The organism is Pseudomonas sp. XS1P51, from assembly GCF_054897845.1.
In genome coordinates, this window is record NZ_CM142707.1 from 3,533,086 (window position 1) to 3,588,132 (window position 55,047).

General features: G+C 59.9%; 53 protein-coding genes and 2 tRNA genes (2 of these 55 cut by a window edge). 34 read left to right on the forward strand and 21 right to left on the reverse strand.

From position 1 onward, the window contains the following. The 3 genes in view from ACYZUD_RS16365 to ACYZUD_RS16375 are tightly spaced (each overlapping or abutting the next) and all read left to right on the forward strand, a layout consistent with a single transcriptional unit that may run on beyond the window. Positions 1-335: the 3' end of a high-affinity branched-chain amino acid ABC transporter permease LivM gene (locus tag ACYZUD_RS16365; RefSeq protein WP_462024918.1), read on the forward strand. 922 nt of this gene lie to the left of the window's left edge; only the last 335 of its 1,257 coding nucleotides appear in the window; its start codon lies off the left edge, out of view; the stop codon is at positions 333-335. After that, complete coding sequence (livG, locus tag ACYZUD_RS16370; RefSeq protein ID WP_462024919.1) at positions 332-1,099, forward strand: high-affinity branched-chain amino acid ABC transporter ATP-binding protein LivG; 768 nt, start codon at positions 332-334, stop codon at positions 1,097-1,099. Before ACYZUD_RS16365 ends, livG begins: the two co-directional genes overlap by 4 nt. Next, positions 1,100-1,801: an ABC transporter ATP-binding protein gene (locus tag ACYZUD_RS16375; protein WP_462024920.1), complete on the forward strand. Its 702-nt coding sequence runs from the start codon at positions 1,100-1,102 to the stop codon at positions 1,799-1,801. It begins immediately after the preceding gene. 180 nt (positions 1,802-1,981) lie between these two features. On the opposite strand, the gene ACYZUD_RS16380 is transcribed toward ACYZUD_RS16375, so the two are convergent. Then, a complete protein-coding gene (locus ACYZUD_RS16380) occupies positions 1,982-2,890 on the reverse strand; it encodes a LysR family transcriptional regulator (RefSeq protein ID WP_462024921.1) in 909 nt (302 codons plus the stop codon). Positions 2,891-2,994: 104 nt separating this feature from the next. On the opposite strand from ACYZUD_RS16380, the gene ACYZUD_RS16385 reads away from it, so the two are divergent. From ACYZUD_RS16385 to ACYZUD_RS16395, 3 genes are all read left to right on the forward strand, one after another. Continuing rightward, positions 2,995-3,594 carry a short chain dehydrogenase gene (locus ACYZUD_RS16385; protein WP_462024922.1) on the forward strand — a complete coding sequence of 200 codons (600 nt, stop codon included), beginning with the start codon at positions 2,995-2,997 and terminating at the stop codon, positions 3,592-3,594. A gap of 174 nt (positions 3,595-3,768) precedes the next feature. Further along, positions 3,769-4,434, forward strand: a complete 666-nt coding sequence (locus ACYZUD_RS16390) for a COG3650 family protein (protein ID WP_462024923.1) — start codon at positions 3,769-3,771, stop codon at positions 4,432-4,434. Positions 4,435-4,528: 94 nt separating this feature from the next. Further along, positions 4,529-6,142, forward strand: a complete 1,614-nt coding sequence (locus ACYZUD_RS16395; protein ID WP_462024924.1) for an NAD(P)/FAD-dependent oxidoreductase — start codon at positions 4,529-4,531, stop codon at positions 6,140-6,142. A gap of 126 nt (positions 6,143-6,268) precedes the next feature. On the opposite strand, the gene ACYZUD_RS16400 is transcribed toward ACYZUD_RS16395, so the two are convergent. Beyond that, entirely contained in the window at positions 6,269-7,363 is a 1,095-nt protein-coding gene (locus ACYZUD_RS16400) for a PLP-dependent cysteine synthase family protein (RefSeq protein ID WP_462024925.1), read from the reverse strand. A gap of 239 nt (positions 7,364-7,602) precedes the next feature. Here ACYZUD_RS16400 and nhaA point away from each other — a divergent pair, with 239 nt between their 5' ends. From nhaA to ACYZUD_RS16415, 3 genes are all read left to right on the forward strand, one after another. Next, complete coding sequence (nhaA, locus tag ACYZUD_RS16405) at positions 7,603-8,793, forward strand: Na+/H+ antiporter NhaA (RefSeq protein ID WP_462024926.1); 1,191 nt, start codon at positions 7,603-7,605, stop codon at positions 8,791-8,793. Between the two features lie 116 nt (positions 8,794-8,909). After that, positions 8,910-10,082, forward strand: a complete 1,173-nt coding sequence (locus ACYZUD_RS16410) for an S-type pyocin domain-containing protein (protein ID WP_462024927.1) — start codon at positions 8,910-8,912, stop codon at positions 10,080-10,082. A gap of 15 nt (positions 10,083-10,097) precedes the next feature. Beyond that, complete coding sequence (locus ACYZUD_RS16415) at positions 10,098-10,343, forward strand: pyocin S6 family toxin immunity protein (RefSeq protein WP_462024928.1); 246 nt, start codon at positions 10,098-10,100, stop codon at positions 10,341-10,343. A 91-nt stretch (positions 10,344-10,434) separates the two neighbouring features. Here ACYZUD_RS16415 and ACYZUD_RS16420 read toward each other — a convergent pair whose 3' ends face one another. After that, positions 10,435-10,899 (reverse strand): outer membrane lipoprotein, encoded by a 465-nt coding sequence (locus tag ACYZUD_RS16420; RefSeq protein WP_462024929.1) that lies wholly within the window; start codon positions 10,897-10,899, stop codon positions 10,435-10,437. A 167-nt stretch (positions 10,900-11,066) separates the two neighbouring features. On the opposite strand from ACYZUD_RS16420, the gene ACYZUD_RS16425 reads away from it, so the two are divergent. Beyond that, entirely contained in the window at positions 11,067-11,303 is a 237-nt protein-coding gene (locus tag ACYZUD_RS16425) for a hypothetical protein (RefSeq protein WP_462024930.1), read from the forward strand. Positions 11,304-11,308: 5 nt separating this feature from the next. Here ACYZUD_RS16425 and pdxH read toward each other — a convergent pair whose 3' ends face one another. The 5 genes from pdxH to dinG form a co-directional block, all read right to left on the reverse strand. Then, positions 11,309-11,956 (reverse strand): pyridoxamine 5'-phosphate oxidase, encoded by a 648-nt coding sequence (gene pdxH, locus ACYZUD_RS16430; RefSeq protein WP_462024931.1) that lies wholly within the window; start codon positions 11,954-11,956, stop codon positions 11,309-11,311. Between the two features lie 24 nt (positions 11,957-11,980). After that, a complete protein-coding gene (locus ACYZUD_RS16435; RefSeq protein WP_462024932.1) occupies positions 11,981-13,078 on the reverse strand; it encodes an OmpA family protein in 1,098 nt (365 codons plus the stop codon). 113 nt (positions 13,079-13,191) lie between these two features. Beyond that, entirely contained in the window at positions 13,192-14,337 is a 1,146-nt protein-coding gene (locus ACYZUD_RS16440) for a serine hydrolase domain-containing protein (protein WP_462024933.1), read from the reverse strand. A 236-nt stretch (positions 14,338-14,573) separates the two neighbouring features. Beyond that, complete coding sequence (locus tag ACYZUD_RS16445; RefSeq protein WP_462024934.1) at positions 14,574-17,084, reverse strand: beta-galactosidase; 2,511 nt, start codon at positions 17,082-17,084, stop codon at positions 14,574-14,576. Positions 17,085-17,179: 95 nt separating this feature from the next. Further along, positions 17,180-19,324, reverse strand: coding sequence for an ATP-dependent DNA helicase DinG (gene dinG, locus ACYZUD_RS16450; protein ID WP_462024935.1), 2,145 nt, complete (start codon positions 19,322-19,324; stop codon positions 17,180-17,182). A 99-nt stretch (positions 19,325-19,423) separates the two neighbouring features. Between dinG and ACYZUD_RS16455 the strand changes: the two genes are divergently transcribed. Beyond that, positions 19,424-19,888 carry a CopD family protein gene (locus ACYZUD_RS16455; protein WP_462024936.1) on the forward strand — a complete coding sequence of 155 codons (465 nt, stop codon included), beginning with the start codon at positions 19,424-19,426 and terminating at the stop codon, positions 19,886-19,888. Between the two features lie 110 nt (positions 19,889-19,998). On the opposite strand, the gene ACYZUD_RS16460 is transcribed toward ACYZUD_RS16455, so the two are convergent. From ACYZUD_RS16460 to ACYZUD_RS16475, 4 genes are all read right to left on the reverse strand, one after another. Continuing rightward, on the reverse strand, positions 19,999-20,757 hold the full coding sequence (locus tag ACYZUD_RS16460) for a collagen-like triple helix repeat-containing protein (protein ID WP_462024937.1): 759 nt from the start codon (positions 20,755-20,757) through the stop codon (positions 19,999-20,001). After that, positions 20,750-21,028 carry a DUF1145 domain-containing protein gene (locus ACYZUD_RS16465; RefSeq protein WP_462024938.1) on the reverse strand — a complete coding sequence of 93 codons (279 nt, stop codon included), beginning with the start codon at positions 21,026-21,028 and terminating at the stop codon, positions 20,750-20,752. The genes ACYZUD_RS16460 and ACYZUD_RS16465 overlap by 8 nt, the downstream gene beginning before the upstream one ends. A gap of 147 nt (positions 21,029-21,175) precedes the next feature. After that, positions 21,176-21,892, reverse strand: coding sequence for an OmpA family protein (locus ACYZUD_RS16470; RefSeq protein WP_462024939.1), 717 nt, complete (start codon positions 21,890-21,892; stop codon positions 21,176-21,178). A gap of 90 nt (positions 21,893-21,982) precedes the next feature. Next, positions 21,983-22,678: an OmpA family protein gene (locus ACYZUD_RS16475; RefSeq protein WP_462024940.1), complete on the reverse strand. Its 696-nt coding sequence runs from the start codon at positions 22,676-22,678 to the stop codon at positions 21,983-21,985. Between the two features lie 189 nt (positions 22,679-22,867). Here ACYZUD_RS16475 and ACYZUD_RS16480 point away from each other — a divergent pair, with 189 nt between their 5' ends. The 4 genes from ACYZUD_RS16480 to ACYZUD_RS16495 all read left to right on the forward strand — a co-directional run bounded on the left by ACYZUD_RS16480 (position 22,868) and on the right by ACYZUD_RS16495 (position 24,683). Then, on the forward strand, positions 22,868-23,365 hold the full coding sequence (locus tag ACYZUD_RS16480; RefSeq protein ID WP_462024941.1) for a DUF6231 family protein: 498 nt from the start codon (positions 22,868-22,870) through the stop codon (positions 23,363-23,365). 4 nt (positions 23,366-23,369) lie between these two features. After that, entirely contained in the window at positions 23,370-23,846 is a 477-nt protein-coding gene (locus ACYZUD_RS16485; RefSeq protein ID WP_462024942.1) for a YchJ family protein, read from the forward strand. Between the two features lie 121 nt (positions 23,847-23,967). Then, positions 23,968-24,468 carry an LEA/WHy family protein gene (locus tag ACYZUD_RS16490; RefSeq protein ID WP_462024943.1) on the forward strand — a complete coding sequence of 167 codons (501 nt, stop codon included), beginning with the start codon at positions 23,968-23,970 and terminating at the stop codon, positions 24,466-24,468. Continuing rightward, positions 24,465-24,683 (forward strand): SEC-C metal-binding domain-containing protein, encoded by a 219-nt coding sequence (locus ACYZUD_RS16495; protein WP_462024944.1) that lies wholly within the window; start codon positions 24,465-24,467, stop codon positions 24,681-24,683. Before ACYZUD_RS16490 ends, ACYZUD_RS16495 begins: the two co-directional genes overlap by 4 nt. Before the next feature lie 131 nt (positions 24,684-24,814). Here ACYZUD_RS16495 and ACYZUD_RS16500 read toward each other — a convergent pair whose 3' ends face one another. Beyond that, positions 24,815-25,366 (reverse strand): cysteine hydrolase family protein, encoded by a 552-nt coding sequence (locus ACYZUD_RS16500; RefSeq protein ID WP_462024945.1) that lies wholly within the window; start codon positions 25,364-25,366, stop codon positions 24,815-24,817. Between the two features lie 146 nt (positions 25,367-25,512). Here ACYZUD_RS16500 and ACYZUD_RS16505 point away from each other — a divergent pair, with 146 nt between their 5' ends. From ACYZUD_RS16505 to ACYZUD_RS16545, 9 genes are all read left to right on the forward strand, one after another. Next, the gene (locus ACYZUD_RS16505; protein ID WP_462024946.1) at positions 25,513-26,157 is read left to right on the forward strand and encodes a glutathione binding-like protein; all 645 of its coding nucleotides are present in this window, start codon (positions 25,513-25,515) and stop codon (positions 26,155-26,157) included. A 196-nt stretch (positions 26,158-26,353) separates the two neighbouring features. After that, a complete protein-coding gene (locus ACYZUD_RS16510) occupies positions 26,354-28,804 on the forward strand; it encodes a penicillin acylase family protein (RefSeq protein WP_462024947.1) in 2,451 nt (816 codons plus the stop codon). A 191-nt stretch (positions 28,805-28,995) separates the two neighbouring features. Continuing rightward, positions 28,996-30,030: a ligase-associated DNA damage response exonuclease gene (locus ACYZUD_RS16515; RefSeq protein WP_462024948.1), complete on the forward strand. Its 1,035-nt coding sequence runs from the start codon at positions 28,996-28,998 to the stop codon at positions 30,028-30,030. Further along, the gene (locus tag ACYZUD_RS16520; RefSeq protein ID WP_462024949.1) at positions 30,027-31,715 is read left to right on the forward strand and encodes an ATP-dependent DNA ligase; all 1,689 of its coding nucleotides are present in this window, start codon (positions 30,027-30,029) and stop codon (positions 31,713-31,715) included. The genes ACYZUD_RS16515 and ACYZUD_RS16520 overlap by 4 nt, the downstream gene beginning before the upstream one ends. Before the next feature lie 307 nt (positions 31,716-32,022). Continuing rightward, complete coding sequence (locus ACYZUD_RS16525) at positions 32,023-32,805, forward strand: transporter substrate-binding domain-containing protein (RefSeq protein WP_462024950.1); 783 nt, start codon at positions 32,023-32,025, stop codon at positions 32,803-32,805. A 56-nt stretch (positions 32,806-32,861) separates the two neighbouring features. After that, positions 32,862-33,590: an ABC transporter permease gene (locus ACYZUD_RS16530; RefSeq protein WP_462024951.1), complete on the forward strand. Its 729-nt coding sequence runs from the start codon at positions 32,862-32,864 to the stop codon at positions 33,588-33,590. After that, entirely contained in the window at positions 33,587-34,297 is a 711-nt protein-coding gene (locus ACYZUD_RS16535) for an ABC transporter permease (RefSeq protein ID WP_462024952.1), read from the forward strand. The genes ACYZUD_RS16530 and ACYZUD_RS16535 overlap by 4 nt, the downstream gene beginning before the upstream one ends. Positions 34,298-34,308: 11 nt before the next feature. Beyond that, positions 34,309-35,427, forward strand: a complete 1,119-nt coding sequence (locus ACYZUD_RS16540; protein WP_462024953.1) for a succinylglutamate desuccinylase/aspartoacylase family protein — start codon at positions 34,309-34,311, stop codon at positions 35,425-35,427. Between the two features lie 13 nt (positions 35,428-35,440). After that, positions 35,441-36,205 (forward strand): ABC transporter ATP-binding protein, encoded by a 765-nt coding sequence (locus ACYZUD_RS16545; RefSeq protein ID WP_462024954.1) that lies wholly within the window; start codon positions 35,441-35,443, stop codon positions 36,203-36,205. 101 nt (positions 36,206-36,306) lie between these two features. On the opposite strand, the gene ACYZUD_RS16550 is transcribed toward ACYZUD_RS16545, so the two are convergent. Together ACYZUD_RS16550 and dcd are read right to left on the reverse strand one after the other, a co-directional pair. After that, positions 36,307-36,516, reverse strand: a complete 210-nt coding sequence (locus tag ACYZUD_RS16550) for a hypothetical protein (protein ID WP_462024955.1) — start codon at positions 36,514-36,516, stop codon at positions 36,307-36,309. Between the two features lie 106 nt (positions 36,517-36,622). After that, positions 36,623-37,189, reverse strand: a complete 567-nt coding sequence (gene dcd / locus ACYZUD_RS16555; RefSeq protein WP_462024956.1) for a dCTP deaminase — start codon at positions 37,187-37,189, stop codon at positions 36,623-36,625. 354 nt (positions 37,190-37,543) lie between these two features. On the opposite strand from dcd, the gene ACYZUD_RS16560 reads away from it, so the two are divergent. Further along, complete coding sequence (locus ACYZUD_RS16560) at positions 37,544-37,753, forward strand: cold-shock protein (RefSeq protein ID WP_002554837.1); 210 nt, start codon at positions 37,544-37,546, stop codon at positions 37,751-37,753. Between the two features lie 165 nt (positions 37,754-37,918). Here ACYZUD_RS16560 and ACYZUD_RS16565 read toward each other — a convergent pair whose 3' ends face one another. Beyond that, positions 37,919-38,926, reverse strand: a complete 1,008-nt coding sequence (locus tag ACYZUD_RS16565; protein ID WP_462024957.1) for a DUF481 domain-containing protein — start codon at positions 38,924-38,926, stop codon at positions 37,919-37,921. 135 nt (positions 38,927-39,061) lie between these two features. Here ACYZUD_RS16565 and ACYZUD_RS16570 point away from each other — a divergent pair, with 135 nt between their 5' ends. The 4 genes from ACYZUD_RS16570 (at position 39,062) to ACYZUD_RS16585 (ending at position 43,862) form a co-directional block, all read left to right on the forward strand. Beyond that, complete coding sequence (locus ACYZUD_RS16570; protein ID WP_462024958.1) at positions 39,062-39,442, forward strand: MGMT family protein; 381 nt, start codon at positions 39,062-39,064, stop codon at positions 39,440-39,442. A gap of 44 nt (positions 39,443-39,486) precedes the next feature. Beyond that, entirely contained in the window at positions 39,487-41,046 is a 1,560-nt protein-coding gene (locus ACYZUD_RS16575; RefSeq protein WP_462024959.1) for an AmpG family muropeptide MFS transporter, read from the forward strand. A 129-nt stretch (positions 41,047-41,175) separates the two neighbouring features. Then, the gene (locus ACYZUD_RS16580; protein ID WP_462024960.1) at positions 41,176-42,891 is read left to right on the forward strand and encodes a proline--tRNA ligase; all 1,716 of its coding nucleotides are present in this window, start codon (positions 41,176-41,178) and stop codon (positions 42,889-42,891) included. Between the two features lie 17 nt (positions 42,892-42,908). Next, positions 42,909-43,862, forward strand: coding sequence for a hypothetical protein (locus ACYZUD_RS16585; RefSeq protein ID WP_462024961.1), 954 nt, complete (start codon positions 42,909-42,911; stop codon positions 43,860-43,862). Between the two features lie 96 nt (positions 43,863-43,958). Here the strand turns inward: ACYZUD_RS16585 and dinB are convergent, their stop codons facing one another. Then, entirely contained in the window at positions 43,959-45,020 is a 1,062-nt protein-coding gene (gene dinB / locus ACYZUD_RS16590) for a DNA polymerase IV (RefSeq protein WP_462024962.1), read from the reverse strand. A gap of 302 nt (positions 45,021-45,322) precedes the next feature. On the opposite strand from dinB, the gene ACYZUD_RS16595 reads away from it, so the two are divergent. The 4 genes from ACYZUD_RS16595 to ACYZUD_RS16610 all read left to right on the forward strand — a co-directional run bounded on the left by ACYZUD_RS16595 (position 45,323) and on the right by ACYZUD_RS16610 (position 49,910). Then, positions 45,323-45,399, forward strand: a tRNA-Met gene (locus ACYZUD_RS16595). A 219-nt stretch (positions 45,400-45,618) separates the two neighbouring features. Continuing rightward, a tRNA-Met gene (locus ACYZUD_RS16600) sits at positions 45,619-45,695 on the forward strand. 277 nt (positions 45,696-45,972) lie between these two features. Further along, positions 45,973-48,615: a bifunctional lysylphosphatidylglycerol flippase/synthetase MprF gene (mprF, locus tag ACYZUD_RS16605; RefSeq protein WP_462024963.1), complete on the forward strand. Its 2,643-nt coding sequence runs from the start codon at positions 45,973-45,975 to the stop codon at positions 48,613-48,615. Continuing rightward, complete coding sequence (locus ACYZUD_RS16610; protein WP_462024964.1) at positions 48,615-49,910, forward strand: virulence factor family protein; 1,296 nt, start codon at positions 48,615-48,617, stop codon at positions 49,908-49,910. Before mprF ends, ACYZUD_RS16610 begins: the two co-directional genes overlap by 1 nt. A gap of 119 nt (positions 49,911-50,029) precedes the next feature. Here the strand turns inward: ACYZUD_RS16610 and ACYZUD_RS16615 are convergent, their stop codons facing one another. From ACYZUD_RS16615 to ACYZUD_RS16625, 3 genes are read right to left on the reverse strand one after another with little or no spacing between them, the layout of a single operon-like run. Next, a complete protein-coding gene (locus ACYZUD_RS16615; protein WP_462024965.1) occupies positions 50,030-50,701 on the reverse strand; it encodes a PP2C family protein-serine/threonine phosphatase in 672 nt (223 codons plus the stop codon). Then, a complete protein-coding gene (locus ACYZUD_RS16620) occupies positions 50,698-51,396 on the reverse strand; it encodes a hypothetical protein (protein WP_462024966.1) in 699 nt (232 codons plus the stop codon). Before ACYZUD_RS16620 ends, ACYZUD_RS16615 begins: the two co-directional genes overlap by 4 nt. 1 nt (position 51,397) lies before the next feature. Then, positions 51,398-52,162, reverse strand: coding sequence for a MarR family transcriptional regulator (locus ACYZUD_RS16625; protein ID WP_462024967.1), 765 nt, complete (start codon positions 52,160-52,162; stop codon positions 51,398-51,400). Between the two features lie 494 nt (positions 52,163-52,656). On the opposite strand from ACYZUD_RS16625, the gene ACYZUD_RS16630 reads away from it, so the two are divergent. Further along, positions 52,657-52,962 (forward strand): DUF3077 domain-containing protein, encoded by a 306-nt coding sequence (locus ACYZUD_RS16630; protein WP_462024968.1) that lies wholly within the window; start codon positions 52,657-52,659, stop codon positions 52,960-52,962. Positions 52,963-53,178: 216 nt separating this feature from the next. On the opposite strand, the gene ACYZUD_RS16635 is transcribed toward ACYZUD_RS16630, so the two are convergent. Next, positions 53,179-55,047, reverse strand: partial view of a potassium transporter Kup gene (locus ACYZUD_RS16635; protein ID WP_462024969.1) — the 3' portion only. The gene runs 33 nt beyond the window's last position; only the last 1,869 of its 1,902 coding nucleotides appear in the window; the start codon falls outside the window, past its right edge — the gene reads right to left on this strand; it ends in the stop codon at positions 53,179-53,181.

Sequence of the window (55,047 nt, forward strand, 5' to 3'; positions counted from 1 at the left end):
ATCCTACGGTCATCAAGCTGTCGGCCTTCACCCTCGGCGCCAGTTTCGCCGGCTTTGCCGGCAGCTTCTTCGCTGCCCGTCAGGGCCTGGTAACGCCGGAGTCCTTCACCTTCATCGAGTCGGCGATCATCCTCGCCATCGTTGTACTGGGTGGCATGGGCTCGCAGCTTGGCGTGATCCTCGCTGCCGTGGTGATGATCCTGTTGCCGGAAATGATGCGTGAGTTCAGTGAGTACCGCATGTTGATGTTCGGCGCCTTGATGGTGCTGATGATGATCTGGCGTCCTCAAGGCCTGCTGCCCATGCAACGTCCTCACATGGAGTTGCGCAAATGAGCCGCGAGATCCTTAAAGTAGAAAATCTGAGCATGCGCTTCGGCGGCTTGCTGGCGGTCAATGGCGTAGCCTTGAGCGTGAAGGAAAAACAGGTCGTGGCACTGATCGGCCCCAACGGCGCCGGCAAGACCACCGTGTTCAACTGCCTGACCGGTTTCTACAAACCGAGCGGCGGCAGCATCCTGCTGGACGGCGAGCCTATCGAAGGCCTGCCCGGCCACAAGATCGCTCTCAAAGGCGTGGTACGGACCTTCCAGAACGTGCGGCTGTTCAAGGACATGACCGCGGTCGAGAACCTCTTGATCGCCCAGCACCGTCACCTGAACACCAACTTCCTGTCGGGCCTGTTCAAAACCCCGTCGTTCCGCAAGAGCGAGCGCGAGGCGATGGAGTTCGCCGAATACTGGCTGGACAAGGTCAACCTCACGGCGTTTGCCAACCGTCCGGCCGGTACCCTGGCCTACGGCCAACAACGTCGCCTGGAAATCGCCCGTTGCATGATGACCCGCCCGCGGATTCTCATGCTCGACGAACCGGCGGCCGGCCTGAACCCGAAGGAAACCGAGGACCTCAAGGCGCTGATCAGCATGTTGCGTGAAGAGCACAACGTCACCGTGCTGCTGATCGAACACGACATGAAACTGGTCATGAGCATTTCCGACCACATCGTCGTGATCAACCAGGGCACGCCTCTGGCCGACGGCACGCCGGAACAGATCCGCGACAATCCTGAAGTGATCAAAGCCTACCTGGGGGAAGCGTAAATGCTGCAATTCGAAAACGTTTCCACCTTCTACGGCAAGATCCAGGCCCTGCACAGCGTCAACGTGGAGATCCGCCAGGGCGAAATCGTGACACTGATCGGCGCCAACGGCGCGGGCAAATCCACCCTGCTGATGACTCTCTGCGGTTCGCCGCAGGCCCACAGCGGCAGCATCCGCTACATGGGCGAAGAGCTCGTGGGGCAGACCTCGGCGCAGATCATGCGCAAGAGCATCGCTGTGGTACCTGAAGGTCGTCGGGTGTTTGCCCGTCTGACCGTGGAAGAAAACCTGTCCATGGGTGGCTTCTTCACCGCAAAGGGCGATTATCAGGAACAGATGGACAAGGTCCTCGGACTTTTCCCACGCCTGAAAGAACGCTTCAACCAGCGCGGCGGCACCATGTCCGGCGGCGAACAGCAAATGCTCGCCATCGGCCGTGCGCTGATGAGCAAGCCCAAGTTGTTGCTGCTCGACGAGCCTTCGTTGGGCCTGGCGCCGATCATCATCCAGCAGATCTTCGACATCATCGAACAGCTGCGCAAAGATGGCGTGACGGTGTTCCTGGTGGAGCAGAACGCCAACCAGGCGTTGAAAATTGCTGACCGCGCGTACGTTCTGGAGAACGGCCGGGTGGTGATGCAAGGTACAGGGGAAGCGCTGCTGACCGATCCGAAAGTGCGTGAAGCGTACCTCGGTGGTTAAGCCTTCTCGGTAAAAAAAACGGCCTTCGGCCGTTTTTTTATGCCCGCCCCAATTTCGAAAACACCGCAATCCCTTGTGGGAGCTAGCCTGCTCGCGAAAGCGGTGTGCCAGTCAACCCATGTATTGAAGGTAAAATCGCATTCGCGAGCAGGCTCGCTCCCATAGGGTCGGAGTGATGATTTAGAGCTTGTCCAACGCTTCCCCGCTGCGCTTGAACCAGCCAATCAAATAATCCGCCAGCACTTGGGTGCGTTTCGGTAGCCCTCCCTGGTAAGGATGCACCAGGTACATCGGCATGCGCCGCGTCTGATAGTCGCGCAGGAGCCAGCGCAAACGCCCGTCAGCCAATTCCGCTTGCGGCAGGTAGGACGGCAGGCGCGCAATGCCAGCGCCGGCCAGTGCCGCTTTTTTCAGCAAGCTGTAATGGTTGCTGGCGAACGATCCCGACACGCGAACCCGCAACAACTCGTGTTGCTGGTGATAAAGCCATTCTTCGCGGCCGCTGTAATGACTGTTGAGCAAACAGCGGTGTTCAGTGAGGGCCTGCGGCGTCAACGGTTCGCCGTATTGCTCAAGATAGGCCGGGCTGGCGCAGGTCATCTCGTGCCAGGCCAGCAGGGGGCGGGCCACTAGACGCTCGTCATTACCCACCTCGGAGCGAACCGCCAGGTCAAAGCCGTCGCGGGACAAATCACGAAAGCTATTGCTGAGGTCGAGCTCAATCTGCACCTCGGTGTACTTGTGGGAAAACTCCAGCAACAAGCCATCGAAGAACGTTTCCCCCAACGACACCGGAACCGTCATACGCACCGGCCCGGCCATGTCGTCCTTCAATCGCGCCAATGCCTGACGCGCCCTCTCCACTTGTACGACCAGCGCCTGAGCTTGCGGCAACAGCGCCGCACCCGCAGCGGTCAGGCTCAAGCGTCGAGTGGTACGTTGCAGCAGCACCACGGAAAACCGAGTTTCCAACAGGCTGATGCGCTTGGACAACTGCCCCTTGCTGCAACCCAGTTGCTGCGCCGCCAAGGTAAAACTGCCCGCTTCAATCAACACCGCAAACGCCGCCAGGTCATCCATTTCACTCATGGACTGTTTCCATTTGAAAACCAAAGGTTGCCTATTAGCGCGCTTATCAGCAGAAAAAACCACTCTAGACTGGGCCTCTTTCAACCCACCCGAGGATCAGCACCATGAAAATTCTTTTGATAGGCGCAGGCGGCACCATCGGTTCGGCCGTCGACAAGGAACTGTCCGAACGCCATGAAATCATCCGCATCGGTCGCAACAGTGGCGATTTTCATGTGGATATCAGCGACAGCGCCTCGATTCGCAAACTGTTCGAGCAAACCGGCAAGTTCGACGCGCTGGTCTGCGCGGCGGGCAACGTGACCTTCGCGCCGTTGGGCGAAATGACTGAAGACAGTTTTGCCCTGGGCCTCAAAGACAAGCTGATGGGCCAGGTCAACCTGCTGCTGATCGGCCGCGAATTCGCCAATGACGGCGCTTCGTTCACCTTCACCACCGGTGTGCTCAGCCACGACCCGATTCGCAGCGGTGCCTCGGCTGCGCTGGTCAACGGTGCGCTGGACAGCTTCGTCCGCGCCGCGGCCATCGAACTGCCTCGCGGTTTGCGCGTCAACTCGGTGAGCCCTAACGTGCTGGTCGAAGCCATGGGCAGCTACGCACCGTACTTCCGCGGCTACAAACCGGTTCCGGCAGTGGATGTGGCATTGGCCTACGCCAAAAGTGTGGAAGGCTTGCAGACAGGACAGACGTTCCACGTCGGCTGAGTACATCACTCCCTGTAGGAGCTGCCGCAGGCTGCGATCTTTTGGCTGCTTCGAGAACGTCGAAGATCAAAAGATCGCAGGCTTCGCCAGCGCCTACACAAAGCAAGCGCAATGCAGGGTTGTGATGAACGGTCAGGCTGAGTAACGTGGCGGCACTTGTCTGGAGAGCCAAAGATGCGTGTTGCCCGTTCCTTAGTCCTTGTTGCCCTGCTTCCGCTGTTCGCCGCCTGCCAGTTGCTCGATGGCCCGCGTGAAAGTGCTTCCCACGTGGGCCAGACCCGCCTGCAGGGCCAGTTGACGGCGGCCGACGGCAAGCTGTTGTTCCAGCCGTGCAATGAACAGCGCAGCTACGTGGTCAACGACACCGGCGGCACCAGCGTCCTGCAAGAGGCCGCGACCCTGGCCGATGCTCAGGGCAAGCTGTTCGCCGACGTGCGCGGCCGGATCGTCGCCAGTGGTGCCGATAGCCGACTTGATCTGGAGCAGCTGTACCGCGTCGAACGCTCGGGCACCGCCTGCAACGATCCCAATTTCAAACAGCTGATCCTGCGCGCCGCCGGCCACGGGCCGGAGTGGAACGTGAAAGTCAGCGGCAAAGGCATGGTCATCGATCGCGCCGGTCAGCCACCGCTGGCCTTGCCCTACGTCGAAGAGCAACTGGGCGATGGCCGCTTCAACCTCAGCACCGAAGCCAATAACCAGCACATCGAACTGTGGGTCGCGCCGCAACGTTGCGTCGACAGCAGCACCGGCAGTGTCCAGCACATGAGCGCCGAACTGCGCATCGATGGCCAGGTTCAGCGCGGCTGCGGGTATTTCGGCGGATCACGCGACGACTGATCGTTTTTGCCTCACGGGACCGGTCTTTGCGGCTTATAATCGCCGCCTTCAAACGCCCTGGCGCAGTTGTGCGCCCCGCGAACCGGATCCCGTCATGTTACGAATCACCGAACTCAAGCTGCCGATCGACCATCCCGATGAAGACCTGCGCCCTGCCATCGTGCAGCGCCTGGGCATCGCCAGTGATGACCTGCTCGATTTCACCTTGTTCAAGCGCAGCTACGATGCGCGCAAAAAATCCTCCGAACTGTGTTTCATCTACACCATCGACCTCAACGTTCGCGATGAGGCGTCGGTGCTGCACAAGTTCGCCGATGACCGTAACGTCAACGTGGCACCGGATGTCAGCTACAAAGTGGTCGGCCAGGCGCCGGCCGATCTCGAACAACGTCCGGTCGTCGTAGGCTTCGGGCCGTGCGGGATTTTCGCCGGGCTGCTGCTGGCGCAAATGGGCTTCAAGCCAATCATCCTCGAGCGCGGCACCGAAGTGCGCCAGCGCACCAAGGACACCTGGGGCCTGTGGCGTAAAAGCGTGCTCAACCCCGAATCCAACGTGCAGTTCGGTGAAGGCGGCGCGGGGACATTCTCCGACGGCAAGCTCTACAGCCAGATCAAGGACCCGAAATTTATCGGCCGCAAAGTTCTGCACGAGTTCGTAAAAGCAGGCGCGCCGGAAGAAATCCTCTACGTCAGCAAGCCGCACATCGGTACGTTCCGCCTGACCGGCGTTGTGGAAAACATGCGTGAGCAGATCCGTGCGCTGGGCGGCGAAGTGCGCTTTCAGCAGCGCGTCACTGACGTGTTGATCGAGGACGGCCAACTGGTCGGCGTCGAGCTCAACGGCGGCGAGCAGATTCATTCCAAGCACGTGATTCTGGCCCTCGGCCACAGCGCCCGGGACACCTTCCGCATGTTGCACGGCCGTGGTGTGTTCATGGAAGCCAAGCCGTTCTCGGTGGGTTTCCGCATCGAGCACCCGCAGTCGCTGATCGACCGCTCACGCCTGGGCAAGTACGCCGGCCACCCGAAACTCGGTGCTGCCGACTACAAACTGGTGCACCACGCCAGCAACGGTCGTTCGGTCTACAGCTTCTGCATGTGCCCGGGCGGGACCGTGGTGGCGGCGACGTCCGAGCCGGGCCGCGTGGTCACCAACGGCATGAGCCAGTACTCGCGTAACGAGCGCAACGCCAACTCCGGAATCGTCGTCGGGATCACCCCGGAAGTCGACTATCCGGGCGGTCCGCTGGCGGGCATCGAGTTGCAGGAACGCCTGGAATCCCACGCCTTTGTGCTGGGCGGCAGCAACTACGAAGCGCCGGCGCAACTGGTTGGCGACTTCATTGCGGGCAAGCCGTCCACCGAGTTGGGCAGTGTTGAACCGTCCTACAAGCCAGGGATTGCCCTCGGTGATCTGACGCTGGCCTTGCCGGCGTTCGCCATCGAAGCGATTCGCGAAGCGTTGCCGGCGTTCGAGAAGCAGATTCGCGGTTACTCGCTGCATGACGCCGTGTTGACCGGCATCGAAACGCGTACGTCGTCGCCGCTGCGGATTACCCGTGACGAGTCGATGCAAAGCTTGAACGTGAAGGGCTTATTCCCGGCCGGTGAAGGCGCGGGTTATGCGGGCGGGATTCTGTCGGCAGGTGTGGACGGGATTCGGATTGCTGAAGCCGTGGCCAGAGACATCCTCGGACTGGAAGCCTGACCCGACCCCAATGTGGGAGCGAGCCTACTCGCGATGACGGATTAACCTTCAACAGAGATGTTGACTGATCTACCGCTATCGCGAGCAGGCTCGCTCCCACATTGGGTCTTCAGCGTTTGGGAGATCTCAGATATTGGCGCGCAGCACGGTGTCCGGCAACGGCTCGCCCCGCTCGACACTCGCCGCCACGGCATCCATCAAACCACTCAACTCATACCCCTGGGCCTTGAGCCAATCCTGATCGTAATAGCTGGTCTCATAGCGTTCGCCGCCATCACAGAGAATCGCCACGATCGACCCCGACTCGCCCGCCGCCGCCATTTGCCCGGCCGCCATCAAGGCACCGATCAGGTTGGTCCCGCTCGATCCACCAACCCGTCGCCCCAAATGCTGCGCCAGGTAATGCATGGCCGCCAGTGACAGGGCGTCTGGCACTTTGACCATCGCATCGATCACCTTGGGCAGAAACGACGCTTCCACCCGTGGCCGACCGATGCCTTCAATCCGCGAACCGCACTCCAGGCGCAGGCTGGCGTCGCCGGTCTGGTAGTACTCGAAGAACACCGAGCGTTCGGCATCGGCGCACAGCACGCGGGTGCAATGCTGGCGATAACGCACGTAACGGCCGAGGGTCGCCGTGGTGCCGCCGGTGCCGGGGCTGGAAATCAGCCAGCTCGGCTCGGGGTGTTTCTCGAAACGCATCTGATGGAAGATCGATTCGGCGATGTTGTTGTTCGCGCGCCAGTCGGTGGCGCGTTCGGCGTAGGTGAACTGATCGATGAAATGCCCGTCGTGTTCGCGAGCCAGACGCTCGGACTCGGCGTAGATCTGCGTCGGATCGTCCACCAGATGGCTCTTGCCACCGTAGAAAGCGATCTGCGCGATCTTCTCTTTGGAGGTGGTCGCCGGCATCACTGCAATGAACGGCAACCCCAGCAAACGGGCGAAGTACGCCTCGGAAATCGCCGTCGAACCGCTGGACGCTTCGATCACCGGCGCACTGGGTTTGAGCCAGCCGTTACACAACGCGTAGAGGAACAACGAGCGGGCCAACCGGTGTTTGAGGCTGCCAGTGGGATGGCTGGACTCATCCTTGAAATACAGCTCGATGCCCGCAAACCCTGGCAGCGGCAAAGGGATCAGGTGGGTGTCGGCGCTGCGCTGAAAGTCGGCTTCGATGATCCGGATGGCTTCGCGGGCCCACTGTCGGTTGTCGCTCATGGTGGTTTTCTCGTCGAGTCGGCCTTGTTGCAAGGCTCAGCTCTTAAGCTTAGGAAAAAACCTACATCACGCACAGATACAGCTGAGATCCAATACGTCTGGCAACTGCTAGGCTCAGGTTCGTTCTGGCCAGTCACGTTGCAACGGCATATAACAAAAAAGAATATAACTTTTGTTTTAACAACTAACGGTACGGGTTAGGGTGTGCCACCTTTTAAATTCATCGATGGAGAGCGACCTTGCCTCTGCGTAGCACGTTCACGCGTTTCTTTCAGTTGGAAGCTGCCAGCGGTCTGTTACTGATCGCCGCTGCAGCCCTGGCCTTGATCATCAACAACTCATCGCTGTCGTGGCTTTACAACGGTCTGCTGGACACCCCCGTGGTCGCCCAGATCGGTGCGCTGAAAATTGCCAAGCCGTTGCTGCTGTGGATCAACGACGGCCTGATGGCCCTGTTCTTCCTGCTGATCGGCCTGGAGGTAAAACGCGAAGTCCTCGATGGTCAGCTGTCAAAACCTTCGCAGATCGTGCTGCCCGGCGCCGCGGCGATTGGCGGCATGGTGGTGCCGGCGCTGATCTACTGGTTTCTGAACCGCGACGACCCGGCAGCCCTGGGTGGCTGGGCCATCCCGATGGCCACCGACATCGCCTTCGCCCTCGGCGTGCTCGCCCTGCTGGGCAAGCGCGTGCCGGTGTCGCTGAAGCTGTTCCTGATGACCCTGGCGATCATCGACGACCTCGGTGCCATCATCGTCATTGCGATCTTCTATTCCGGCGCGCTGTCGACTTTGTCGCTGGCACTGGCCGCGGCCTGCATCGTGGCGCTGATCGCAATGAACCGGCTCGGCGTGGTCAAGCTCGGGCCGTACATGATCATCGGTTTGATCCTGTGGGTTTGCGTGCTCAAGAGCGGCGTCCACGCGACACTCGCCGGGGTGACCCTGGCCTTCTGCATTCCGCTGCGTACGAAAAATGCCGAACCCTCGCCGCTGCTGACCCTCGAACATGCCCTGCATCCATGGGTGGCCTACGGCATTCTGCCGCTGTTCGCCTTCGCCAACGCCGGGCTGTCCTTGAGCGGTGTGACCGTCGAAAGCTTCACCCACCACGTGCCGATGGGCATTGCGGTCGGCCTGCTGCTGGGCAAGACCCTGGGCGTGTTCGGCCTGACCTGGCTGGCGGTGAAAATCGGTATCGCCGCCCTGCCCCAAGGCGCCAACTGGGGCCAGGTGCTGGGCGTGGCGATTCTCTGCGGGATCGGCTTCACCATGAGTTTGTTTGTCGGTTCCCTGGCGTTTGTGCCGGGTGCCAGTGAATACGCCGGGATGGATCGAATGGGGATTTTGACCGGTTCGATATTGGCGGCATTGATTGGTTATGCGGTGACGGCGGCGGCGAGTCGCAAGAGTGCCGCACTGCAACCCTGCTAAACAGAGACAACTCTTAGCGTCATCCAAGACTCGTCCTACAGCCACGATCAGTCACGTTCGTTAACGTCGTGCAGCCCTCTCAAGGGGCTGCCGATGGACGAATGAAAGGACGATCAGTGGCTGGCAACAAGGACATTCCCCGGGTCAAGAACCCACCGTCAGGCGACGGGCATCACGTTACCCACCGTTTCATGACGGCCACCGAACTGGCCGAGCGGGATGCCAGGCAAAACGCTTACGACGCGATGCTCGCCAGGCAAGAGGCCTTTGAAGGCAGTCTTCAGGTCTCGGCAAACAAAGACAAAGCCGTTCGCGCGGGGTGCGTGTTCGCCAAGTCCTGCAAGCTGCCCGATGCCATCATCGATTACTCCAATCCTTCCGGCGTTGTTCCGACCGACAGCCTGAAAGACTACGGCGAGCTGATTCTGCTGGGCGCTCGCGAAGCGGATGAATCAGGCGCTGTGCCACTGAAGAAGATCAGTGGGACGGCGATTCCCGTCGGTTTAGGTGCCCTCGCCTTGGGCGGTGCGGCATTTGCCGCTGTTCCCGTGGCAGCAGCAGCCACCGTCGTAGCGACGCTGGTTGGCCTTGTAGCGTTGGTCACACAATCGAGTCTGGGCGACAGCTCGCTTTACACCGAAGACCAACTCCGTGCGCTGAAACAGGCCCGCACTCGCGTGCGCCTGCGAGTCGAGCAACAAGCGGATGGTAGCCTCAAGGGTTACGGCTTCTACACCGGCAAAAACCGCGATTGGGAAATGGTCGATGTCGTGCAGTTCGCATTGCGCGGCAGTCAGCAGGTGGCGGATCTAGGGGATGGTGTTGAGCTGATCTGGACACCGGCTGTAGACGGTTCCGACATACTCGGTATTCCAGCGTTGGAGGCCGCGCCGCAGGCACCGCATATTTGGGTTTACCCGCCGACGAAAACAGCGGACAGCATCATCGTCGATCCGGTTTATCCGCCTGAGTACAAGGATTTCATTCTTGTGTTTCCGGCGGATTCAGGGGTGAAGCCTTTATACGTCGTGGTTGCAAGGCCAATCAATGGTGACCACGGTTATCACCCTCCACCAAAAGCTCTACCAGCATTCCCCGATGCCATCCGCGTTCAGACTAAAGGAAGCCGAAAACGCTGGGAAAGTAAGAAACGCATTTATGAGTGGGATTACCAGCATGGCGCCGTTGAAGTGTACAACTGGGCAGGGGATCACTTAGGGGAATTTGATGCAGAAACGGGCGAACAGACCGGTGACGCAAAACCTGAAAGACGGACGTCAACAAAGTAATGATGAGGAGCAGGAATGATATTTATTGAAATCGCCGGTTTTTTTCCCGACCCAAACCCCGACACTTCATTGCAATACGAAAAGGATGTGCCGCAAGCCTTAGAGGCAGCAGTGCTTAACGTCATGGGCTGGAAAACTTTGAAGGATGTGCCCATGGGCGAGCATGTGTTATCTCCCAATCAAGCCAGTGCGATTATGGAATTGGTTAGTGACCCTTTCAGGCACGACTTGGTGTATTACATGGGACTGTGCCAAGCCTAACGATTATGAATTAGACATTGCTGAAATCGACAGACATAAAAAACCCCGACCAGTCACCTGATCGGGGTTTTCTTTTACCTTTCGTTCCCGCTTAGTGCGAAACGCGGCTAGTGCCATCAACCGTAGCAATCCGCACTCGCTCGCCAACACGGAACACTTCGTTTTCCTGAACCTGTTGCACGTAGGCGCGCATGCTGCCGTCGTCTTCGCGAACGGTGATTTCCACGCCCTGGGTGCGGGTCAGGCCTTCTTCGGTGGCGGAACCGAGCAGGCCGCCGGCGACGGCGCCGATGACTGCTGCGACGATGCTGCCGCGACCGCCGCCGATGGCGCTACCACCTACACCGCCCACGACTGCACCGGCTGCGCCGCCGATCGGGGTTTTGGTGCCTTCGATTTTGACCGGGCGCAGGGATTCGATGGTGCCCATGCGAACCGTCTGCACACGACGCGCTTCGTCACGGGAGTAGGAGTCACCGGTCAGGTTCGATTGGCAACCAGTGAGCAACATCGCCATCGTGGAAAAGGAAGCAACCAACAGAACAGACTTACGCATAGCATCAACTCCAAAGGACAGGTATTCATTAAACTCCGCAGCTTGACGCCTGTCACGGCATCGCCCGGATAAAATTGGTTTCATTCAGTTCCAGTACAGGCGCTTCACGAACTCACCCAACAGTAGTGGCAAATTCCAGAATCTGCGCCGCTGACCCAAGGATTGTCATGGATTACTTCATCATTTTCGTCACCACTGTCGCCGGTCTGTACTTCCATTGGTGGTTGTACGTGCGGATCAAGCGCTGGATGGATCGCGATCTGGCGTTGTCTCTGGCCGGTAGCGATGAGCATAAAAAAGCCTTCATGCTTCAGCAACTGGCAAACGCCCAAGCGCAAAAGATCAAGCGTCGGGACCTGCCTCAGTGGCTGGAGGCCGCTGCGGCAGGCTATCCCGGTCGGTAGACTGCCTAGGGTGCCAGACGTTCAAGAATCCAGTCGGCGTCCTGTAGGCGGTAGTTGAGGCGGTCGTGCAGGCGGCTCGAACGGCCCTGCCAGAACTCGATGCGCTCAGGCAGCAGACGATAACCACCCCAGTGCTCGGGGCAGTGAGGCTGGGTGTCGCTGAAGCGTTGCTCGGTGTTCTTGAGCAGGGCTTCCAGTTCAGCACGGTCGGCGATCACGCGGCTTTGCGGTGAAGCCCAGGCACCGAGGCGGCTGCCCAGGGGCCGGACTTGAAAGTAGGCGTCGGATTCCTCGGGCGTGACCTTCACCACCCGCCCTTCGATGCGCACCTGGCGCTCCAGGGCCGGCCAGAAAAAGGTCATGGCTGCGAACGGATTCGCCGCCAGATGCTGGCCCTTGGCGCTGTCGTAGTTGGTGAAGAACGTGAAGCCCTGCTCGTCCAGGCCCTTGAGCAGCAAAATGCGGCAATGCGGTCGACCGTCCGGATCAACGGTGGCCAGGGTCATGGCGTTGGCTTCCACCGGTGCCTGCTCGGTTTTCACCGCGTCGGCGAACCACTGATGAAACAGCGCGAACGGCTCGACCGGGGCTTGCGCCTCGGTCAGGCCATCACGGGTGTAGTCGCGACGCATATCAGCCAGGCCCTGGGTCATGGCGCATTCCTTTTGGTTAACGAATCACTTCTTTGCAGCGTCGTCGGCAACGGCGACTTTCTTCGAGTCGGCCGCGGCTTTGGCCGGAGCAGTCTTTTTCGCTGGCGTCGCGGTTTTAGCCGGAGCTTTCTTCGCGGCGGCTTTCTTGGCCGGGGCCTTTTTCGCGGCAGGCACAGCGGCTTTCTTCGCGGCAGGTGCAGGAGTCACCGGCTTGGCCACTGGCTTGATGTCCTGGGCAGCGACCAGTTTCACTGGCGCAGGAGCCGGCATGTTGTACTTGCTCAGCAACGCGACCATGGTGTTTTGCGGGGTCACCAGCAGTTCCACGCGACGGTTCAAGGCACGGCCTTCATTGCTGTCGTTGGCAGCACGCGGGGCTTCGCCGCCCATGCCACGCAGCATCAAGCGATCACGCTGCAGACCGCTGAGACGGAAGATCGCAGCCACGGCTTGTGCACGTTCCTGGCTCAGTTTCACGTTGGCTGGTGCGGCGCCTGACGTGTCACTGTGACCGAGCACCAGCACGGCAGTCTTTGGATCGACTTCAAGGATTTTCGCAACACGGGTGAAGGGACCGAGGGTGACCGGCAGCAGCATGGCCGGACGGTCAGGGTTGAACGAGCCCTCTACCGGCGCGGTCACCACCAGCACGTTTTCACGGCGTTCGAGTTGCAAGTTGCTGTCCTTGATCGCCTCACGCAGGCGTGGTTCGTAGTCGTCGAGCCAGGCCTGGGTGACTTTCGGATCAGGCATCGGCACGACTTTGGCTGTGCTTTGCTCTTTGCCGCCGAACGGCCACCACCATTTGCCACCGGCATCGGCCTCAGCCTTGGCCACTTCGACGGGCTTGGCTTCAGGTTTTACTTCCGGCTTTTTGTCGAGCACTTCATCGGAGCCGAACGGCCAGTACCAAGGGTTCGAGCTTTCAGCCTTGGCTACCGGAGCTGTGGCGGCAGGCTTCAGCGGGGCCGGAGCTGGGGCTGGAGCCGGCTCTTTTGCCGCGACTTTGTCGGAGGAACCGAACGGCCACCAGTTGCTGCCATCGGAATCATTTTGTGGAGTCTGCGCACAACCGGTAATTGCAAAACACAGGGCCAAGGCGAGGGTTTTATTGGATGACATTGGATATCCACAAAATGAAGTAATAAAAAATCAGGCCGGATTGACCCGGATAAACAGACGCTTGGAAAACACAATGGCCTTCGGGTTCCGGCCCTGGAACCCTTCAGCGCGATTTACAGACAAGTGGCCAGTGCCCGCACAAGCTTTTGCGCGCGCGGATCCATCAAGACGTACGGTCCCAGGGTGTTTGTCACAAAACCAAAGGCCACATCGTGTTCCGGGTCTGCAAAACCGATGGAACCGCCGGCGCCCGGATGACCGAACGCCCGTGGGCCAAGGCCGTAGGTGGCGTTGGGCACGTCCGGTTGATCGAGCATGCAACCCAGGCCGAAACGGGTCCGGGTCAGTAGAGTCTTGTCCTCGCCGAGGCTGTGCTCGCGGGTCAGCTCGTCGAGCATTTCACTTTCGAGCAAACTGCCGTCGAGCAGGCCGGCGTAGAACCCGGCCAGGCTGCGGGCATTGCCGTGGCCGTTGGCGGCCGGCTGTTGCATCCGGCGCCATTCCGGTTTGTTGGTGCTGGTCATGATCGACGGCGGGTTGGTGAACGCCCTCGTGGTCATGGCCGTCGGTTCGCGCATGGTCACTTGCAGCAGGCGCTGGGCCGCCGCATCGCCGACGTTACCCTTGCCACGGGCGATGTGAGCCACGCGATGGAATTCTTCATCCGCCAGCCCGACGTGGAAGTCCAGGCCCAACGGCTTCGCTACCCGCGCCACGATGGATTCACCCGGCCCACGACCGTCGGCACGACGCAGCAACTCGCCGACCAGCCAGCCGTAGGTGATCGCCGCATAACCGTGACCTTCACCCGGCGTCCACCAGGGCTCTTCAGCGGCCAGTGCATCAACCATGGTTTGCCAGTCGTAAAGCGCTTCGGGCGCCAGCAACTCGCGCAACGCCGGCAGCCCGGCCTGATGGCAGAGCAATTGACGCAACGTCACGTGGGCTTTGCCGGCGGCGGCGAACTCGGGCCAGTAGCGAGCAACCGGGGCATCCAGTTGCAGTTTGCCTTCGGCCACCAGTTGCAGGGCGGTGACGGCGGTAAAGGTCTTGGTGCAGGAGAACAGGTTGGCAAGGGTGTCGCTGTGCCACGCCTCAAGGCCATCCTTGTCGGCGGTGCCGGCCCAGAGGTCAACGACGGTTTCACCGCCGATCTGGATGCACAACGCTGCGCCACGTTCCTGAGGATCGTCGAACAGCGCCGCGAACGCCTCACGCACCGCTTCGAACTTAAGCTCGTAAAAACCCTGAATCTGCACCCGCGACTCCCTTGGATAAACGCACTACAAAGTGGCCCGCATTGTTCCAGCCATTGAAGGTTTTGGGAACAGGGGCGGGCTGGGCGGTCGGTTGCCCATGTATCGGATCTGAAATTTATGGTGTGTTTGCGGACGCCATCGCGAGCAGGCTCGCTCCCACATGGGATCTCAGTCGCACCAAAGATCCACTGTGGGAGCGAGCCTGCTCGCGATGAACGATAACGCGGTCTCAGGCCTTAATGGCCATTGGCGGAATGCGCACCCGCATGACCAGCGCCCTGCCCTACACCTTTTCCGGCATCACCTTTTCTGCCGCCCTCTGCATCGTGGCTGGCTTTATCCGCTTCAGACTTGGCTTTCTCGGCCTCTTTGCCCAACTGATCGACGGTCGCCAGGTTGCTTTTGCGCACACTCTCGACAAAACCCTGGAACGGCAAATCGGTAATGCCCACGAGCCCGAAGTGGCCGTTCTCGCCATCCAGCAGGCGCCCGGTCACCGGTTGATCGAGGTACTGGAACCAGTGCACGCCGACAATCGACGGCTCGCTAAGCGCCTGTTTAAGGAAGTTTGCGTAGGCGGGGCCACGGTCTTCTTCCCTGGCCAGTTGCGTCACGCCACCCCAGAACGGGCCGCGATCTGCGGATCCGAAGTTGAACTCGGTGATCAGCACCGGTTTATCCAGACTGCGCAGCGTGGCGAAGTCATAGCCGTCCTGCGGCTGCAGGGTATACATGTTGAAGCTCAGCACGTCGCAATACTGGGCGCAGGACGCTACGGCTTCGGGGGTGCTGATGGCGAAGCGACCACCCAGCAACAACTGATTCGGCGCGTGCCACTTCAGTGAATCAGAGATGGTCTTGAAATAGGTGTCGGCAAAGACTTTCTGGAAATATTTGAAGTCGGCTTCGATTTCCGGGTGTTCAGCGCTTGGCAGCGGCGGCACGAAGCCCGGGTCTTCCATCAATTCCCAGGCCGGCAGGTCAATGCCCCAGGCTTTCGACAGACCGGCCTGATTGCGATACTTGTCGCGCAATTGCTTTAGGAACGCGCGTTTGGCCGGCACGTCGGTGGTCATTTTCAAGGTGCCGTAGGCCAAGGCGTAGCGGGCTTTCGGGTCGTCGCCGGGACCGGCCCAGGCCAGTTCGTTATCAGCGAAGTAGCCGATCAGCCATGGATCGTCGCGATGGTCGCGGGCCGCGATGGCCACCGCGCGTTCTGTGGCCATGGCAAAACGCGGATCGAACGGGTCAGGCATGCCGCCCCACCAATCGGTGCCGGTGCTGATGCTGGCGTAATCGCCGACGATCGACAGCGGCAAGGTGTACGGCACGCGGTCAGCGTTGCCCAGCACCGGAGCGCTCCAGTTACCGATGGTGTTGAAGCCCCACGCTTGCAGGCGATCCAGGGTGTGGCTTGTCCAGCGCTGTTCATCAATCACCGCTGTGCAGGGCTCGGCGGGTTTCTGCTCAGCCGCTTTCGCGACGGTCGCTTCCTCTGCGCCGGCTTTGGCGGCTTCGGCAACACCGGATTCGGCCGTGGCAGGCACGACGGGTTGCTCAGCAGCTTTTTCGACCGTCGCCTCAACCGCATCGGCCTTGGCCGCTTCGGCGACACCGGCCTTGGTGTCGCTGCCCAGTGCGCAAGGGGCGCCATACAGAAGCTGCAAGTTGGCGCCATAAAAGTCGTACCAGAGACCGGCGTTATAGCCACGGCCGCGATCCGCACCATTGCCGCCGCGGTTATCCCCTTCGCCGTAGTGGTTGGGCAGGCCCGCGTCGAGTTTCGGCAGCGCTTCGAACATCCACTCGCGACCGGCAACATAGGTCTGGTTGACGTCCGGGGCAACGGTGTTGACCCCAAGCGAGTAGAACGGATGCCCTTCCGGCGTCACCAGGTACCAGCGACCGTCACGTTTCTCGGTGCGGAAAAAGCCGCTGGCCTTGAACGCCGGGCCTTTTATCCAGCCACCGAATTTATCCAGCGACAACTTCTTGCGCTCGGCCAACCAGGTTTTGATTTGTTGCTGTTCCTTGGCGGCGGCGCTTTTGAGTTGCTCTTCGCTGCTGACCTTCTCCGGCCATGTGGTTCGGGTCGATTGACCGAAAGCGTCCACCAGGCCGCCGTAAACGGCTTGGGTCACGCCCTCGCCGTCCTGCACGCCAAAGCGTTCCAGCAGGATGCTTTGGGCGACTTTCGGCTGATCCATCGACAAGGTTACCGACACCACCTGGCTGCGATTCAGCTCGCCGGCGCTGCTGGCCAGCAAGATGCGCTGACCGTCAAAATTCATCGGCATCGGCGGCCCGGCTTTCATGCCCTGGCTCAATGGAGAAGTTGGCTGCAGCGGCACCAGCAGGGTTTGCGCGGGGCCCGCCGGCAGGTCGATGCGACTGATCAGCGTCTTGCCATCGTTGCTCTGGATTTTCACGTAGAGCGTAATGGCCCAGTTCATCGCGCTCTGGATCCGTAGGCTCATCACGCCGGACTGCGACCAGTCCCAGGCCCCGGTTTGCGGAGTCAGACGCAGTGTTGGCTGGGCAACAGGATTGAACGTCACCCGGCGCAACACTTCGCCTTCGGCCGTTTGTTCGGCGTTGGATTGCGGCAGGCTGGCGTCCTCAGTTGCCACCTGGACCACGTCGGCGGGGCGCACAAAATTGAACAGCGTCTGCTGACCGGCAGGAGCCGCCAGCAAGGGCGTTGTGAACAACAGGGCAAAAACAGCAGGCAACGAACGGCGAATCATAAGAACGAAATTCTCCCTAACGACCAACAATGGCCAGTGGAAAAGCAATGGCAGAGAGATAGACAACGCGGTGGGCAAATTTGCCCACCGGTGTATCAGGAAATTTCACGTCGGAAGGGAGGTAACGCATTGAGGATCGCCTTGCCGTAGCGCTGGGTCACCAGACGCCGGTCGAGCAAGGTGATGGTGCCGCGATCTTCTTCGGTACGCAGCAAGCGACCGCAGGCCTGGACCAGTTTGAGCGAAGCATCCGGCACCGAGATTTCCATGAACGGATTGCCGCCACGGGCTTCGATCCATTCGGCCAGGGCTGCCTCGACCGGATCATCGGGCACCGAGAACGGAATCTTGGCGATCACCACGTGTTCGCAGTACGCGCCGGGCAAATCGACCCCTTCGGCGAAACTCGCCAGGCCGAACAGCACGCTGGAATCCCCGCCATCGACCCGCGCCTTGTGCTTGTTCAGGGTTTCCTGTTTCGACAGGTTGCCCTGAATGAACACTTGCTTGCGCCAGTCGCGGTCGAGGCCGTCGAACACGTCCTGCATCTGTTTGCGCGAGGAGAACAACACCAGCGTGCCGCGTGAACCTTCCACCAATTGCGGCAGATCGCGGATGATCGCCGCCGTGTGGGCCGGTGCATCACGCGGGTCGGCTTTCAGGTCCGGCACCCGCAACACACCGGCGTCGGCGTGATGGAACGGGCTCGGGACCACGGCGGTGACGGCTGTTTTCGGCAACCCCGCGCGCATGCGAAAACGGTCGAACGTGCCGAGCGCGGTCAGGGTCGCCGAGGTCACCAGCGCGCCGTAGGCCACGTTCCACAGATTGCGTCGGAGCATTTCCGCCGCGAGGATCGGGCTGGCGTTGACCTCGATGTCGAACAGCGAACCGCTTTCGGCCAGGGTCAGCCAACGGGCCATGGGCGGGTTGTCTTCCGGGTCTTCAGCGGTGAACGCGCCCCACAATTCCCAGTTGCCCGAAGAGCGCGACAACAGGCTGCCGAACAGCGGATACCACTCTTCGGCCTGGTTGCTGGCGATGCCGATGTTGACCTCGCCGTCCATGCCTTCCTTGAGCAGCTCGGTGAGCCGGGTGAACAGGTCGGTCAGGCGGGCAAAGCCCTTCTTCAACTCGATGCCCATTTCGCGCATGTGCTCGGGAATCACCCCGCCGACGAAACGATGACGCGGCCGCTCGCGACCTTCGACGTCTTCACCGGGTTTGAAATCGGCGACCTGTTCGCACGCGGTGAACATGAACTGTTGCTGCGTCTTGATCTCCCGCGCCAGTTCCGGCACCTGTTCGATCAACTTGCCCAGGTCCCCCGGCAGCGGGTGCTGGGCCAGCAGTTTGGTGAGGTTCTTGGCGGTGGTTTCCAGCCAGTCGGCAGTGGAACGCAGGCGCGTGTAGTGGGCGAAGTGGCCGATGGCCTTGTCCGGCAGGTGGTGGCCTTCGTCGAACACGTAGATAGTGTCGCGCGGATCGGGCAGCACGGCGCCGCCGCCGAGGGCCAGGTCAGCCAGGACCATGTCGTGGTTGGTGACGATCACGTCGACCTTGCCCATGCCCTCGCGGGCCTTGTAGAAGGCGCACTGGCCGAAGTTCGGGCAGTGGCGGTTGGTGCACTGGCTGTGATCGGTGGTCAGGCGCGCCCAATCGGCGTCTTCCAGGGCGGTGGACCAACTGTCGCGGTCGCCGTCCCACTTATTGCCGGCGAGTTTCTCGATCATGCTGGTGAACAGCTTCTGACTGGCCTCATCGACTTCGATCTTGAAGCCTTCTTCTTCGAACAGCTGCGCCGTGGCGGTCTGCGCCTGGCCTTCCTGCAACAACATGTCGAGCTTGGACAGGCACATGTAGCGCCCCCGGCCCTTGGCCAGGGCGAAGCTGAAATTCAGCCCGCTGTTGCGCATCAGGTCGGGCAGGTCCTTGTAGACGATCTGCTCTTGCAGGGCCACGGTGGCCGTGGCGATCACCAGGCGTTTGCCGGCGGCCTTGGCGGTGGGAATGGCCGCCAGGCTGTAGGCCACGGTTTTACCAGTACCGGTGCCGGCTTCCACCGCGACAATCGCGGGGTCGCCACTGCGCCGGCCTTCGTCGTCGGTGTCGATGTCACCGAGGACCTTGGCAATTTCGGCGATCATCAGGCGTTGGCCGTAGCGCGGTTTGAGGCTCTTGGCTTCGAGAAAACGCGAGTAGGCGCCCTGGATCGTGGTTTTGAGTTCGGTGCTGATCATGGATTGTCGGGCGCAAAAAACGCTGGATAAATTTTCAGTGGTTCGGATCGGCCGCTATCATACCCCGCTAATTAATCCCGCGCAGAACGGAGTACCTCAATGACACCTTTTGGCATCGTTTACACCCTGCATGTCCTGTCGGCCCTGGTGTGGGTCGGCGGCATGTTTTTCGCCTGGATGGTCTTGCGCCCTGCGGCGATGAAGGCTCTGGAAGGCCCTGCCCGGCTGAAGCTGTGGGTAGAAGTGTTTCAAGGTTTCTTCCGCTGGGTCTGGGTGGCGGTGGTGCTTTTGCCGATCAGCGGCGTGGGCATGATTCACCTGCAATACACCGGCTTTGAGGCTGCACCGCGTTATGTGCAAATCATGATGGGGTTGTACGTGGTGATGACCGCGCTGTTTATCCGGATTCAGGCGTTGTTGTTACCGGAACTGCGCACGGCAGTGGCGGCGCAGGATTGGCCGACGGGGGCTGCGGTGCTTGGAAGGATTCGCCAGTTGGTGGGGGTTAATCTGATTGTCGGGTTGGTGCTGGTGGCGATCGCTGCGGCGCGGCCGATGTTTTAAATGCCAAAAGCTTCGCGAGCAGGCTCGCACACAAGGACCACACTATCCATTGTGGGAGCGAGCCTGCTCGCGAAGGCGATCGATCAGACGACAAACATTTCCGAGATCACTTACAACCGCTGGACAGTCACCGAACCCACCGCACCCGCAGGCCCCGGTTGGCCGTCAGCGCCAGGACGACCGCTCTTGCCGCCATCGGCCTTGTACACGAAGCAGCCCTTGGCCTTGCCACCCGCCCCCGGCTTGCCGCCAGGACCGGCCAAACCACCCGCGCCGCCAGCGACCTGAACCTTGATCTGTTCTGCCGGGTAATCACGCGGCACTTCCAGTCGAACCAGCGCACCGGGTGCACCCGGTTGACCGTCGCTGCCATCACTGCCATCGGCGCCGCGACCGGCCTGGCCCCAGGTGCAACCCGGTGCCTGACCGTTGGCACCATCAAGACCGACAAACCCCGGCGCGCCCGCGCCGCCACGAGCGTCTACCGACAATTGCGGCGCGTTCAGGGCCTTGATCTGCAAATTCAGATTGCGCCCGGAGCGGGCAGCCTTGAGGTACGTCCCCGGCGCACCGCGAGCGGTGATCTGGCTGCCTTCGGACAACTCGGCACGACTGACCTTCAGCGCCAGCGCCTGTTCGCTGGGCACGATGGCGATCCGCGCTTCACGGCCCAGGCGCAATTCGCCGACGGTGACTTCGGTCACGTTCGAGGGAATCAGCAACGTGCCGTAATCGGCGACTTCCAGGCGTTCCAGCTGCAAGGTGCTGGCGGTGTTGGGCAGGCGCATCAGCGAGTTGGTTTCGACGCTCACCACCTGAGCGCAAGCCAGTGGGCTGATGAATGCAGCGAGCAGACAGAGTTTACGCATGGGAAGCCTTAGGTGCGATGGGAGCTGGAATGGTTTGCAGGTGGAAAACGCCGAAAAAGAGGATCTTCAGGCGATCACGCCAAGGGTGGGCGCGCCCTCTGAGGCTGCGATAGCAGAACACCGCCTCCAGAAGATGAAGGCCTGCCAGCAGGCTGCCAGACAGATTGACCAAGAGATCCAGCGGATGAACAAACGGCATGAGCTGATTGGCCAGCACCACCAGCCAGAACAGCAGGGTCAATAGCTTCCCCAGCCCCCAAAACACCTTCATACGCTCCCCCGATGAGAATTATTCTTTAGCGCACAGTAACGGCTTCCACGCGGGATAAGCCAGAGGGCAACCGAAAATTCTTCATGAAGATTGCCGAAAGGCCGTCGGAACGATGCTGATCATCGACCGACGGCTCTATTACGCGGCTCAGCGATTGATATGTAACTCCACACGACGGTTTTGCGCGCGTCCTGCGTCTGTTTCGTTATCGGCGACAGGCTGGCTTTCACCCCGGCCTTCACTGGTGAGTTTGTTCGGTGCCAGGCCCCGGCTCAACAGGTAGGCCGCCACACTGCTGGCACGACGTTCCGACAGTGCCTGGTTATAGGCGTCCGAACCTTTGCTGTCGGTATGACCGATCACCTTGATGCTCACCACATCGGCGCCTTGCAGTTTGGGCATCAGCGAATCGAGCTGACTTTGCGCGGCGGGGGTCAGGTCCGACTTGTCGAAGGCGAACAGCACATCGCCAGCGTCGCTCAGCGTGATGACTTCCGATTGCGCAGGTTCAGGTTTCACGCTGGCCGGGTACTGCGGCAGCGGACAACCATGATGCTCGACGGGCGTATTGGCGGGCGTATCAGGGCAGCGATCACGTCGATCGAAGACGCCATCGTCATCTTCGTCGCCATCCTGGGCGTAGCAGACCAAGCCACCGGTCAAGATACCAAGCGCCGCTCCACCGGCCGCCCAACCGCTACTCTGGAGAGCGCCCAGACCGCCACCAACCAAGCCGCCGATGATGCTGCAAATCGGCCAGGTTCGTTGATTCAAGGGGGCGGTGCCATCGCTGTGAGTAGCGCAACCGGTCAACACACTGCCAAGCAGCAGAACCGGCAAGACGGTCCTTGTGAGAACGCTCATGGTGAAAGCTCCTGTGTTACCGGCCAATGCCGGTTACACAGGAGTAAAGACCCGCTTCCGCGACTGCACAAGCCGCGGAGCGCAAGGGGCCTAGCGGTTGATTTTGATTTCCGTGCGACGGTTCAACGCACGGCCGTCAGCGGTTTTGTTATCGGCAACCGGCTGACTTTCACCGGCACCGGAGACAGATACAAAGCTGCTGCGTGGCACGCCACTCTGGACGAGGTAGTCCACTACCGAGTGAGCGCGACGATCCGACAGTTTCTGGTTGTAGGCATCACTGCCCACGCTGTCGGTATGACCGGTCACGGTCAATTGAGCAGTGGTAGATTCCTGCTTCAGGCGAGTAGCGATTGTGTTGAGTACATTTTTGTCGGAAGGGGTGAGTGTGGCTTTGTCGAACTGGAAGTGAACATCGCGGATGACGATGACTTCTTCCTTGACGACCACGGCCTCTTCGACCACTGGCGCAGGCACCGGTGGCGGGCAACCGTCGGCATCGACCTTCACGCCTCTAGGCGTGCCCGGGCACTTGTCGCGACTGTCCGGCACGCCATCGCCGTCTTCGTCGCCATCACCGTGCACCCAGCACCAGGCCGCTGCCGTACCGCCGACCAGCAGCGCGCCATACCCCGCCCATGCCGAGCTTTCAGTCGCACCGAGACCCGCACCCACGACACCACCGACTGCCGCACAGGTCGGCCAGTCGGTTTTCTGCAAACCTGCGCAACCAGTCAACACACTGGTTAGCAGAACCAAGGGTAATGCTGTCCGAACTATGCTCATCTAGTTTTCTCCTGAGGGATCGGCTTAGAACCGATTCAGGGAGTAAAGACCCGAGTTTTAATCTCCGCCAACAATAGGCCAGTGCTGTTTTGTCCCGTGTTCACGGCCGATCGACGCTTTTGGGGTTATCCGGCTCTATATCTGGACCTTGGGGCAGGCTAGTCTTGGCGCTCTGATTGAGGATCTTCGATGATTGCAGGTATTTCTTCGCGCACGCCCCAACAGGCGCTGGCCGCTTTGCTTGATCGTTACGCCCCGGCGCGTCTGTTGCTGATTGGCGCCAGCGAGTTCCCCGCGCTTGAGGCTTTCAAGCTCGCCCACCCGGACACCTGTGTCGCCCATGCGGCGCCCGGGCCATTGCCGGCCGAACTGGCGCTGCGAAGGTTTGATCTGGCGCTGGTGGTTGATTGCCTTGAGCACTTGCCCAAACGCGATGGCCTGAACTTGCTGGGCGGGATCCGCAACCTCAATGCCAGTCGCATCGCGGTGCTGGCAGACTTGCCGGCCAGCGGCTGGCAGGAGACCGACTTTTTCTCCCTGGCCCTGCAAGCCAGCGAACGCTTCCAGCGCGACGATCAGGTGCTGACGCTGTTCACCTATGATCTGCTTGACTACAAACAAGTACCTGACTGGCTCAACTCGCGGTTCTGGGCCAATCCGGAAAACTTCGGGAAATATTGGTGGTAACGCAATGAGTACATCCATTTGCCCTTGCGGCAGCGGCACCCTGCTCGACGCCTGCTGCGGTCATTACCATGCCGGCCATCCGGCCCCCTGCGCCGAAGCCTTGATGCGGTCGCGCTACAGCGCCTACGTGCTGGGCCTGATCGACTATCTGGTGGCGACCACCCTGCCCGCGCAACAGTCCGGCCTGGATCGTCAGTCCATCAGCGACTGGAGCGCGCAAAGCACCTGGCTGGGCCTTGAAGTAGAAAGCTCCGAGGTCTTCGGCGGTCAGCCGGAACACGCGTTCGTCACCTTCACCGCGCGCTGGCATGACGGCAGCGGTGAACACAGCCACCGCGAACGCTCGTCGTTCGTGCAGAACGCCGGCCACTGGTACTTCATCGACCCCACCGTGCCACTCAAGGCCGGACGCAACGACGCCTGCCCGTGCGCCAGTGGGCAGAAGTTCAAGAAGTGTTGTGCAGGTTATTTCAGCACTTGAGGTAACCCCAAAAGATCGCAGCCTTCGACAGCGCCTACACGGGATCGACGCACCTGCGTAGGCACTGCCGAAGGCTGCGATCTTTTGGGACTAGACTGGGGTTCAAGGGAGACACTCAACCATGACCACCCGGCGCCCTGCCCTTTTTCTGTTCACCCTGATCCTGTTTCTTGGGCTCGGCGGCTGTGTGTCATGGTTCCGCGACGATGCGCCGGAGCGGGAGCCGCAGGTGCATCTGGTGAAGGTCGAAGTGGTCCGGGCCAATTTGATGGAACAACGCTTCCTGCTGCACTTTCGCGTCGATAATCCCCATGACAGCGACCTGACGGTGCGGGGCATCGAGTACCGGATTCACCTGGGCAACATACTGTTGACTGAAGGCGAGCACGAGCATTGGTTCACGGTAGGCCCCAAACGCAGTGGCACCTTCAAAGTCCCGATCCGCACCTACCTGTGGCCCAAGGTGAAGGACCTGGTGAAACTGCTGAAAAACCCCGATCAGCCCATCCCCTATCGTCTGGAAGGTGAACTGGAAACCGGTTTATTCATCGCGCACTACGTGCACCTGGCGCGTAATGGCGTGATAATCCCCGCCGATTTAATTCCGGAGCAAAACCGATGAACCAGCAACCCCATGTCCATGGCCCTGACTGCAACCACGATCATGACCATCACGACCACCATGATCACCATGATCACGACCATGGCCATGTCCACGGCCCGAACTGCGGCCACGCCCACCAGGAACCGGTGCGCAATGCCCTGAAAGACGTCGGCCGTAACGACCCTTGCCCTTGCGGCAACGGCAAGAAATTCAAGAAGTGCCACGGCGCTTGATGCTTCGGGCGAATGTCTTCTTCGCCTGTTGAATCGCTATCGCGAGCAGGCTCGCTCCCACATTGGTTCGGTGAACGACATGACCCCCTGTGGGAGCGAGCCTGCTCGCGATGCCAGACTTACAATCACCATCAAGTCAGGATCTGCACGGTACTCACTACAGTCGCATATTCGCCATGCAGGTTACCCAATGACATCGCATGCACTTCCTCGGCTGAATGCGGGTTGCCGAAATAGTCGGCCTTATCGAACGTAAAGCACGCATCCTCCGCCACCCACGCCTCAAACCCCAGATTACCGGCCGTTCGCGCCGTGGACTCCACCGAGTTGTGGGTCGCGACACCCACGATGATCAACTGATCGATCCCCGCCGCGCGCAAGCTCGCCTCCAGCCCTGTCGCACAAAACGCATCCGGCACCTGTTTCTGAATCAGCCGTTCGCCGACCAATGGCTGAAACCGCTCCTGAATCTCCACCCCCGACTGCTGCGGCCAGAACACTGAATCCGATGAACGGGACAGGTGCTGCACATGAATCACCGGCCGGCCGGTCTGCCGCCAATGGCCCAATAACGCCAGCATCCGCTCCTCAGCCTGAGGATTATTTCGGCGACCGAGCCGGGGATGCAAAATGCCTTTTTGTTGATCGATGATAATCAGCGCCGCGTTTGCTTTTAGCTCCATGCTGACTTTTCTCATGCCGGGTCATTGAATTTCACGCACTTCAGCATCACCTCCTCTTACAGGCAAGCTATCGAACGCAAACAGGACGACCTGATGCCGGCGTTTGCTGTGCGCAAGTAACGACATCTCTTGATTTGGAGTACTCCATGATCGACCTGTATTACTGGACCACCCCCAACGGCCACAAAATTTCGATATTCCTTGAAGAAGCCGGCCTGCCGTACAACGTGTACCCGATCAACATCAGCCAGAACGAGCAGTTCCAGCCTCACTTTCTGAAAATCTCCCCAAACAACAGGATCCCGGCCATCGTCGATCATGAGCCAGCCGATGGCGGCGAGCCGTTATCAGTGTTCGAGTCCGGGGCGATTTTGCTGTACCTGGCGGAGAAAACCGGCAAGTTCCTGCCCAAAGACCTGCGCGGTCGTCAGCAAGCGCTGCAGTGGTTGTTCTGGCAGATGGGCGGCCTGGGGCCGATGGCCGGGCAAAATCATCACTTCAGCCAGTTCGCCCCGGAGAAAATTCCTTACGCGATCAAGCGCTACATCGATGAAACCGCCCGCCTCTACGGCGTACTCGACAAGCAGCTGGCGAACAATGACTTCGTCGCGGGCAGCGAATACAGCATTGCCGACATGGCGATCTATCCGTGGATCGTTTCCCACAAGTGGCAGAGCCAGAACCTGGAAGACTTCCCTAACGTGCTGCGCTGGTTCAACCACATCCAGAACCGCCCGGCGACGGTGAAAGCGTATGCGTTGGTGACCAGGATCAACCCGCCGAAGTCGTAATTCAAGATCAAAAGATCGCAGCCTTCGGCAGCGCCTACAGGATGCATGCAGAACCCATGCAGGAGCTGCCGAAGGCTGCGATCTTTTGCGTTTGGCAGACAAATCCTGAAATAACCCTATACCCCGCTTGCGCGCCCACCTCCTGCTCTCTAACGTAGCGGCTTTATTGCGCCTCTACCCCCGCAGGAGCTTCGCCATGGCCTCGCCAGCCCTTACACATTTTCTTCCCCGGTTCGGCGTTGCCGCTGCAGTGGCCGGTGTTTTGAGCCTGACCGGTTGTCAGACCTGGAACACCCAGGACACCCTCCCGCCGACCTCCGGTGTGCAGCCACTCAAAGGCCTGGCGCAGAACGTTTCGGTGCGCCGCAATGCCATGGGCATGCCGCTGATCGAAAGCAACAGCTTCCACGACGCGCTGTTCACCCTCGGCTACGTGCACGCCAGCGACCGCATCACCCAGATGGTCACCCTGCGGTTGCTGGCCCAGGGCCGCTTGGCAGAGATGTCCGGTTCGGAGCTGCTGGACGCCGACCGCTACATGCGCGCGGTCAACCTGAAAAAAAGTGCAGGCGAGCTGTATAAAGCCTCTTCGCCGCGCCTCAAGCGCTTCTTCGAAGTCTATGCCCGCGGCGTCAACGCCTACCTCTTCCGCTACCGCGACAAGCTGCCAGCGGACCTCGCCGCCACCGGCTACAAGCCTGAATACTGGCAACCGGAAGATTCGGCGCTGATTTTCTGCCTGCTGAACTTCAGCCAATCGGCCAACCTGCCGGAAGAAATTTCCTCGCTGGTGCTGGCGCAATCGGTCACGACCGACAAGCTCGCATGGCTGACGCCGTCCGCCCCCGACGAAAAACTGCCGGTGGCCGAAGCGGAGAAACTTCAGGGCATCAAGCTCAACGGGCAGATCCCGGGCCTGGCTGAAATCAGCAAAGCCACTGGCCAGCTGTCCGACCTGAATCTGCTGGGCGCCACGTCATCGAACAACTGGGCGATCGCGCCGCAACGCAGTCGCAGCGGTAAAAGCCTGCTGGCCAGCGACAGCCATGGGCCGCTGGGCGTGCCGTCGTTGTTCAGTTACGTGCAGATTCGCGCACCGAAATACCAGGCTTCCGGCGTGACCATTGCCGGGCTACCGATGGTGCTCGGCGGTTTCAACGGCAAAGTGGCGTGGAGCATGACCTCGGTCATGGGCGATAACCAGGACCTGTTCCTGGAAAAAATCAAACGCCAGGGCAACGGTCTTTCCTACGAAGTCGGCGGCAAATGGCAGCCGGCTATCGTTCGCAACGAAACCTATTTCGTCAAAGGCCAGCGGCCGATTCGCGAAGCGGTATACGAAACCCGCCACGGGCCGCTGCTCAACAGTGCCCAAGGCACCGCGCTGGGCAACGGCTTTGGTCTGGCGCTGCAGACGCCGAACTTCACCGACGACAAGACCCTGGATGCGTTTTTCGACCTGTCCCGCGCGCAGAACGTCGAGAAAGCCTCGGATGCCAGCCGCGAAATCCGCGCCATTACGCTGAACCTGGTGTATGCCGACGCCAGCAACATTGGCTGGCAAGTCACCGGGCGCTACCCGAACCGTCGCGAAGGCGAAGGCCTGCTGCCATCGCCGGGCTGGGAAGGTCGTTACGATTGGGACGGTTATGCCGACCCGATGCTGCACCCCTACGACCAGGATCCGGCCCAAGGCTGGCTCGGCACCGCCAACCAGCGGGTCATTCCCCACGGCTACGGCATGCAGTTGTCCAATTCCTGGTCGGCGCCCGAGCGTGGCGAACGCATGGCCGAACTGGCCGGCGTGGGCAAACACGACCCGCGCAGTCTGATCGCCATGCAATACGACCAGACCACCACGTTCGCCGCCAAACTGAAGAAGATGTTTGAAGCACCGGGCATGTCCCAGCCGCTCAAACAGGCTATAGAAGCGCTGCCAGTCACCGATCGCGCCAAGGCTCGCGAGGCCTATACCCGGTTGATGGCGTTCGATGGCAAGCTCAGCCCGAGCTCCGCCGATGCGGCGATTTACGAGCTGTTCCTTCAGCAAAGTACCCAGCAGATTTTCCTCGACGAACTGGGCCCGGAAAGCAGCCCGGCGTGGAAAGCGTTTATCGCCAACGGCAAGTTGTCCTACGCAGCTCAAGCCGATCACCTGCTGGGCCGTGAGGACAGCCCGTTCTGGGATGACGTTCGTACACCGCAGAAAGAAGACAAACCGGCGATTCTCGCGCGCAGTCTGGCGGCGGCGATCAGCGCGGGCGACAGTCAGCTGGGTGGCGATCACAAAGCCTGGCAGTGGGGCAAATTGCACCGCTATGAATGGAAGAATGCCAGTGGCCAGACCGTGCGCGGTCCATTGGCTGCCGGCGGCGATCACACCACGCTCAATACCGCCGCGTTTGCCTGGGGCCAGGACTTCAACACCACGCTGGCGCCGGCCATGCGCTTCATCGTCGACTTCGGCCAGGCCGAACCGCTGATGGGCCAGAACGGCACAGGCCAGTCCGGCAACCCGGCGAGCCCGAACTATCTGGACAGCATCGATCCGTGGCTCAAGGGGCAATACATGAGTTTGCCGATGCAGCCGCAGAACTTTGACAAGGTGTACGGCAACAAGCGGTTGACGCTGACACCTGGCAAGTAACCCCGTCCAGTGTGGGAGCGAGCCTGCTCGCGATGAGGCCGTGACAGCCGCCATTGATGGTGACTGACACACCGCTATCGCGAGCAGGCTTGCTCCCACACCGGAATGTCATTGGCCCGATAAAACTCGATAGAACTTCTGACCTCGCACAAACCTCATAGCTAACAAGTCTCTCCATTTTGGTAACAAACATGGACCTTGTTATCGCTCGTCCCGAAGGTTTGTATTGCCCGGCCGGGGATTTCTATATTGACCCGTGGCACCCGGTCGAACGCTCGGTCATCACTCACGCCCACAGCGACCATGCGCGCACCGGCAACCGGCACTATCTGGCCGCTACGCCCGGCGAAGGCATCCTGCGCGCGTGCCTGGGTGCCGACATCAATCTGCAAACCCTGCCTTACGGTCAACCTTTGACTCACCAAGGCGTGACCCTGAGTTTCCATCCCTCAGGGCATGTGCTCGGCTCAGCCCAGGTGCGCCTGGAATATGGCGGCGAAGTCTGGGTCGCCTCGGGGGACTACAAGGTCGAGCCCGACGGCACCTGCACGCCCTTCGAACCGGTACGCTGCCACACGTTCATCACCGAATCGACGTTTGGTCTGCCGATCTATCGCTGGCAGCCCCAGGCGCACGTCTTTGCCGAGATCAACCAATGGTGGCAAGCCAATGCTACCGCCGACAAGGCCAGCGTGTTGTTCTGCTACTCCTTCGGCAAGGCGCAGCGAATTCTCCATGGCATCGACGCCAACCTCGGCCCCATTCTGGTGCATGGCGCGGTGGAACCATTGAACCGGATTTATCGCCAGGGCGGTGTTTATCTACCGCCAACGATCCATGCCGGTGAGGTCAAAAAGAACGACCCGATGATACGCAAGGCCCTGATCCTTGCCCCGCCTTCGGCCGGCGGCAGCACCTGGATGCGCCGGTTCGGCGATTACAGCGATGGCTTCGCCAGCGGGTGGATGCGCTTGCGCGGCACACGTCGGCGGCGCGGCGTGGACCGCGGTTTCGTACTGTCCGACCACGCCGACTGGCCCGGCCTGCTATGGGCCATCGAGCAAACCGGTGCCGAGCGCGTCATGGTCACCCACGGTTCGGTCGGCGTCCTTGTCCGCCATCTGCGCGAGCAAGGGCACGACGCCCAACGTTTCAACACCGAGTACGGGGACGATGAGGAAGACAACGCAGCCATCGAACCCGAGCGCGCCGAGGTGCTGCCATGAAGGCCTTCGCCGAGTTATACGCCGAGCTCGATGCCACCACATCGAGCAACGCCAAACTGGCGGCGATGCAACACTACTTCGCTCAGGCCGCGCCGGAAGATGCGGCGTGGGCGGTGTACTTTTTGTCCGGTGGACGCCCCAGGCAATTGGTGCCGGTGCGCATCCTGCGCGAGCTCGCCGTGGAGGTTTCCGGGCTGTCGCCATGGCTGTTCGAAGAGAGCTATCAGGCGGTGGGCGATCTGGCGGAAACCATTTCGCTGGTCCTGCCCGAAGCGCTCCATAGCTCCGACGACGGACTGGCGGCGTGGATCGAAGACAAACTGCTGCCGCTGCGCGGTGCCACCCCTGAACGGCTCGCCGAACGACTACCGAAGCTCTGGTCGCAACTGGACCGCCATAGCTTGATGCTCTGCATCAAACTGATCACCGGCAGCTTCCGCGTCGGCGTCTCCAAATTGCTGGTGACCCGTGCCCTGGCGTCCATGGCTCACCTGGACAGCAAGCGCGTGGCCCAGCGGCTGGTGGGTTACACCGATCTGTCCAACCGCCCGAGCGCGGCCTGCTATCTGAAGCTGATTGCCGCCGAATCTGGCGACGAACATGCGCAACGGGGTGGTCAGCCGTATCCGTTTTTCCTCGCCCACGCGCTGTCGCAACCGGTCGAGCAATTCGAAGCGCTGCTCGGTCCGACGAGCCACTGGCAAGTGGAATGGAAGTGGGACGGCATCCGGGCCCAGGTGATCAAGCGTGACGGGCGTCTGTGGGTCTGGTCACGAGGCGAAGAACTGGTAACCGAGCGTTTCCCCGAACTCGACAGCCTGATTCACTGCCTGCCCGACGGCACGGTGATCGACGGTGAGATCGTCGCCTGGAAAGCCGCCCGCCCAGACACCGAGGACGCCTTCGATCCGCAATCGCCCGTCTCACCGTCAGTAAAACCTTTCGCCCTGCTGCAACAGCGAATCGGTCGTAAAACCCTCGACAAGAAGGTCCTCGATGAGGTGCCGGTGGTCGTGCTCGCCTATGACTTGCTGGAATGGCAGGGCGAAGACTGGCGCAACCAGCTTCAGGCCAAGCGACGTACTCAGCTGGAGCAAGTCATCGCCCATTGCAACAACCCGGTGTTACTGCCCTCCCCGGTGCTGACGGGCGAAGACTGGTTTGACCTCGCCCGGCAACGGGAAGCCTCTCGCCGCCTGGGTGTCGAAGGCATGATGCTCAAGGCCCGCGACGCGCTGTATGGCGTCGGGCGGACCAAGGACATGGGCGTCTGGTGGAAGTGGAAGGTCGACCCGTTCAGCATCGACGCCGTGTTGATCTATGCCCAGCAAGGCCACGGTCGCCGGGCCAGTCTCTACAGCGATTACACCTTCGCCGTGTGGGACGGCCCGTCCGACGCCAGCGAACGGACGCTGGTGCCGTTTGCCAAGGCCTATTCCGGGCTCACTGATGAAGAAATGCGTCAGGTCGACAGCATCGTGCGCAAGACTACGGTGGAGAAATTCGGACCAGTGAGCAGTGTGAAACCGAGTCTGGTATTTGAATTGGGGTTTGAGGGGATTGCCCTGTCCAAGCGTCATAAAAGTGGCATTGCCGTGCGGTTTCCGCGGATGCTTCGGTGGCGGCAGGACAAGTCGGTCGAGGAAGCTGACAACTTAGGCACGTTGCAGGATTTGTTGGGCTAACGATCTCCTTGTGGGAGCGAGCCTGCTCGCGAAAAGCGCTACCAGAAGCATTGATATCGGCTGACACTCCCTCTTCGCGAGCAAGCTCGCTCCCATAGGATTTGCGCCACCACGAACCAAGTTGGTGCGACTATTATCCAGCGCCCGTTTCCGTGCACAAATCCCACCTTGCCATTTCTTGAATCACCTTTTAAAACGCTTGTTCGGGACTCTGGTTCGGAAATTGCTACTTTCATTAGGTCTTACGCTGTCCAGTAACAATAATTCTGCGCCACAAGCGCTCATATTGGTTCTTAGGGATTGAATAATGAAAAAAGCATTGCTGACCCTTTCTGCACTGGCGTTGTGCATGGCTGCCGGCTCCGCGCTGGCAAAGGAATACAAAGAATTGCGTTTTGGCGTTGACCCTTCCTACGCGCCATTCGAGTCGAAAGCGGCCGACGGTAGCCTGGTAGGCTTCGACATCGATCTGGGCAACGCGATCTGCGCCGAGTTGAAGGTCAAGTGCAAATGGGTCGAAAGCGATTTCGACGGCATGATTCCGGGCCTCAAGGCCAATAAATTCGACGGTGTGATCTCTTCGATGACTGTCACCCCGGCTCGCGAAAAAGTCATCGACTTCTCCGACGAGCTGTTCTCCGGCCCAACCTCTTACGTGTTCAAGAAAGGTTCTGGCCTGAGTGCAGACGTCGCTTCGCTGAAGGGTAAAACCGTAGGTTACGAGCAAGGCACCATCCAGGAAGCCTACGCCAAGGCCGTACTGGACAAGGCCGGGGTGAAAACCCAGGCCTATCAGAACCAGGACCAGGTGTATTCCGACCTGATTTCCGGTCGTCTCGATGCTGCGATCCAGGACATGCTGCAAGCCGAACTGGGCTTCTTGAAGTCGCCAAGAGGCGAGGGCTACGAAGTCAGCCAGCCGGTCGACAGCGAACTGCTGCCGTCGAAAACAGCTATCGGTATCTCTAAAGGTAACAAAGACCTCAAGGCACTTTTGAATAAAGGTATCAAAGCGTTACACGACGATGGCACCTACGCCACCATTCAGAAGAAACACTTTGGCGATCTGAATCTGTACAGCGGCAAATAATGCCCGGCGCCCATCTCGCGATGGGCGCTTTTTTCACCCGATCAGGTTGCTGATTTATGTTCGAAAATCTATTACAAAACCTGGGGCTCTCAGCCTTCAGCCTTCAGGGCTTCGGTCCGTTGCTGATGGAAGGCACCTGGATGACCATCAAATTATCGGTGTTGTCATTGTTGCTGGCCGTATTGCTCGGTCTGCTCGGTGCCAGTGCCAAGCTGTCAAAAGTCAAACTGGTGCGCGTACCGGCCCAGCTGTACACCACGCTGATTCGCGGCGTGCCAGACCTGGTGCTGATGCTACTGATCTTCTACAGCCTGCAAACCTGGTTGACGACGTTTACCGATTTCATGGAATGGGAATACATCGAGATTGACCCGTTCAGCGCCGGGGTCATCACCCTGGGCTTCATTTATGGCGCGTACTTCACCGAGACCTTCCGTGGCGCGATTCTCGCGGTACCCCGGGGCCAGGTCGAAGCCGCCACCGCTTATGGCCTCAAACGTGGCCAACGTTTTCGTATCGTGGTGTTCCCGCAAATGATGCGTTTTGCCCTGCCGGGTATCGGCAACAACTGGATGGTGATGCTCAAGGCCACCGCACTGGTCTCGATCATCGGCCTCGCCGATCTGGTCAAGGCGGCGCAGGACGCCGGTAAAAGCACCTATCAACTGTTTTACTTCCTGGTCCTCGCCGCGCTGATTTACCTAGTGATCACCAGCGCTTCCAACGTCGTCCTGCGCTGGCTCGAACGCCGTTACGCCGCCGGCTCCCGGGAGGCCGTACGATGATCGAACTCTTGCAGGAATACTGGAAACCCTTCCTTTATACCGACGGCTACAACATCACCGGCCTGGCCATGACCCTGTGGCTGCTCAGTGCGTCGATCTTCATCGGTTTTCTGGTGTCGATCCCGCTGTCCATCGCCCGGGTTTCGCCGCACTTCTATATCCGCTGGCCGGTGCAGTTCTACACCTACCTGTTCCGTGGTACGCCGCTGTATATCCAGCTACTGATTTGCTACACCGGGATCTACAGCCTGGCCGCCATACGTGCCCAGCCAGTGCTTGATGCGTTCTTTCGCGATGCAATGAACTGCACGATCCTGGCATTCGCCCTGAACACCTGCGCCTACACCACGGAGATTTTCGCCGGGGCGATTCGCAGCATGGCCCACGGCGAAGTCGAAGCAGCGAAAGCCTACGGCCTGACCGGCTGGAAGCTTTATGCCTACGTGATCATGCCTTCGGCCCTGCGTCGCTCGTTGCCTTATTACAGCAACGAAGTGATTCTGATGCTGCACTCGACCACCGTGGCGTTCACCGCGACCATCCCGGATGTGCTGAAAGTCGCTCGGGACGCCAACTCGGCGACCTTCCTGACCTTCCAGTCGTTCGGCATCGCCGCGCTGATCTACCTGACCGTTACCTTTGCGCTGGTCGGCCTGTTCCGCCTCGCCGAACGCCGATGGCTGGCCTTCCTCGGGCCGACCCACTAGGATTTTTTGCAATGCGCCATCAGATTCATGACCTGCTGGCCCCGCTGCCGGGGACCGCACGACAAATCCACAGCTTCCACTTTGGCCCGACATCGGCCAAGGGCAAGATCTACATCCAGGCTTCCCTGCACGCCGATGAAATGCCCGGCATGCTGGTGGCCTGGCACCTCAAGCAGCGTCTGACGGAGCTGGAAGCCGCTGGCCGCCTGCGCAGCGAAATCGTGCTGGTGCCGGTGGCCAACCCGGTCGGCCTGGAACAGGTGCTGATGGATGTGCCGCTGGGCCGCTATGAGCTCGAAAGCGGCCAGAACTTCAACCGCTGGTTCGTCGATTTGAGCGAAGAAGTGGGCAATGAGATCGAAGGCCAGCTCGGCGACGATTCGCAGCGCAACCTCGAACTGATCCGCAGTAGCCTGCGCAATGCACTGGCACGGCAGACCGCCGCCACTCAACTGCAATCCCAGCGCCTGATCCTGCAACGGCTGGCCTGCGATGCCGACATGGTGCTGGACCTGCATTGCGATTTCGAAGCGGTCGCGCACCTCTACACCACTCCAGAGGCCTGGCCGCAGGTCGAGCCGCTGGCCCGCTACATCGGTGCCGAAGCCAGTTTGCTGGCCACCGATTCAGGCGGCCAGTCGTTCGATGAATGCTTCACCCTGCTCTGGTGGCAGTTGAAAGAGCGTTTCGGCGAACACTTCGACATTCCGCCGGGAAGCTTTTCGGTGACCGTTGAATTGCGCGGCCAGGGCGACGTCAATCACCCGCTGGCCAGCCTCGACTGCCAGGCGCTGATCGACTACCTGACCCACTTCGGCGCCATTGCCGGCGAACCGGCGTCTCTGCCCGAACTGCCCTACCCGGCCACGCCGCTGGCCGGGGTGGAACCTGTGGCAACTCCGGTCGGCGGATTGCTGGTGTTCACCGCGCTGCCGGGGGAATTCCTCGAAGCCGGGCAACTGATCGCCGAAATCATCGACCCGATCACTGATCGCGTCACCCCTGTCCATTGCACCGCCGCCGGCCTGATGTACGCCCGTTCGCTGCGGCGCATGGCCACCGCCGGCATGGTGATCGCCCACGTCGCGGGCACCGAAGCCTACCGCAGCGGCTACCTACTTTCGCCTTGAGGATGCATGCCCCATGTACAAACTGACCATCGAAGGCCTGCACAAAAGCTATGGCGACCATCATGTGCTCAAAGGCGTTTCGCTCAAGGCCAACACCGGCGACGTCATCAGCCTGATCGGCGCCAGCGGCTCGGGTAAAAGTACCTTTCTGCGTTGCATCAACTTTCTCGAACAACCCAACGACGGCGCGATGACCCTGGACGGCCAGAACATCCGCATGATCAAGGATCGCCACGGCATGCACGTGGCCGACGCCGATGAACTGCAACGGATTCGCACCCGCCTGGCCATGGTCTTCCAGCACTTCAACCTGTGGAGCCACATGACGGTGCTGGAAAACATCACCATGGCGCCGCGCCGGGTACTGGGTTGCAGCAAGCAGGAAGCTGAAGACCGTGCCCGTCGCTACCTCGACAAGGTGGGTCTGGCGGCGCGCGTGGCGGACCAATACCCGGCGTTCCTTTCCGGTGGTCAGCAGCAACGTGTCGCCATTGCTCGCGCTCTGGCGATGGAACCGGAAGTCATGCTGTTCGACGAACCAACCTCGGCGCTCGACCCGGAGCTGGTGGGTGAAGTGCTCAGGGTGATTCAGGGCCTGGCCGAAGAAGGCCGGACGATGATCATGGTGACCCACGAAATGAGCTTCGCCCGCAAGGTGTCGAGCCAGGTGCTGTTTCTGCACCAAGGGCTGGTAGAGGAAGAAGGCGCGCCGGAAGAGGTGCTGGGCAGTCCGAAAAGTGAACGGCTTAAGCAGTTCCTCAGCGGAAACCTGAAATAACTTCACCCACCTCCGTAACGAAATATGGCCAGTCAGCTGAAGTCTTTACAGACATCAGCTGACTGGCCATTCATTTTCGGCTTCGGCTTCGGCTTCGGCAATCAGGCAACCGGGGCGGGAGGCGGCTCATCCGGCAGGGTCGGCTCACCGGGTTCCGTCGGTTGTTCGTTGGGGGTATCGGGATCAGGCTGACCGGGGATGCCCCCTGCCATGCTGATTGGCGGATGTGCCAACAAGGACCAGGCTAGAATGCCAACCTGATTGGGCTCAAGCCTTGCCAGTTCGGCACTTATTCGCGGATCGATCTTCATAGAGCACTCCTGAGCAATGGCCCCGTCCGCTGTACGCGAACCGGGCAGTACACCCAATAGAGTGTCTACCCGCTCAGGAATTCCCGCTACCTGCCAGATGAATGGATCAAGTGCGTGGCAGGGTCACGCCGCGCTGACCCTGGTACTTGCCGCCACGGTCCTTGTAGGATACTTCGCACTCTTCGTCGGATTCGAAGAACAACATCTGCGCCACACCTTCATTGGCGTAGATTTTCGCCGGCAACGTGGTGGTGTTGGAGAACTCCAGGGTCACGTGGCCTTCCCACTCAGGCTCAAGCGGCGTCACGTTGACGATAATGCCGCAACGCGCGTAGGTGCTTTTACCCAGGCAGATGGTCAGCACATTGCGCGGAATACGGAAGAATTCCACGGTGCGCGCCAGGGCGAAGGAGTTCGGCGGGATGATGCAAACGTCACTCTTGACGTCGACGAAGCTCTTCTCGTCGAAGTTCTTCGGATCAACGGTCGCCGAATTGATGTTGGTGAACACTTTGAATTCATCGGCGCAACGCACGTCGTAGCCGTAGCTCGACACACCGTAGGAAATCACTCGCTCGGCGCCTTCGCCGCGCATCTGGCGCTCGACGAAAGGCTCGATCATGCCGTGCTCTTGCGCCATGCGGCGAATCCACTTGTCCGATTTGATGCTCATGGCGGGTGTCCTGAATAGCGAGGTGGAAAAAATCTGTCCGGCATCTTACCGGGCGCGCGCTTCGGGTTCAAAGTCCGAGGCGCAATTCTCGCCGATCCCCTGTAATTTCCGGGTCTTCACCTTAATACGGTGCACCGTCAGTCACGAAAACAGAGAAACCTTCGCAAGAAGCATTGGCACGTTCCGGAAAAAGGGTTAAGGTGGCGCCACTGTGCTGCTTGTGTCACTGAGAATCTCTACACGATATGTTGAATTTCGATCCAACCATCTACAAGAATTTTTCCTGCTCTTTGCACTCAGTCTCGGCCAGGGTTCTTCCTGTGTCGCAGTTATCTTTGTTCAAGGAGTTACACCATGTCTAATCGCCAAACCGGTACCGTTAAGTGGTTCAACGATGAAAAAGGCTTCGGCTTCATCACTCCACAATCCGGTGACGACCTGTTCGTTCACTTCAAAGCTATCCAATCCGACGGCTTCAAAAGCCTGAAAGAAGGCCAACAGGTTTCTTTCATCGCTACCCGCGGTCAGAAAGGCATGCAAGCTGAAGAAGTTCAAGTTATCTAACTTATACTTGCTTTAGTAAAAGGCCCCGCCCTCAAAAGCGGGGCTTTTTTGTGCCTGTGTGTTTTTGCCGGGCAAAAAAAGATCGCAGCCTTCGGCAGCTCCTACGGATGTATATCAATCTCTGTAGGAGCTGCCGAAGGCTGCGATCTTTTGATCTCTAGCGGCTTACCAAGTCACGCCAAACCCTGCGGTGTAACGGGTCTTGCTCAGGTCAGCCTCATCGCTACCGGTGATGATGTCCTTCTCGGCCTTCAGGTTCAGCGAAGCCCAATCGGTCACTTTGTAACGCAGACCGACTTCGGCATCCAGCGCGTAATCCGCCACGCCACCCAACGGCTTGCCAACCTCGCCATTGGTGAAGAACTCCACCTTCTTGCCAATCAGGTAACGGTTGTAGTCCCACTTCATCGCGACCGAGTAGAAGTTGTCCTTGCCGCCATCGCTGTATTGGTAATCGGTGCGGTTGATCAGCGAACCCAGGGAGAATGCACCCAGTTCGTCATCCCAGAACTGATACCCAGGACCGGTACCGACCGTGCGCTGACGGGCAAGGTCTTCAACCTTGTCACGCTTGTAGACCAGGCGACCTTGCCAGAACCATTTGTCGGTCAGGAAACGATCGAGAGAGTACTCGCCGCTCCAGTTGTCCGTGGTCACCACGTCATCTTGGAACTCACGATTGTATTCACCTTCCGCGGTGTGCCGCCATCTGCCATGACGGGCACTGGTCTTGAAGTCGACGTCGTAGTCGTCGGTGTCTTTTTCCGCTCGTTGATAGTCCAGCGCCACGTCAATATTGCCCTTCCACACCAGATCCTCGACCACCGGCTTGGGCTTGAGAATCTGCTGGATGCTGGCCAATTCGACTGTTTTGGGTGCATCACCATTCGCCAGGGTGACCTTACCGTCATCCGCTGCATGCAGGGCCTTGGCCTTTTCACCGGTGTAGGCATCCTGCTTGACCAGTAGCTGCTGATCGCTTTCCAGAGTTTTGACCTGTTTCCAGTCGATCGGCACGGCACCGGCGTATTCGGTCTGAATCAACAGTTTGCCGCCATCGAACAGCGTGATCTTGCCGCTCAATTTGTCACCGTTCTTCAACCAGACGGTATCAGCGAGCAAGGGCGTGGAAGCACTCAAGACAGCGAGGCACAGCAGGGTTCTGGACACCATAAGCAAATACAGGCTCAAGTTTGCGAAAAAAATCGGCATTATCCGTAGGAATAAGACCCTAGCAAGGACTGACCCGACTATTTCTATTGAGTTCATTTCTCAACGGGCGATCCAGGATTTACTCTACAGACGGTAATGCGAACTCCCCCAGGATCTACTGACGTGACCGAAACATCTGTTGAAACCGAAAGCGCAGCGCAAATCCGACGCACGGCGCTCTACCTGACACTCGCGCAAGTGCCCGAGGGTAAAGTCGTCAGTTACGGCCAACTCGCCGAACTGGCGGGGCTGGGCCGTGCCGCCCGCTGGGTCGGACGAACACTGAGCCAACTGCCCGGCGACACTAAATTGCCATGGCATCGCGTGCTCGGTGCCGGCGGACGCATCAGCCTGCCCGTGGGCAGTCCTTCAGGGGATGAGCAGCGCGCACGATTGCGCTCGGAGGGCATCAGTGTCCTGAATAATCGTGTTGATATTCGGCGCCATGGCTGGCGCCCGGTAGAGCACAGCGGTTAGAGTGCGCGCTTTGTTTCCGTAATTCTTGAGGCAGACTCCAGCCCATGCCCCGTAAAACCTGGCGCGCCGCGCTCGCCGCCTATGCCAGCCCCTCAACGCTCGTGCTGTTGCTGCTTGGTTTCGCCGCCGGCCTGCCCTACATGCTGGTGTTTTCGACACTTTCGGTCTGGCTGCGTGAAGCCGGCGTGGCTCGCGAAACCATCGGCTATGCAAGCCTGATCGGTCTGGCCTACGCCTTTAAATGGGTCTGGTCACCGTTGCTCGACCAATGGCGCCTGCCATTCCTCGGCAAGCTCGGGCGACGACGAAGCTGGCTGGTACTTTCCCAGGCACTGGTGATCCTCGGCCTGATCGGGATGGGCTTCTGCGACCCGCAAAAACATTTGTCCTGGCTGATCGCTATTGCTGTGGTCGTCGCGTTCGCCTCGGCGACGCAAGACATTGCAGTCGACGCCTATCGCCTGGAAATTGCTGACGACAGCCGTCAGGCTGCGCTGGCCGCCAGTTACATGTCTGGCTATCGGATCGCCGCGCTGCTGGCGACCGCCGGCGCCCTGTTCTTCGCTGAAGGCTTCGGCTCCACCGGTTTCAATTACCAGCATTCGGCCTGGGCCGGCACTTACGTGCTGTTCGGCGCCCTGATGGTTCCGGCGTTGCTGACTTCCCTCTTCATGCGCGAGCCGCCGGTGCCGCTGCGCACGCAACTTCAAGCCGGGCGCTACAGTTTTGTGCACCAACTGGCATCGGTGTTCGTGCTGATCGTGCTGCTGGTGTCCGTGCCGGCCATGTTCACCCAGCTCTACAACACCGATTTCGCCAGCGTGCTGTTTGAAGGCGCGAGCGTGCTCGATCTGCTGCTCGAAGACCGCGCCTTCCTGCGGGCGATTCTCTACACCACACTCACCGCCCTGTGCCTGTCTGCGATGGGCCGCCGTGGCCTGGCGCCGGTGCTGACGCCGATCAACGACTTCATCCTGCGTTACCGCTGGCAAGCGCTGTTGCTGCTCGGGCTGATTGCCACTTATCGGATGTCGGATACGGTCATGGGCGTGATGGCCAACGTGTTCTACATCGACCAGGGCTTCACCAAGGATCAGATTGCCAGTGTCAGCAAAATCTTCGGCCTGATCATGACCCTGGTCGGCGCCGGCATGGGCGGCCTGTTGATCGTGCGCTTCGGCATCCTGCCGATCCTGTTCATCGGCGGCATTGCGTCGGCCGGCACCAACCTGCTGTTCCTGATGCTCGCCGACATGGGTGCCAACCTGAACATGCTGATCCTGACCATTTCCCTGGATAACTTCAGCTCGGGGCTGGCGACCTCGGCGTTCGTCGCCTACCTGTCAAGCCTGACCAACCTCAAGTTCTCCGCCACCCAGTACGCCCTGCTCAGCTCGATCATGCTCCTGCTGCCACGCCTGATCGGCGGCTATTCAGGGGTCATGGTGGAAAAATACGGTTATCACAATTTCTTCCTGATCACCGCGCTGCTGGGTGTTCCGACCCTGCTGTTGATCGCCTTGCACTGGTTCCAGGAGAACCGTCGCGCAGGGCCGACACCCACACCAGAACCGGTTCCGACCCAGGTCGCGGAAGAATCGTAGGACATTTCGCAGAGGGCATGGGATTCCCGCCCTCCTGCCACACCACCGACCGCACGCCTGTACGCCAGCAGATCTCGCCCGTACAATGCTCCGTCATTTCTCGTCATCAGCAACCGACAACGGCCAACCATGCGCACCAGTCAATTTTTGCTCGCCACACAGAAAGAAACGCCTTCCGACGCGGTCGTGATCAGCCATCAGCTGATGCTGCGCGCCGGCATGATCCGCAAACTCGCCTCGGGCCTGTACACCTGGCTGCCGATGGGCCTGCGGGTAATGCGCAAGGTCGAAGCCGTCGTTCGTGAAGAAATGAACGCTGCAGGTTCTCTTGAAGTGTTGATGCCGAGCACCCAACCGGCTGAGCTGTGGCAGGAATCCGGTCGCTGGGAAGAATACGGCCCTGAATTGCTGCGTTTCAAGGATCGCCATGGTCGCGACTTCTGCGCCGGTCCGACTCACGAAGAAGTGATCACCGACCTGATGCGTAACGAGTTGAGCAGCTACAAACAGCTGCCGATCAACCTGTACCAGATCCAGACCAAATTCCGTGATGAAATCCGTCCACGCTTCGGTTTGATGCGCGGCCGCGAGTTCATCATGAAGGACGCCTACTCGTTCCACGCTGATCAGCCTTCGTTGCAGATCACCTACGACCGCATGCACCAGGCGTACTGCAACGTGTTTACGCGCCTGGGCCTGAAGTTCCGTCCGGTTGAAGCCGACAACGGCTCGATCGGTGGTGCGGGCTCCCACGAGTTCCACGTTCTGGCCGAATCCGGTGAAGACGACATCGTCTTCAGCAACGGTTCCGACTACGCCGCGAACATCGAGAAAGCCGAAGCTGTGCCGCGCGAAACTTCGCGTGCCGCACCCGCCGAGGAACTGCGCCTGGTCGACACGCCGAACGCCAAGACCATTGCGCAACTGGTCGAAGGCTTCAACCTGCCGATCGAGAAGACCATCAAGACCCTGGTGGTTCACGCTGAAGAGAAAGGCAAGCTGATTGCCCTGATCATCCGTGGCGACCACGAACTGAACGAAATCAAGGCCGCCAACCAGCCTGGCGTTGCCAGCCCGCTGGTCATGGCCTCCGAAGCCGAACTGCGCGATGCCATTGGCGCCGGTGCCGGCTCCCTCGGCCCGCTGAACCTGCCACTGCCGATCATCATCGACCGTTCCGTCGAGCTGATGAGCGACTTCGGCATCGGTGCCAACATCGACGACAAGCACTACTTCGGCGTGAACTGGGAGCGCGACCTGCCGGTTCCGACCGTTGCCGACCTGCGCAACGTCGTCGCCGGCGACCCAAGCCCGGATGGCAAGGGCACCCTGGAAATCAAGCGCGGCATCGAAGTCGGGCACATCTTCCAGCTGGGCAACAAGTACAGCAAAGCGATGAAGTGCGAAGTACTGGGCGAGAACGGCAAGCCGGTCACCCTGGAAATGGGCTGCTACGGCATTGGCGTTTCCCGCGTGGTGGCTGCCGCCATCGAGCAGAACAACGACGCGAACGGCATTATCTGGAGCGACACTCTGGCGCCCTTCCAGGTTGCCTTGGTGCCACTGCGCTACGAAACCGAACAGGTTCGCGAAGCCACCGACAAGCTGTACGCAGAACTGACTGCAGCCGGCTTTGAAGTGCTGCTGGACGATCGCGACAAGAAAACCAGCCCGGGCATCAAGTTCGCGGACATGGAGCTGATCGGCATTCCTCACCGGATCGTGGTCAGTGACCGTGGCCTCGCCGACGGCAATCTGGAATACAAGAGCCGCACCGAGCCCGAGGCGCAAGCGCTGCCGGTCGCTGACGTGCTGTCCTTCCTCCAGGCCCGTATCCGCCGCTGACACCAGATAGAGAAGTCATGTTCAAGCGAAACACCTTAGGCCTCGGTGGTGCCGCCCTGTGCGGCACCCTGCTGGTCAGCGGCTGTGCCAATCACATGTCGCAACGCAGCGAGCACGAGGAACGCGTCGAGCGCAAACTGCTCGATCACAGCCTGCAGATCGATGTCGGCGAGCCCAAGGTGCTTGAGCTGCCGCAACGCCGAGTGAAAATTCTCGAGCAGAAGACTTTCGAGGTCACCGAATTCGAAGTCACCCGTCACTATGATCGCTATACGCCTTACCAACCCTGGCGGGAGGTCTACGAGATCCCGCTGGGCGCGGTGGCCGTGGTGGGCGGTGTCGGCGCGAATGTGGTCAACGTGTTCGCCCTCGGCAACCTTCCGGACAGTGTGACCAAGGACTGGTTCAGCTACGGTTTCGCCGGGCTCAACCCGTTCATGAACGCGCAGTCCAACGGTCGTGCGCAGCAGAACCTGGCGGGGATCGACGAAGTCCAGCTCGACAAGCGCACGGAGTACTCGAGCCTGCCGTGGAGCGAGCGTCCCGTCGAGGTCAAGGCCGGCAAAGAAACATTTGAGCTGAGCACCGACAAAAACGGCGTATTGCGCCTGAACCTGTTGGACAGCCCGTTCGCCGAACATGACCTCAACCATCTGGGCAAGCTGCAAATCAGCGTCCAGGATGGCAAGGACGATGTGCATACCGACTCGACCCTGGCGCTCAGCAGCACCTTGCGCGGCAAGCTGCTCGAAGCGCATGGGCTGATTTACGACGACCTCGAAGACGACGAAGTGAGCCAGTGGGTACACCGGGTCAAACGTCTGTCGGAGCTGGGCCTGGAAGAAGAAGCGAGCGAGCTGGAACAGAGCCTGATCGAACTGACTCGCAACGACCCCGAGCTGCAGACCGAATTCCTCAAGTCGCTGACCAAGGATGCCGGGAGACTGGTGGCGGATCCGGGACCCAATTGAGCCCCCTAAAAGATCGCAGCCTTCGGCAGCTCCTACAGGATGTACGCCATCCCAATGTAGGAGCTGCCGAAGGCTGCGATCTTTGATTTTCAGGCCTCAGCGCTCAAACAACTCCATCTGCTCAAACCCACCCCGCAAATCCTCCAGCCGCACCCCGATCCCCAACAACCGCACCGGCTTCCCGCCGCGATTGAAGGCCTGGGTCAGCAACAACTGATAACTTCCCAGATCCCGCCCTGCCCCGGCCTGCTCCAGCGTCGTTTGGGTGAAGTCATGGAATTTCACTTTGACGAACGGCTTGCCCGGCCGATAGCTGCTGTCGATCCGCGCCATGCGGCCGTTCAGGGTTTCCAGCAACTCGGGCAACTTGTCCAGGCAGCTCACCAGATCCGGCAGATCCACGTCGTAGGTGTTTTCGACACTGATCGACTGCCGCCGACTGTCGTTGTGTACCAACCGATCATCGATCCCACGGGCCAGGCTCCATAGCCGCTCACCAAAACTGCCGAATTCGCGCACCAGTGCCAGCTTGTCCCATTCGCGCAAATGCGCGCAATCGACGATACCGAGCCTGCCCAGTTTGTCGGCGGTCACTTTGCCCACGCCGTGCAGCTTGCTCACCGGCAAACCGCTGACGAAGTCCTCGACCTGATCCGGCGTGATGACGAACAAGCCGTTGGGCTTCTTCCAGTCACTGGCGATCTTGGCGAGAAACTTGTTCGGGGCCACGCCGGCCGAGACCGTGATGTGCAACTGATTGGACACCCGACGGCGGATATCCTGGGCAATTCGCGTGGCACTACCGCCAAAATGCGCACTGTCTGACACGTCGAGGTAAGCCTCATCGAGGGAAAGCGGTTCGATCAGGTCGGTGTAGTCGCGAAAGATCGTGTGAATTTCCTTCGACGCTTCTCGGTAGGCATCCATGCGCGGCTTGACGATGGTCAGGTCCGGGCACAGCTTCAAGGCATGCCCGGAAGACATGGCCGAACGCACGCCATACGCACGCGCTTCATAATTGCAGGTAGCGATCACCCCACGCCGATCCGCCGAACCGCCCACCGCCAGGGGTTTACCAGCCAGGCGCGGGTCGTCACGCATTTCGATGGCGGCGTAGAAGCAGTCACAATCGACGTGGATGATTTTTCGCTGGGTCATAGGGAAGCGGTGTTCATGGCGAAGAAATGGAGTCAAGGCGTGACGGATCAGCAGTATCTCACCGACACCTGTATATAGCACCAGTAGTCTGAATGTTCTTTCCCGCTAGTAGGAAATGTACCGGATGAATTTATTTTCTCAATCGAAAAGCACCACCCGATAGAGCTGAAAGCCTTGCCACACCTGACTCTCAGGCCTGCAAACCACCCCCTTTAACTAGCTAAGCGATTGAACAGGAACAGGTTTTCCCAGGATTTAAGGTTGACAGCCCCGCGATCCTCTGTAGAATGCCGACACACAGACGCGGGATGGAGCAGTCTGGTAGCTCGTCGGGCTCATAACCCGAAGGTCGTCGGTTCAAATCCGGCTCCCGCAACCAAACATCAAAAAAGGCTACTCGAAAGAGTGGCCTTTTTTGTGCGTGTCTGTTTTGTGATGGCGGAACGTTTGCCCCTTCGACGCAGAAATGAGAAATCGTTCTGATTCCGAAACTTAACGCTCCCCTGCGACCGTTTGCCGCTCTTTTACGCTTATTTGACCCGTCCGGGGATTAACGGTTGACACTCCGGCATTCGCCTGTAGAATGCCGCCACACAGACGCGGGATGGAGCAGTCTGGTAGCTCGTCGGGCTCATAACCCGAAGGTCGTCGGTTCAAATCCGGCTCCCGCAACCAAACATCAAAAAAGGCTACTCGAAAGAGTGGCCTTTTTTGTATCTGTTGAAAAAGTCCTTTCGCAACAATGACCTGTCACTGTGTAGTAAAGCGTTCGGGATCACCAAAGCTGTGGGTTCAGACTATGCTGAATCGCAGACAGAACCTTTTACGACGGATGACCTGCCATCGCCGATATCTGGTGAGAGCGTTAATATTTGTGATTATTTTTTTCTACAGGGATTGGTAACTTGGCTGGATACCCCCATCCTGTCGCGCACAATCCAAGAGGTGATTGATGCGCGCCAACTCGTCTGATCCACAAGGCACCGTCACAGCGACACAACCGATCAAGGCCGAGCGTCTGCGCTTGCTGGATCGGATCAGCAAGTATCGTCAGCCCATCGGGCTGGCAATCACGTTGCTGTTGTTCGCTATCGCGCTGATTGCCTGTCGTCACCTGCTGAGCGAGCTCGATCTGTACGCTCTGCACGACTCCATTCTCGACGTTCCAAAACCGGCATTGATAGGCGCCTTGGGCGCGACCGTGGTCGGCTTCATCATTTTGCTGGGTTACGAATGGTCGGCTGCCCGTTATGCCCGCGTCACACTGGCGCCGCAAGTCATGGCCCTGGGCGGCTTCACCGCATTTGCCATCGGCAATGCCATCGGTCTTTCGATGCTCTCGGGAGGCTCGGTTCGCTACCGTTTATATGCACGTCATGGCCTGGGGGCTTCCGAAGTCGCGCACATGACGCTATTCGCCAGCCTTTCGCTAGGTTGCGCCCTGCCCCCGCTGGCCGCCCTCGCCACGCTCAGTAGTCTCCCCGCCGCCTCTGCCGCATTGGGTCTCTCCGAGACATTGCTGGGGGCGATTGCCGCGGCCGTGTTGCTGCTCTTTACGGTACTGGCCATCGGTATCTACCGCCGTCGCCTGCCGGAACAGCCTTACCCGGATAACCTGCTGGTCAAGGTCGGACGCCGCACCTTGCGCCTGCCGGGCCGGCGCCTGACCTTCCTGCAACTGATCATCACCGCCCTGGACGTGGCCGCCGCCGCGACCGTGCTTTATTTGTTGCTGCCGGAAGCTCCGCCCTTCGGCGCGTTCCTGCTGGTGTACCTGCTGGCCCTGGCTGCGGGCGTGCTCAGCCACGTGCCCGGCGGTGTCGGGGTGTTCGAGGCGATCCTGCTGGCCGCTTTCGCCGACAAGCTCGGCGCCGCGCCACTGGCTGCCGCCCTGCTGCTCTATCGCTTGATCTACGTGGTGCTGCCGTTGCTGGTGGCCTGCGTATTGCTGCTGATCAACGAAGGCCAGCGTCTGTTTCAGACACGCCAGACCCTGCGCGCCACGTCTGGCCTGGCCGCGCCGATCCTGGCGGTGCTGGTGTTTCTGTCCGGCGTGGTGCTGCTGTTCTCCGGTGTGACACCGGAAATCGACACGCGCCTGGAACATATCGGCTTTCTGATCCCGCATCGATTGGTCGACGCCTCGCACTTCGGCGCCAGCCTCGTCGGCGTTCTTTGCCTGCTGCTGGCGCAAGGTCTGCGTCGCCGACTCTCGGCCGCGTGGATGCTGACCACCATTCTGTTGCTGGTGGGCGCCGTGCTCTCGCTGCTCAAAGGCTTCGACTGGGAAGAAGCCTGCCTGATGACCCTGACCGCGAGCCTGCTGGGGGTTTTCCGGCGCTCGTTCTATCGCCCCAGCCGCCTGACCGAACTGCCGTTCTCGCCGCTGTACCTGGTGGCCAGCCTGTGCGTACTCGGTGCGTCGATCTGGCTGTTGCTGTTCGCCTATCAGGATGTTCCCTACAGTCATCAACTCTGGTGGCAGTTCACCCTCGACGCCGATGCCCCGCGTGGCTTGCGCTCGCTGCTTGGCGCGGCCGTGATGCTGGTGGTGGTGTCCCTGACCTGGCTGCTGCGCACCGCGCGCCCGGTGATCCATCTGCCGACACCCGATGAACTGGAGCGCGCGGTAAAGATCCTCATGGCCTCCGCCCAACCGGATGGCGGCTTGGCCCTGACCGGTGACAAGGCGTTGCTGTTTCACCCTAACGACGAGGCGTTCCTGATGTACGCCCGCCGTGGGCGCAGCCTGGTGGCCTTATATGACCCGATCGGTCCGACCCAGCAACGGGCCGAGATGATCTGGCAGTTCCGCGATCTCTGCGACATCCACCACGCCCGCCCTGTGTTCTATCAGGTACGCGCCGAGAACCTGCCGTACTACATGGACATCGGCCTGACCGCGATCAAACTCGGTGAAGAAGCGCGGGTCGACCTGCGTCGCTTTGATCTCGAGGCCAAGGGCAAAGAGATGAAAGACCTGCGCTACACCTGGAATCGTGGCACCCGCGATGGCCTGTCGCTGGAGATCCATGAACCGGGGCACGCGCCGATGGATGAGCTCAAGGTGATTTCCGATGCGTGGCTGACTGGCAAGAACGTGCGTGAGAAAGGTTTCTCCCTCGGCCGTTTCAGCGATGACTACCTCAAGCATTTCCGTGTCGCGGTGATTCGCTTCGAAGGACGCCCGGTGGCGTTCGCCAACCTGCTCGAGACCTACGGCCACGACCTGGCCAGCCTCGACCTGATGCGCGCGCACCCGGACGCCCCCAAGCTGACCATGGAGTTCATGATGGTCGGCCTGATTCAACATTATAAAAATCATGGATACGCACGCTTCAGCCTGGGCATGGTGCCGTTGTCGGGGTTGCAACCCCGTCGCGGCGCGCCACTGACCCAGCGCCTGGGCTCGATGGTGTTCCGCCGTGGTGAGCAGCTCTACAACTTCCAAGGCTTGCGCCGCTTCAAAGACAAATTCCAGCCTGACTGGGAACCCCGTTATATGGCCGTGCCCGCCGGACTCGATCCGCTGGTTGCCCTGGCCGACACTGCCGCCCTGATTGCGGGCGGCTTGACTGGATTGGTGAAACGCTGATGATTCAACGCTCCCTGCGGTACGTACTGGCCACTCTGGTAGTGCTGGCCCTGATTCTCGGTGGCGGTTATTGGTACCTCAAACGTCCGGCACCCGAACCGACCCTGGAATTGCTGACACCGGCCGACGGCGCCGTGATGACCCGCGTCATCCCCGGCAACACGCCACGCGCCCAGGTGCTGGTGGCAGTCAATGAAGACCAGAAGCTCAGCGACAAACAATTGATGACCCTGAGCCGCAGCGGCTCGGCGCAGATCGTCCAGGTGATTCTGCCAAAAGACTGCCTGCTGCAAAGCCGTGCCCTGCAATCGGGCTTGAGAGAACTCAAAGGCCCGGCGACCCTGGTCAGCGGCATCGGCCCTGGCGCCGTGCTGGCATGGCGCTGGTTGTCCGAGCAGAAGGACGACAAGTCCCAGGCGGTCTCCGTCGACCTGGCCCTGGAAAAACCCGGCTGCACGCACCTGTTGCCGAAAAGCGCCGCCCACGGTCACTGGCTGGTGGCCTGGAACGACAACCCGGACGACACCAGCGCCGGCTTCGTGCGCGACCAACCCAACGCCGAAACCAGCATCAGCGACTACGACATCAACCTGCCGCAAGTGCTGAACAATGAACTGCGCAAGATCCTCGTCGGCGGCGACAAAGCCGCTGGCGGCCTGCAGATTCCGGTGGTTGAAGTCCCGGCCGGCCAAGCCAAGGACACGGTCACCCTGTTTCTCTCCGGTGACGGCGGCTGGCGCGACCTGGACCGCGACGTCGCGGGCGAAATGGCGAAGATCGGCTACCCGGTGGTCGGCATCGACACGCTGCGCTACTACTGGCAGCACAAGAGCCCGGAGCAGAGCGCCCTGGACCTGGCCGAACTGATGCAGCACTACCGGCAGAAGTGGGGCACCAAGCGCTTCATCCTGACCGGTTACTCGTTCGGCGCCGACGTTCTGCCGGCGATCTACAACCGCCTGGAGCCAGCGGAGCAACAGCGCGTCGACGCAATCATCCTGCTGGCCTTCGCCCGTACCGGTAGCTTCGAAATCGAAGTCGAAGGCTGGCTCGGCAACGCCGGCAAAGAAGCCGCCACCGGCCCGGAAATGGCCAAGTTGCCACCGGAAAAAGTAGTGTGCATCTACGGCGAAGAAGAATTCGACGAAAGCGGCTGCACTGACAAGACTGCCGTGGGCGAAGCCATCAAACTGCCTGGCGGCCACCACTTCGACGAGAACTACCCGAAACTGGCCCAACGGCTGGTGGATGTGATCGAGAAGCGTCAAGCGAAGGAGACGGCGGCTCAGGAGTGATCTGAACCCGCCCACAAAAAAAAGCCCCCGCTGCCTTATGGTTGCGGGGGCTTTTTTGTACCCAACATGAAGCGCTACCAGCTAGTCGGACTTTATGTCGATGTTCTGTGCTTCCAAGGCTAAAGTTGAACATCTATCCACGTGACGTCATCTTCAACAGCGATAAAGTCGCTATTAGGTGCTGCCAGCAAGCTGCTTTGCTGCGACTCCGTTAACTCAGCCCAGAATCCATCGGTTACGAACACCAGTCGCTCACCGACGGCCAATGGGTGATAAACAAAGTCAGGGTCCGGGGCACGATTTGCCTTCAAGCATCGGGTTATCCAGTTTCGAGCTGGATCTTGCGCCAGCTCACGATGCGAACGGTCGCGCCTCCAATTGGCCTTGCAGTGGGGCGGCGCAATCCACTCTATCCTGCCTTCCGGTGTCACCACACCGCACGAACAGTCACCTTCATACGCAAGCGTGAGCTTCCCATGAGCAGCGAAACCAACCAGGTAACACGTGGCCCCTGTCTGATCCGCAAACAAAGCGGGGTGAAGCTCGGCCAGCACTGAACCAAGTACCTGCTCAACTGCTCCGTGCTCAGTGATATCGGCCCCCTGCCCCATGTGTTTCGGGTAGGCCTCTAAAATACCTTTTACGAAACATTCGGCCAACTGACCACTGCCGGGCTTCGACGTACCGTCCGTGATGACGAACAGCCCTCTGTCGCCGTCGCAAAGAGCTCCAGCATAGTCATGATTGGCTTTCCTGGTCCGTCCTGTTACTGATCTGGTGTCGTATCTCATGCGTTGCCCAGATCCTTCATGCGCCTGTGGATGATTCGCCCTCTACCCGGATTCGCCTGCACCGAACCCGAGCTTTCAATCACGTAGTCGATACCACTGAGCGCCGTGAGTTCTCGAATTCCAGTCGTGATGAAGTCCTTGAGCTCAGACTCAGCTTGGCGAACCTCTTCCAAAAGCTCTGTACGACCATCAATCAAGATGATGATGTCTTCGACGTCTTTGTGGTACGGGTCACCCTCACCGCGACCGCTAAAGGCTTCTAGCTTCGTCGCAAGAAAGTAGGTCGGTTTGAATATCTGGATGACCGTACCGTTGGGCAACGTAAATTTATCAGCCCTCTCCAGCCCCTCCACGAACCAACGGTTGGCATATCCGAGAACAGCGGGGTCAGAAGGCATCACGTCAACGACGACATCGTTGAAGCGGAAACGACAGTTGACTTCATCCTCACCGGTGATCTTGAAGTTCTTAGCCGCCAGCCGTTCCGTGAGGTGTTGCCAGGCGCTAATGCCTGCCAGTTCGATCACCAAGTCAACATCATCGGTGAAACGAATGTCGTCCAGCACAGTAGCGTCAGTAACCAGCATGGCCGTGGTGCAACCACCGACGAAGGCAACCTCAGCGAGAAACTCCTCCCCCAAGCCGTCTGCAACAAACTCTATGAGCTCATAGCTGTGATCAGCGTTTGATGACATGTTATTTGAGCCCCATCCCTGCCTTTAGAATGTTAATCGCCACGCCACACTCTCGCGGGCCGCCAAGACGGATCGCATCAACAAGCGCAAGGTAATGGTAAAGAGTCCTATCCTTCTTAACCGCTTCCGGCACGGTTTTGTAGAGCGGCTCTATCGCCTGACCACGCTCAGTTCCGAGTGCATCTGACCAGACCGGAATCAGTCCACCAGCGCTCTTGATGCTTTTGGACAGCGCTGGTGCTGCGAAGCCTGTTGGAATACCGCGAACCATTGCGCCCGGCTTCACGGGAAAAAAGTATTTCAAAGCGTGCTCGGTGACTTTCAGCAGCTCTCGCCGATTAACTTTCGCAAGCCCGGTGTCGTAGTCACTGATCAGCAACCCAGACTCGCGACATCTGGCCAGGGAGTTTGAAATCTCGCTTTTGCTTATCCCAAGAGACGCAGACAACGCACGCAACGAGTAAGCTTCACTCCAGCTCGTCAGCGGCAGAGAAGGTACGGGCTCCGACCACCCTTCCCACCCCTCCTCCTCTCCCAAGGGTGAGTCGAACTCCCGGCGTTGGAATACAGCTTCTTCGCCATCAGCGAGGTAGGTGACTAGCGGTTGCCCCACTCGCCCCCCCGCCCTCAGATGTATCTGCGTGGGCTTCAGCAATGCCTCAACCGTGTTCGAATTCGCTTCAGATTCCATCTTCCCAAAAAGATTTTCTTCCTGGGCGTGCAGGCTGGCCATCTTGAACAAAAGCAATATGTCTTGACTCTTCATGAAGCTAAAAACTCCAAGCGTCCACATTCCATAAAACGTGGACACTTGTCTCATTGGAAATATCGAGTCGTCAAGACCTTTCAATGCTTATCAGTGCAGATCGCTTGCCAATTTACCGGCGGCCTCTGCGTCGTTTAGTTCTTGTTTAATTCAGCCGCAGCAATTTCGGATGACTCTCACAAACCTTGTAGGCAAACTCCGAATCTCGCGTTTGGGCACTTTGACGCCTTGTTGCGCTTTTCTTCGGCGGGATACTCTCCGGACGTCGCTGACCATTCAGCGATCGGGTGTGGTAACCCGGTTAGGCAAAGTGCAACACCGCTCCCATCACGGTTCGTACGTTTTTACGTCTGTAATCCCGTGTTATGGCGGCTGTGCGTGGGAGACCTTCGGGTCTGCCGGTTCCTTTGCTCCTCCGGTTTACCACCCTACGTACAGCTGCCACCCATTCGTGTGGTAACGAATGCGGCAGCTCCTCGTTAAGGAGCGAAACAATGAGCAAAACAAATCCGTCTACACCTTCAGACCTGAAAACCATCGGCCTCACCCCCTTCATCTACTGCTCAAACCAACCGCTGTTCCATGTCACTCGCGACGTTCCCCTCGCAGATGCGTTAGCCATGGCCTCCGATTTTCTGTTCCTATCCAAAGAACTGACCCGGGATGCTGCCTTTAACCGCGATACCGACCGCCATATCTGGGCAGCGCATTACCTGACGGCGATGAGCAAGGCAGTGGTTGATGATGTGGTGAAGGTGCTGGAGCGGCCGGCTGCGACGAATACCGAATCAAAAAAATAATGGCCTGAGCGCAATTCCAGCAGGCGCCACAGATTCCTTGTGGGAGCGAGACCGGCTTGCCGGCGAAGGCGGCTGCACATCCAACATACCTGTAACTGACAGAATGCTTTCGCGAGCAGGCTCGCTCCCACAGGGGCCTGCGTGAAGCCCGGATCGGTGCCAAACACAAAAAAAGCCCCCGCTGTCTTCACGGCAACGGGGGCTTTTTGATGGGGCTTACATCTCTACCTGCGTCCCCAACTCAATCACCCGGTTCAGCGGCAAATTAAAGAACCGCAAATTGCCATTGGCATTTTTCAACATGAAGGCAAACAACGCCTCGCGCCAGCGAGCCATGCCTTCAAGCTTGGAGGCGATGACCGTCTCGCGGCTGAGGAAGTAGGTGGTGCGCATCGGGCTGAAGTCCAGGTCATCGAGATGGCACAGCTTCAGCGCTTGCGGCACGTCCGGCTCGTCGACGAAGCCAAAGTGCAGGATCACCCGGAAGAAACCTTCGCCGTGGGATTCAACCTCGAAGCGCCGTTGCGCCGGTACTCGCGGAATGTCTTCGTACACCACCGTCAGCAACACCACTTGCTCGTGCAGCACCTGGTTATGCAACAGGTTGTGCAACAGCGCGTGGGGCACGGCATCCGGACGCGCGGTGAGGAACACCGCGGTGCCCTGGACCCGATGCGGCGGTTGCACGCGGATGCTGCTGATGAAAATCGGCAGAGGCAGGCCACCCTCGTCCATACGCTCCACCAGCAGTTGCTTGCCGCGTTTCCAGGTGGTCATCAGCACGAACAACGCGATACCGGCGATCACCGGGAACGCCCCGCCCTGAATGATTTTCGGCACATTGGCAGCGAAGTACAGACCGTCCACCAGCAGGAAACCGACCAACAGCGGCACCGCGAGGACCGGAGGCCATTTCCACAGCAGCAATATCACCGCCGACACCAGGATGGTGGTCATCAGCATCGTGCCGGTCACCGCCACACCGTAGGCCGAGGCCAGGGCACCGGAAGATTCGAAGCCCAGGACCAGCAAAATCACGCCGACCATCAGCGACCAGTTCACCGCGCCGATGTAGATCTGGCCCTGTTCGGCGCTGGAAGTGTGCTGAATGTGCATGCGCGGAATGTAGCCGAGCTGGATCGCCTGACGGGTCAGGGAGAACGCGCCGGAGATCACCGCTTGCGAGGCAATCACCGTGGCCAGGGTCGACAAGCCGACCAACGGAATCAACGCCCAGCTTGGCGCCAGCAGATAGAACGGGTTGCGAGCCGCTTCAGGATCACCCAGCAGCAAGGCGCCCTGGCCGAAGTAGTTCAACACCAGTGCAGGCAGCACGAGGATGAACCACGCGCGGGCAATCGGCTTGCGGCCGAAGTGGCCCATGTCAGCGTAAAGCGCTTCGGCGCCGGTCAGTGCCAGCACCACTGCGCCGAGAATCGCCACACCCATGCCTGGATGCACGATGAAGAAACGCACGCCCCAGACCGGGTTCATCGCTTGCAACACTTCCGGGTGCTGCAGGATGCCGTAGACACCCAGCGCGCCCAGCACCACAAACCAGGTCACCATGATCGGCCCGAACAGAATGCCGATCCGCGCGGTACCATGGCGTTGAATCAGGAACAGCGCCACCAACACGATCAACGACAGCGGCACCACCCAATGGTCGATGCCTTCAAACGCCAACCCCAGGCCTTCAATCGCCGAGAGTACGGAAATCGCCGGTGTGATCATGCTGTCGCCGTAGAACAGCGCCGCACCGATCAGGCCGCAGACTACCAGTAACGTACGCAACTTCGGGTACCCCGCCGCTGCCCGTCGAGCCAGCGCGGTCAGTGCCATGATGCCGCCTTCGCCCTGGTTGTCGGCGCGCAGCACGAACATCATGTATTTGATCGAGACAACCCAGATCAACGACCAGAAGATCAGCGCCAGAATCCCCAGCACCCCGTCATGATTGACGGGCACGCCATAGCCACCGGAAAACACTTCTTTGAGGGTGTACAGCGGGCTCGTGCCGATATCGCCATAAACCACCCCGACCGCCGCGACCAGCATGCCGATCGGCTTTGCTGCCGAATGCTC

Excerpts from the sequence above, each read along its gene's own strand:
- livG (WP_462024919.1), top strand. The coding sequence starts at position 332 with ATGAGCCGCGAGATCCTTAAAGTAGAAAATCTGAGCATGCGCTTCGGC.
- ACYZUD_RS16375 (WP_462024920.1), top strand. The coding sequence starts at position 1,100 with ATGCTGCAATTCGAAAACGTTTCCACCTTCTACGGCAAGATCCAGGCC.
- ACYZUD_RS16380 (WP_462024921.1), bottom strand. The coding sequence starts at position 2,890 with ATGAGTGAAATGGATGACCTGGCGGCGTTTGCGGTGTTGATTGAAGCG.
- ACYZUD_RS16385 (WP_462024922.1), top strand. The coding sequence starts at position 2,995 with ATGAAAATTCTTTTGATAGGCGCAGGCGGCACCATCGGTTCGGCCGTC.
- ACYZUD_RS16390 (WP_462024923.1), top strand. The coding sequence starts at position 3,769 with ATGCGTGTTGCCCGTTCCTTAGTCCTTGTTGCCCTGCTTCCGCTGTTC.
- ACYZUD_RS16395 (WP_462024924.1), top strand. The coding sequence starts at position 4,529 with ATGTTACGAATCACCGAACTCAAGCTGCCGATCGACCATCCCGATGAA.
- ACYZUD_RS16400 (WP_462024925.1), bottom strand. The coding sequence starts at position 7,363 with ATGAGCGACAACCGACAGTGGGCCCGCGAAGCCATCCGGATCATCGAA.
- ACYZUD_RS16415 (WP_462024928.1), top strand. The coding sequence starts at position 10,098 with ATGATATTTATTGAAATCGCCGGTTTTTTTCCCGACCCAAACCCCGAC.
- ACYZUD_RS16420 (WP_462024929.1), bottom strand. The coding sequence starts at position 10,899 with ATGCGTAAGTCTGTTCTGTTGGTTGCTTCCTTTTCCACGATGGCGATG.
- ACYZUD_RS16425 (WP_462024930.1), top strand. The coding sequence starts at position 11,067 with ATGGATTACTTCATCATTTTCGTCACCACTGTCGCCGGTCTGTACTTC.
- pdxH (WP_462024931.1), bottom strand. The coding sequence starts at position 11,956 with ATGACCCAGGGCCTGGCTGATATGCGTCGCGACTACACCCGTGATGGC.
- ACYZUD_RS16435 (WP_462024932.1), bottom strand. The coding sequence starts at position 13,078 with ATGTCATCCAATAAAACCCTCGCCTTGGCCCTGTGTTTTGCAATTACC.
- ACYZUD_RS16445 (WP_462024934.1), bottom strand. The coding sequence starts at position 17,084 with ATGATTCGCCGTTCGTTGCCTGCTGTTTTTGCCCTGTTGTTCACAACG.
- dinG (WP_462024935.1), bottom strand. The coding sequence starts at position 19,324 with ATGATCAGCACCGAACTCAAAACCACGATCCAGGGCGCCTACTCGCGT.
- ACYZUD_RS16455 (WP_462024936.1), top strand. The coding sequence starts at position 19,424 with ATGACACCTTTTGGCATCGTTTACACCCTGCATGTCCTGTCGGCCCTG.
- ACYZUD_RS16460 (WP_462024937.1), bottom strand. The coding sequence starts at position 20,757 with ATGCGTAAACTCTGTCTGCTCGCTGCATTCATCAGCCCACTGGCTTGC.
- ACYZUD_RS16465 (WP_462024938.1), bottom strand. The coding sequence starts at position 21,028 with ATGAAGGTGTTTTGGGGGCTGGGGAAGCTATTGACCCTGCTGTTCTGG.
- ACYZUD_RS16470 (WP_462024939.1), bottom strand. The coding sequence starts at position 21,892 with ATGAGCGTTCTCACAAGGACCGTCTTGCCGGTTCTGCTGCTTGGCAGT.
- ACYZUD_RS16475 (WP_462024940.1), bottom strand. The coding sequence starts at position 22,678 with ATGAGCATAGTTCGGACAGCATTACCCTTGGTTCTGCTAACCAGTGTG.
- ACYZUD_RS16480 (WP_462024941.1), top strand. The coding sequence starts at position 22,868 with ATGATTGCAGGTATTTCTTCGCGCACGCCCCAACAGGCGCTGGCCGCT.
- ACYZUD_RS16485 (WP_462024942.1), top strand. The coding sequence starts at position 23,370 with ATGAGTACATCCATTTGCCCTTGCGGCAGCGGCACCCTGCTCGACGCC.
- ACYZUD_RS16490 (WP_462024943.1), top strand. The coding sequence starts at position 23,968 with ATGACCACCCGGCGCCCTGCCCTTTTTCTGTTCACCCTGATCCTGTTT.
- ACYZUD_RS16495 (WP_462024944.1), top strand. The coding sequence starts at position 24,465 with ATGAACCAGCAACCCCATGTCCATGGCCCTGACTGCAACCACGATCAT.
- ACYZUD_RS16500 (WP_462024945.1), bottom strand. The coding sequence starts at position 25,366 with ATGGAGCTAAAAGCAAACGCGGCGCTGATTATCATCGATCAACAAAAA.
- ACYZUD_RS16505 (WP_462024946.1), top strand. The coding sequence starts at position 25,513 with ATGATCGACCTGTATTACTGGACCACCCCCAACGGCCACAAAATTTCG.
- ACYZUD_RS16510 (WP_462024947.1), top strand. The coding sequence starts at position 26,354 with ATGGCCTCGCCAGCCCTTACACATTTTCTTCCCCGGTTCGGCGTTGCC.
- ACYZUD_RS16515 (WP_462024948.1), top strand. The coding sequence starts at position 28,996 with ATGGACCTTGTTATCGCTCGTCCCGAAGGTTTGTATTGCCCGGCCGGG.
- ACYZUD_RS16520 (WP_462024949.1), top strand. The coding sequence starts at position 30,027 with ATGAAGGCCTTCGCCGAGTTATACGCCGAGCTCGATGCCACCACATCG.
- ACYZUD_RS16525 (WP_462024950.1), top strand. The coding sequence starts at position 32,023 with ATGAAAAAAGCATTGCTGACCCTTTCTGCACTGGCGTTGTGCATGGCT.
- ACYZUD_RS16530 (WP_462024951.1), top strand. The coding sequence starts at position 32,862 with ATGTTCGAAAATCTATTACAAAACCTGGGGCTCTCAGCCTTCAGCCTT.
- ACYZUD_RS16535 (WP_462024952.1), top strand. The coding sequence starts at position 33,587 with ATGATCGAACTCTTGCAGGAATACTGGAAACCCTTCCTTTATACCGAC.
- ACYZUD_RS16540 (WP_462024953.1), top strand. The coding sequence starts at position 34,309 with ATGCGCCATCAGATTCATGACCTGCTGGCCCCGCTGCCGGGGACCGCA.
- ACYZUD_RS16545 (WP_462024954.1), top strand. The coding sequence starts at position 35,441 with ATGTACAAACTGACCATCGAAGGCCTGCACAAAAGCTATGGCGACCAT.
- ACYZUD_RS16550 (WP_462024955.1), bottom strand. The coding sequence starts at position 36,516 with ATGAAGATCGATCCGCGAATAAGTGCCGAACTGGCAAGGCTTGAGCCC.
- dcd (WP_462024956.1), bottom strand. The coding sequence starts at position 37,189 with ATGAGCATCAAATCGGACAAGTGGATTCGCCGCATGGCGCAAGAGCAC.
- ACYZUD_RS16560 (WP_002554837.1), top strand. The coding sequence starts at position 37,544 with ATGTCTAATCGCCAAACCGGTACCGTTAAGTGGTTCAACGATGAAAAA.
- ACYZUD_RS16565 (WP_462024957.1), bottom strand. The coding sequence starts at position 38,926 with ATGGTGTCCAGAACCCTGCTGTGCCTCGCTGTCTTGAGTGCTTCCACG.
- ACYZUD_RS16570 (WP_462024958.1), top strand. The coding sequence starts at position 39,062 with ATGCGAACTCCCCCAGGATCTACTGACGTGACCGAAACATCTGTTGAA.
- ACYZUD_RS16575 (WP_462024959.1), top strand. The coding sequence starts at position 39,487 with ATGCCCCGTAAAACCTGGCGCGCCGCGCTCGCCGCCTATGCCAGCCCC.
- ACYZUD_RS16580 (WP_462024960.1), top strand. The coding sequence starts at position 41,176 with ATGCGCACCAGTCAATTTTTGCTCGCCACACAGAAAGAAACGCCTTCC.
- ACYZUD_RS16585 (WP_462024961.1), top strand. The coding sequence starts at position 42,909 with ATGTTCAAGCGAAACACCTTAGGCCTCGGTGGTGCCGCCCTGTGCGGC.
- dinB (WP_462024962.1), bottom strand. The coding sequence starts at position 45,020 with ATGACCCAGCGAAAAATCATCCACGTCGATTGTGACTGCTTCTACGCC.
- mprF (WP_462024963.1), top strand. The coding sequence starts at position 45,973 with ATGCGCGCCAACTCGTCTGATCCACAAGGCACCGTCACAGCGACACAA.
- ACYZUD_RS16610 (WP_462024964.1), top strand. The coding sequence starts at position 48,615 with ATGATTCAACGCTCCCTGCGGTACGTACTGGCCACTCTGGTAGTGCTG.
- ACYZUD_RS16615 (WP_462024965.1), bottom strand. The coding sequence starts at position 50,701 with ATGAGATACGACACCAGATCAGTAACAGGACGGACCAGGAAAGCCAAT.
- ACYZUD_RS16620 (WP_462024966.1), bottom strand. The coding sequence starts at position 51,396 with ATGTCATCAAACGCTGATCACAGCTATGAGCTCATAGAGTTTGTTGCA.
- ACYZUD_RS16625 (WP_462024967.1), bottom strand. The coding sequence starts at position 52,162 with ATGAAGAGTCAAGACATATTGCTTTTGTTCAAGATGGCCAGCCTGCAC.
- ACYZUD_RS16630 (WP_462024968.1), top strand. The coding sequence starts at position 52,657 with ATGAGCAAAACAAATCCGTCTACACCTTCAGACCTGAAAACCATCGGC.